Source organism: Hahella ganghwensis DSM 17046 (assembly GCF_000376785.1).
In the GTDB taxonomy this organism is placed as follows: Bacteria; Pseudomonadota; Gammaproteobacteria; order Pseudomonadales; family Oleiphilaceae; genus Hahella; species Hahella ganghwensis.
This window is the reverse complement of sequence record NZ_AQXX01000104.1, coordinates 1-57,671: the sequence shown is the minus strand read 5'-3', so window position 1 is coordinate 57,671 and position 57,671 is coordinate 1. Positions and strand designations below refer to the sequence as shown.

Annotated in this window: 50 protein-coding genes (1 of these 50 running past the window's edge); 25 read left to right on the top strand and 25 right to left on the bottom strand. The window is 50.1% G+C overall.

Annotated elements, in window-relative coordinates:
- A protein-coding gene (locus tag F566_RS0110655) for a response regulator transcription factor (RefSeq protein ID WP_245555218.1) crosses the window boundary here: on the bottom strand, positions 1-680 show its 5' portion. The gene continues 52 nt to the left of window position 1, outside the view; 680 of the gene's 732 nt are visible here — the first part of the coding sequence; it begins with the start codon at positions 678-680; its stop codon lies off the left edge, out of view.
- 19 nt (positions 681-699) lie between these two features.
- Positions 700-849: a hypothetical protein gene (locus F566_RS36895; protein WP_157496735.1), complete on the bottom strand. Its 150-nt coding sequence runs from the start codon at positions 847-849 to the stop codon at positions 700-702.
- Between the two features lie 78 nt (positions 850-927).
- On the opposite strand from F566_RS36895, the gene F566_RS0110650 reads away from it, so the two are divergent.
- The 4 genes from F566_RS0110650 to F566_RS0110635 all read left to right on the top strand — a co-directional run bounded on the left by F566_RS0110650 (position 928) and on the right by F566_RS0110635 (position 5,209).
- Positions 928-1,413 (top strand): HPP family protein, encoded by a 486-nt coding sequence (locus F566_RS0110650; RefSeq protein WP_026179912.1) that lies wholly within the window; start codon positions 928-930, stop codon positions 1,411-1,413.
- A gap of 77 nt (positions 1,414-1,490) precedes the next feature.
- Positions 1,491-2,153, top strand: coding sequence for a sigma-70 family RNA polymerase sigma factor (locus tag F566_RS0110645; protein ID WP_020406978.1), 663 nt, complete (start codon positions 1,491-1,493; stop codon positions 2,151-2,153).
- 121 nt (positions 2,154-2,274) lie between these two features.
- The gene (locus tag F566_RS0110640) at positions 2,275-2,844 is read left to right on the top strand and encodes a TetR/AcrR family transcriptional regulator (protein WP_020406977.1); all 570 of its coding nucleotides are present in this window, start codon (positions 2,275-2,277) and stop codon (positions 2,842-2,844) included.
- A gap of 97 nt (positions 2,845-2,941) precedes the next feature.
- Positions 2,942-5,209, top strand: coding sequence for a sensor domain-containing phosphodiesterase (locus tag F566_RS0110635; RefSeq protein WP_020406976.1), 2,268 nt, complete (start codon positions 2,942-2,944; stop codon positions 5,207-5,209).
- Here the strand turns inward: F566_RS0110635 and F566_RS0110630 are convergent.
- The 6 genes from F566_RS0110630 to F566_RS0110605 form a co-directional block, all read right to left on the bottom strand.
- A complete protein-coding gene (locus F566_RS0110630; protein WP_020406975.1) occupies positions 5,197-6,240 on the bottom strand; it encodes a proline racemase family protein in 1,044 nt (347 codons plus the stop codon). The two genes, F566_RS0110635 and F566_RS0110630, sit on opposite strands and share 13 nt — an antisense overlap.
- Positions 6,227-7,342 (bottom strand): alcohol dehydrogenase family protein, encoded by a 1,116-nt coding sequence (locus tag F566_RS0110625; RefSeq protein ID WP_020406974.1) that lies wholly within the window; start codon positions 7,340-7,342, stop codon positions 6,227-6,229. The genes F566_RS0110630 and F566_RS0110625 overlap by 14 nt, the downstream gene beginning before the upstream one ends.
- A 130-nt stretch (positions 7,343-7,472) precedes the next feature.
- Positions 7,473-7,913: a universal stress protein gene (locus F566_RS0110620; RefSeq protein WP_020406973.1), complete on the bottom strand. Its 441-nt coding sequence runs from the start codon at positions 7,911-7,913 to the stop codon at positions 7,473-7,475.
- Between the two features lie 32 nt (positions 7,914-7,945).
- Positions 7,946-9,229: a TRAP transporter large permease gene (locus tag F566_RS0110615; RefSeq protein WP_020406972.1), complete on the bottom strand. Its 1,284-nt coding sequence runs from the start codon at positions 9,227-9,229 to the stop codon at positions 7,946-7,948.
- Positions 9,230-9,299: 70 nt separating this feature from the next.
- Positions 9,300-9,875, bottom strand: coding sequence for a TRAP transporter small permease (locus F566_RS0110610; protein ID WP_020406971.1), 576 nt, complete (start codon positions 9,873-9,875; stop codon positions 9,300-9,302).
- 167 nt (positions 9,876-10,042) lie between these two features.
- Entirely contained in the window at positions 10,043-11,071 is a 1,029-nt protein-coding gene (locus F566_RS0110605) for a TRAP transporter substrate-binding protein (protein ID WP_020406970.1), read from the bottom strand.
- A 674-nt stretch (positions 11,072-11,745) separates the two neighbouring features.
- On the opposite strand from F566_RS0110605, the gene F566_RS0110600 reads away from it, so the two are divergent.
- Positions 11,746-13,176, top strand: a complete 1,431-nt coding sequence (locus F566_RS0110600) for an HDOD domain-containing protein (protein ID WP_051085302.1) — start codon at positions 11,746-11,748, stop codon at positions 13,174-13,176.
- 35 nt (positions 13,177-13,211) lie between these two features.
- On the opposite strand, the gene F566_RS0110595 is transcribed toward F566_RS0110600, so the two are convergent.
- From F566_RS0110595 to pap, 3 genes are all read right to left on the bottom strand, one after another.
- Positions 13,212-14,714 carry a M20 family peptidase gene (locus F566_RS0110595; RefSeq protein WP_020406968.1) on the bottom strand — a complete coding sequence of 501 codons (1,503 nt, stop codon included), beginning with the start codon at positions 14,712-14,714 and terminating at the stop codon, positions 13,212-13,214.
- Positions 14,715-14,811: 97 nt separating this feature from the next.
- The gene (locus F566_RS0110590; RefSeq protein WP_020406967.1) at positions 14,812-15,198 is read right to left on the bottom strand and encodes a hypothetical protein; all 387 of its coding nucleotides are present in this window, start codon (positions 15,196-15,198) and stop codon (positions 14,812-14,814) included.
- Positions 15,195-16,721, bottom strand: a complete 1,527-nt coding sequence (gene pap, locus F566_RS0110585; RefSeq protein WP_020406966.1) for a polyphosphate:AMP phosphotransferase — start codon at positions 16,719-16,721, stop codon at positions 15,195-15,197. The genes F566_RS0110590 and pap overlap by 4 nt, the downstream gene beginning before the upstream one ends.
- A 295-nt stretch (positions 16,722-17,016) precedes the next feature.
- On the opposite strand from pap, the gene F566_RS0110580 reads away from it, so the two are divergent.
- Positions 17,017-17,568: a DUF2878 domain-containing protein gene (locus F566_RS0110580; RefSeq protein WP_020406965.1), complete on the top strand. Its 552-nt coding sequence runs from the start codon at positions 17,017-17,019 to the stop codon at positions 17,566-17,568.
- Here F566_RS0110580 and F566_RS0110575 read toward each other — a convergent pair.
- Complete coding sequence (locus tag F566_RS0110575; protein WP_020406964.1) at positions 17,547-18,437, bottom strand: bile acid:sodium symporter family protein; 891 nt, start codon at positions 18,435-18,437, stop codon at positions 17,547-17,549. The genes F566_RS0110580 and F566_RS0110575 overlap by 22 nt on opposite strands.
- A 221-nt stretch (positions 18,438-18,658) precedes the next feature.
- Here F566_RS0110575 and F566_RS0110570 point away from each other — a divergent pair, with 221 nt between their 5' ends.
- Positions 18,659-18,928 (top strand): Rho-binding antiterminator, encoded by a 270-nt coding sequence (locus F566_RS0110570; RefSeq protein ID WP_020406963.1) that lies wholly within the window; start codon positions 18,659-18,661, stop codon positions 18,926-18,928.
- A 52-nt stretch (positions 18,929-18,980) separates the two neighbouring features.
- On the top strand, positions 18,981-19,280 hold the full coding sequence (locus tag F566_RS0110565; protein WP_020406962.1) for a Dabb family protein: 300 nt from the start codon (positions 18,981-18,983) through the stop codon (positions 19,278-19,280).
- 64 nt (positions 19,281-19,344) lie between these two features.
- Here the strand turns inward: F566_RS0110565 and F566_RS0110560 are convergent, their stop codons facing one another.
- The 6 genes from F566_RS0110560 to tkt all read right to left on the bottom strand — a co-directional run bounded on the left by F566_RS0110560 (position 19,345) and on the right by tkt (position 27,181).
- A complete protein-coding gene (locus F566_RS0110560) occupies positions 19,345-20,004 on the bottom strand; it encodes a YiaD family glycine zipper/OmpA-like lipoprotein (protein WP_020406961.1) in 660 nt (219 codons plus the stop codon).
- Positions 20,005-20,316: 312 nt separating this feature from the next.
- Positions 20,317-21,288, bottom strand: a complete 972-nt coding sequence (locus F566_RS0110550) for an alpha/beta hydrolase (protein WP_026179909.1) — start codon at positions 21,286-21,288, stop codon at positions 20,317-20,319.
- A gap of 309 nt (positions 21,289-21,597) precedes the next feature.
- Positions 21,598-22,662 carry a class II fructose-bisphosphate aldolase gene (fba, locus tag F566_RS0110545; protein WP_020406958.1) on the bottom strand — a complete coding sequence of 355 codons (1,065 nt, stop codon included), beginning with the start codon at positions 22,660-22,662 and terminating at the stop codon, positions 21,598-21,600.
- A 122-nt stretch (positions 22,663-22,784) separates the two neighbouring features.
- Positions 22,785-23,957, bottom strand: coding sequence for a phosphoglycerate kinase (locus F566_RS0110540; protein WP_020406957.1), 1,173 nt, complete (start codon positions 23,955-23,957; stop codon positions 22,785-22,787).
- 159 nt (positions 23,958-24,116) lie between these two features.
- A complete protein-coding gene (gene gap / locus F566_RS0110535) occupies positions 24,117-25,127 on the bottom strand; it encodes a type I glyceraldehyde-3-phosphate dehydrogenase (RefSeq protein ID WP_020406956.1) in 1,011 nt (336 codons plus the stop codon).
- Between the two features lie 44 nt (positions 25,128-25,171).
- Positions 25,172-27,181 (bottom strand): transketolase, encoded by a 2,010-nt coding sequence (gene tkt / locus F566_RS0110530; RefSeq protein WP_020406955.1) that lies wholly within the window; start codon positions 27,179-27,181, stop codon positions 25,172-25,174.
- A gap of 430 nt (positions 27,182-27,611) precedes the next feature.
- Between tkt and F566_RS0110525 the strand changes: the two genes are divergently transcribed.
- From F566_RS0110525 to F566_RS0110515, 3 genes are all read left to right on the top strand, one after another.
- Positions 27,612-27,899 carry a DUF1330 domain-containing protein gene (locus F566_RS0110525; RefSeq protein ID WP_020406954.1) on the top strand — a complete coding sequence of 96 codons (288 nt, stop codon included), beginning with the start codon at positions 27,612-27,614 and terminating at the stop codon, positions 27,897-27,899.
- A gap of 206 nt (positions 27,900-28,105) precedes the next feature.
- On the top strand, positions 28,106-28,933 hold the full coding sequence (locus F566_RS0110520; RefSeq protein WP_020406953.1) for a mechanosensitive ion channel family protein: 828 nt from the start codon (positions 28,106-28,108) through the stop codon (positions 28,931-28,933).
- 118 nt (positions 28,934-29,051) lie between these two features.
- Positions 29,052-29,243 (top strand): DUF3185 family protein, encoded by a 192-nt coding sequence (locus F566_RS0110515; RefSeq protein ID WP_020406952.1) that lies wholly within the window; start codon positions 29,052-29,054, stop codon positions 29,241-29,243.
- A gap of 216 nt (positions 29,244-29,459) precedes the next feature.
- Here the strand turns inward: F566_RS0110515 and F566_RS37160 are convergent, their stop codons facing one another.
- Positions 29,460-29,645 (bottom strand): hypothetical protein, encoded by a 186-nt coding sequence (locus F566_RS37160; protein WP_020406951.1) that lies wholly within the window; start codon positions 29,643-29,645, stop codon positions 29,460-29,462.
- A 350-nt stretch (positions 29,646-29,995) separates the two neighbouring features.
- Between F566_RS37160 and F566_RS0110505 the strand changes: the two genes are divergently transcribed.
- From F566_RS0110505 to F566_RS0110455, 11 genes are all read left to right on the top strand, one after another.
- Positions 29,996-31,051, top strand: a complete 1,056-nt coding sequence (locus tag F566_RS0110505) for an ArsR/SmtB family transcription factor (protein WP_020406950.1) — start codon at positions 29,996-29,998, stop codon at positions 31,049-31,051.
- Between the two features lie 79 nt (positions 31,052-31,130).
- Positions 31,131-32,291 carry a methionine adenosyltransferase gene (gene metK, locus F566_RS0110500; protein ID WP_020406949.1) on the top strand — a complete coding sequence of 387 codons (1,161 nt, stop codon included), beginning with the start codon at positions 31,131-31,133 and terminating at the stop codon, positions 32,289-32,291.
- 60 nt (positions 32,292-32,351) lie between these two features.
- Complete coding sequence (ahcY, locus tag F566_RS0110495; protein WP_020406948.1) at positions 32,352-33,743, top strand: adenosylhomocysteinase; 1,392 nt, start codon at positions 32,352-32,354, stop codon at positions 33,741-33,743.
- A 66-nt stretch (positions 33,744-33,809) separates the two neighbouring features.
- On the top strand, positions 33,810-34,679 hold the full coding sequence (gene metF / locus F566_RS0110490) for a methylenetetrahydrofolate reductase [NAD(P)H] (RefSeq protein ID WP_020406947.1): 870 nt from the start codon (positions 33,810-33,812) through the stop codon (positions 34,677-34,679).
- A 376-nt stretch (positions 34,680-35,055) separates the two neighbouring features.
- A complete protein-coding gene (locus tag F566_RS0110485; protein ID WP_020406946.1) occupies positions 35,056-37,809 on the top strand; it encodes a putative bifunctional diguanylate cyclase/phosphodiesterase in 2,754 nt (917 codons plus the stop codon).
- A gap of 161 nt (positions 37,810-37,970) precedes the next feature.
- A complete protein-coding gene (locus tag F566_RS0110480; protein WP_020406945.1) occupies positions 37,971-38,732 on the top strand; it encodes a 16S rRNA (uracil(1498)-N(3))-methyltransferase in 762 nt (253 codons plus the stop codon).
- A 34-nt stretch (positions 38,733-38,766) separates the two neighbouring features.
- On the top strand, positions 38,767-40,053 hold the full coding sequence (locus F566_RS32555) for an efflux RND transporter periplasmic adaptor subunit (protein ID WP_020406944.1): 1,287 nt from the start codon (positions 38,767-38,769) through the stop codon (positions 40,051-40,053).
- A 7-nt stretch (positions 40,054-40,060) separates the two neighbouring features.
- A complete protein-coding gene (locus F566_RS0110470) occupies positions 40,061-43,216 on the top strand; it encodes an efflux RND transporter permease subunit (RefSeq protein WP_020406943.1) in 3,156 nt (1,051 codons plus the stop codon).
- Between the two features lie 277 nt (positions 43,217-43,493).
- On the top strand, positions 43,494-44,717 hold the full coding sequence (locus tag F566_RS0110465) for a DUF445 domain-containing protein (RefSeq protein ID WP_020406942.1): 1,224 nt from the start codon (positions 43,494-43,496) through the stop codon (positions 44,715-44,717).
- A gap of 325 nt (positions 44,718-45,042) precedes the next feature.
- Positions 45,043-45,243 (top strand): hypothetical protein, encoded by a 201-nt coding sequence (locus F566_RS0110460; RefSeq protein ID WP_020406941.1) that lies wholly within the window; start codon positions 45,043-45,045, stop codon positions 45,241-45,243.
- 275 nt (positions 45,244-45,518) lie between these two features.
- Positions 45,519-47,948: a DUF748 domain-containing protein gene (locus F566_RS0110455; protein WP_020406940.1), complete on the top strand. Its 2,430-nt coding sequence runs from the start codon at positions 45,519-45,521 to the stop codon at positions 47,946-47,948.
- A gap of 20 nt (positions 47,949-47,968) precedes the next feature.
- Here F566_RS0110455 and F566_RS0110450 read toward each other — a convergent pair whose 3' ends face one another.
- Both F566_RS0110450 and F566_RS0110445 read right to left on the bottom strand, forming a co-directional pair.
- The gene (locus F566_RS0110450; protein ID WP_020406939.1) at positions 47,969-49,291 is read right to left on the bottom strand and encodes a YihY/virulence factor BrkB family protein; all 1,323 of its coding nucleotides are present in this window, start codon (positions 49,289-49,291) and stop codon (positions 47,969-47,971) included.
- Positions 49,292-49,303: 12 nt separating this feature from the next.
- The gene (locus tag F566_RS0110445; RefSeq protein ID WP_026179908.1) at positions 49,304-49,723 is read right to left on the bottom strand and encodes a secondary thiamine-phosphate synthase enzyme YjbQ; all 420 of its coding nucleotides are present in this window, start codon (positions 49,721-49,723) and stop codon (positions 49,304-49,306) included.
- Between the two features lie 265 nt (positions 49,724-49,988).
- Between F566_RS0110445 and F566_RS0110440 the strand changes: the two genes are divergently transcribed.
- Positions 49,989-51,239, top strand: coding sequence for an RNA polymerase sigma factor (locus tag F566_RS0110440; RefSeq protein WP_157496733.1), 1,251 nt, complete (start codon positions 49,989-49,991; stop codon positions 51,237-51,239).
- 92 nt (positions 51,240-51,331) lie between these two features.
- Positions 51,332-51,706 (top strand): YciI family protein, encoded by a 375-nt coding sequence (locus F566_RS0110435; protein ID WP_020406936.1) that lies wholly within the window; start codon positions 51,332-51,334, stop codon positions 51,704-51,706.
- A gap of 59 nt (positions 51,707-51,765) precedes the next feature.
- Here F566_RS0110435 and F566_RS0110430 read toward each other — a convergent pair whose 3' ends face one another.
- A complete protein-coding gene (locus tag F566_RS0110430; protein WP_020406935.1) occupies positions 51,766-52,728 on the bottom strand; it encodes a D-2-hydroxyacid dehydrogenase in 963 nt (320 codons plus the stop codon).
- Positions 52,729-52,927: 199 nt separating this feature from the next.
- On the opposite strand from F566_RS0110430, the gene F566_RS0110425 reads away from it, so the two are divergent.
- Complete coding sequence (locus tag F566_RS0110425; protein WP_020406934.1) at positions 52,928-54,856, top strand: sensor domain-containing diguanylate cyclase; 1,929 nt, start codon at positions 52,928-52,930, stop codon at positions 54,854-54,856.
- Between the two features lie 48 nt (positions 54,857-54,904).
- On the opposite strand, the gene F566_RS0110420 is transcribed toward F566_RS0110425, so the two are convergent.
- The 3 genes from F566_RS0110420 to F566_RS36890 form a co-directional block, all read right to left on the bottom strand.
- The gene (locus F566_RS0110420) at positions 54,905-55,789 is read right to left on the bottom strand and encodes a ribose-phosphate pyrophosphokinase (RefSeq protein WP_020406933.1); all 885 of its coding nucleotides are present in this window, start codon (positions 55,787-55,789) and stop codon (positions 54,905-54,907) included.
- On the bottom strand, positions 55,789-57,300 hold the full coding sequence (locus F566_RS0110415) for a thymidine phosphorylase family protein (RefSeq protein ID WP_020406932.1): 1,512 nt from the start codon (positions 57,298-57,300) through the stop codon (positions 55,789-55,791). Before F566_RS0110415 ends, F566_RS0110420 begins: the two co-directional genes overlap by 1 nt.
- A gap of 233 nt (positions 57,301-57,533) precedes the next feature.
- A partial coding sequence (locus F566_RS36890; RefSeq protein WP_020405375.1) for a transposase occupies positions 57,534-57,671 on the bottom strand: 138 nt, incomplete at its 5' end.

Here is a 57,671-nt window from a genome sequence, read left to right as displayed (position 1 = left end):
ATAAACTTTGGGTGGGCAGGGTCTGGTTCGAGCTTGGAGCGAAGACGGTTGATATGAGAATTTACGGTATGCTCATAACCTTCGTACCCATAACCCCACACCTTATTCAATAATTCATAGCGTTTAAAAACCTGTCCGGGATGACTGGCGAAAAACCATAAAAGATCAAACTCTTTCGCAGTCAACTCCAATTCCTGATCGCGGACAGCAACTTTGCGACGCCCAAGATTCAGTAATAACTCCCCATATTCCAGGTCTTCCGGTGCCGGAACAGACCGAGACTGATGTGCTCTTCTGAGTAATGCTTTTACCCTGGCTTTAAGCTCAATCATGCTGAACGGCTTGACCAGGTAATCATCAGCACCGATTTCCAACCCCAGCACTTTGTCCAGTTCACTGGACCTCGATGTCACCATCATCACCGGGACATAGCTCGCCTGACTTCTCAGCGCCCGGCAAATATCCAGGCCGTCCACTGTGGGCAGACGCAAATCCAGAAAGACCATGTCCCACTGATCATTCAACGCCTTTTCCAGCCCCCGGGCACCATCTCCTTCAGTGGTCACGTCACCATTAAGATCACCGAGATGCAGAGCCACCAGCTCGGCAATATCTTCTTCATCCTCAACCACCAGAAATCGATGTCTTTTTGCCGCCATCGCCGGATTCCATAGGCTCATGAGGCCACCTCATTTCTTCTTATTTACATTGAATGCCGTCAACACTGACACCAGATTGATTATTGTGGATAGACAGACCCTTGCCCGTTAAGTTCCCCAACAACTCCATTCCTTCAGTATTCAACATTCCCCGGGCAAACTTTTCCTTGACATGTACAGATCTGTACACCTAGCATTACCACACAGTGTACAGACCTGTACACCTCGATCAGCGTTATCAGAACACATCACGATGGGAGACGCAGGAATGCGACGATGGCTACGCTCTTTGGACGGAAGATTCAAAAACGCAGTTTTGGCAGGTACAGGGGGCGCCTTTGCGATATTCGTCCTCGCCTCCATGTCAGGGCTTAGCGAGCTGCCACTGCTCATGGCACCTTTTGGGGCCAGTTGTGTGCTGTTGTTTGCCGCACCTGCCAGCCCTTTCTCACAACCGGCAAATGTTATCGGTGGACATGTGGTTTCCACATTGATTGGAATGCTCGCGTTACAGGTCTCCGGTCCTGATCCCTGGACACTTGCAGCGGCAACTGCACTGGCAATCGCCCTGATGGTATTACTGAAAATTGTCCACCCACCGGCCGGTGCCGATCCTCTGGTGGTATTACTGGGCCATGAAAATACCTGGTTTCTTTTATTCCCTGTGCTTTCTGGCAGTGCTGCCCTGGTGCTTATGGCCGTTCTGTATCACCGCTTATCCAGGTCGACCAGCTACCCCTGTCGACAAACCTGACCCCGGACAACCCAAACAGAACCAAAACAGAACCTAACCTGATCCAGCTTACTGGACTCCATTATTGAGGATGAAATATGGTCCCTTCCGCATGCTGCCAGGCACCTGAGCCCACTCTGACGATAGACTGGCAACTACCAGAGGAAATAGCGCCCCCCGGTTCACCCCAAGAGTTCAGTGCCGGCGATTCTGATCATGTGTTGATTGAAGCCTCCCAGAAAGGATTCAGACAGGCTTTCGACTGGTTGGTTGTTCGTTATCAAGCACGCATACTGAATGCCGTTGCTGCTTATATGAGAGACCGCGATGCAGTTGTGGATGTAGCCCAGGAGACCTTTATCCGGGCTTACAAGGGTATCAAACGGTTTCGCTACGACAGTCATTTCTACACCTGGCTGTACCGGATTGCTATTAATACGGCATATATATACCTCAATAAAGAACATAAGAAGCATGCGGTGTTAGACAGCGATAGCTCTGAAATGACGATGGCAGCTATCTCGGATGACACGATCTATGAACCGGATCAGCAGCGACACACTGAGGAGCTTCAACATCATCTGCAGAGTGCCATAGAAGAGCTGCCGACAGAACAACGAACCGCTTTCCTGTTATTGGAGAATGACGGCCTGCATTATGCTGATATTGCTGAAGTGACCAATGCACCTATCGGAACTGTTCGTTCAAGAATATTTAGAGCCAGAGAAACACTGGCAAACCGACTGGCTGAGTTTTATTGATCAATCTTTCATACAGCGGCTTAAAATATCAGGAAATGTACAGTGATCACGGGTTATGCGATCATTCGTCTTTTAATCAACACAGGTTGGATTTCAAAGACAACAGGTGGGACAAGGTACAATGACAGCCAGTCGACGGGAACATTTGCTTCAGACAGCCCTGCAGTTATTCAATGAACATGGCTTCAATGCCACGGGAATTGATCGGGTGCAGGCAGCGTCTGGTGTTTCCAAAACCACGATGTACAAACACTTCAAGTCCAAAGATGAGCTGATCCAGGCGGTTCTCGAGCTGAGACAAAAAGAGTTTGATCAGTGGCTGCGTCGCCGCGTGGATGAAGTCACAATCGACCGCTACCCTGAGCATCCGGCCGGAAAAATCCTGGCGCTGTTTGATATACTTGATGAATGGTTTAACTCAGAGAATTTTTTCGGCTGCAATTTTATCAACGCCAGTGCTGAGTTTTGCCAGAAATCTCACCCCATCCACAGAATGGCCTCACAATGTAAACTCTCCATGCTGGAGTTCATCACCCAACTCCTGCCCCCTGAAACAGACCAGCCCGAAGAACTTGCCAGGGATATCTGTCTGCTGATTGACGGCGCGATTGTCAGCGCACACACAGCCTGCGCAAAAGAAGCCGCCAGGCGGGCAAAGAACATTCTCTTGATGTTACTGGAACGCAGATAACCCATTCAGTATGGTTTTAACCTCAATAAGCTTCAAAACCGAAAATTGAGAATCAGGTCTATACTGGTATCGAGAACGGTTACCAGAATCCGGCCACATGAATATCAATCAGCTGTCGGACTTACTTCAAGCCCAACAAAAAATTATTGAGCAAATTGCGCTGGGGATTCCTTTGCCGGAGTGCCTCAAGACCATTTGCCAGCTCATTGAGTCCATTATTGGTACGCCGGAAGCCAAAAGCTCCATCCTGGTTTTGAAAGGCCATCAGTTGTGGCACGGTGCCGCGCCCAGCCTGCCTTCCGCATATTGTCAAAGCATTGACGGAATGACGATCGGAAACAATGCCGGTTCCTGCGGCACATCAGCATTCACCGATAAGCAGGTCATTGTGAGCGATATTGAACATGACCTTCTGTGGCAGGACTTCAAAGACATCGCCCTTAAACATGGCCTGAAGGCATGCTGGTCAACGCCGATATTCTCTTCACGGAAAGAAATCCTGGGCAGCTTTGCCATTTACTACACCGAGGTTAAGTCGCCTCACAAAGTTCATCTGTCACTGATCGACTATTTTACCCATTTGTCAGGCCTTGCAATTGAGAGGCACCAGACTTCAGACCGGGAATCAGACCTACTGGTCAGCCTGAAAAATACAAACGAGAAGATTCGCGCTATTACCAGCGCTATGCCCGATCAGATTATCGTGGTTGATGAGAAAGGTTGTTATGTGGATTTTTATGGAGATAGCCCGCAACTACCGGCAAAAAATCCGGAAGGGTTGATCGGGCAGGTAGCCACCCGGGGCATGTCACCTGAGCAGACCCAATCGTTCATGGCATTGATCAAACACGTGTTGAAAACTGACGAAGTCCAGGTGTGCGAATACGAAATGGAAGTTGCGAAGGGAAAGCGTTGCTTCGAAGGTCGCTTTGTACGTGTAAAGCACTACCTGCACGAGTCCCCTGATCGTCAACATATCCTTTGGGTGGCCCGGGACATCACGGACAAGAAGAAGGCAGACCTGCGTATCGAACAACTGGCCTTTTATGACCCTCTCACTGACCAGCCTAACCGACGACTTATGACTGACCGCCTCCAGGGGACCATCGACAAAGTCAAACGCCACCAGACCATCGGAGCTCTATTGTTCTTGGATCTGGATGATTTTAAACGCATCAACGACTCCCTCGGACATAACGTCGGTGATCAGCTGCTGGTAAAAGTGACCCAACGCCTCAAGCCACTGCTGCGGGATACGGATACCTTTTCCAGAATTGGCGGCGATGAATTCGTCATTATTCTGGAATCCATGGAAAAGGACAAAAACCTGATCATGGACCAGGCCACTTCAGTCTCCAAAAAACTGTTAACCAACCTGTCGCATACCTTTCATCTGGGAAACGGTGATTACAGGATCGGGGGCAGCATAGGCATCAAGTTGATCGAAGATGTGAATGAGACAACGGATGATATTCTCAAGCACGCCGATGCCGCGATGTATCGGGCCAAGAAAATGGGGCGCAACTGTTATGCATTCTATGAGCCGGCTCTACAGGAACTTATCGATAAGAGACTGGAAGTGGAGAGCGAGATCTCCACTGCCATTACACAAAGACATTTTTGCGCCTTCTTTCAGCCCCAAATTGATATGCAGGGAGGACTTATCGGTGCAGAAGCACTGATTCGCTGGCGCCATCCGAAAAAAGGTCTGATTTCGCCAGCTCACTTCATTCCCGTGGCAGAACAGTCCGGTCACATCCACCATTTACAACAGGCAGTTCTCGACGATTCCTGCCAGTTAATATTGCAACTCAAAGAGGCCTCATTAATTGATGAGGGATTCTCCATTGCCATAAATATCAGCGCCGGGCAGTTTGACTTTACCTTGGAAAATTCGCTGGTCAGCACACTCGATACTTACCAGTTGTCTCCCCGCCACTTTAAGTTGGAAATCACGGAAAGTATGTTGATGGACAACATCGATAATACAGTCAATCTGATGCACAGACTCAGGGATCTCGGTTTTCGTTTCTCTGTGGACGACTTTGGTACCGGGTATTCATCCCTGGCATATCTCCACAACTTTCCGATTGACGAGCTCAAAATCGACGGCAGTTTCGTCCAGCAACTGACGCCCGGAGGAGATGATACTGCCATCATTGATGCCATCATTGCGATTGCGAAGCAGTTGGAACTGCGGGTCATTGCCGAGGGTGTGGAAGATGACTATCAGGTTAACCAGCTTTCCCTCCGCCAGGTGGATGCCATGCAGGGATATTTTTTCGCCCGCCCCATGCCAGCCTCTGAAATGATTACCTGGGTTCGGAAAAGCCGTGAGTCCTACGTGCTAAACTACGATATCTGAGAGTTCAGCAAGTGCTCAAGATCTGAAGTGTCTATCAGCGGGTCATCCAGATCCACCACCAGATGAGAGCGGGCCAGCACTCTCGCCCGCCCCGTAATCTGACTGTTAAGCGCCGGATACGGACCGACTCTGGTTGAATCCAGGACCGTGCCAATAAACCGATTTCCTCTGGGAGAAATTGTCTCCAGAGATTCCCCCTGCTCAATCTCTCCCCGTAAAGCCATCAATGCCAGTCTTGCAGAAGTCCCAGTTCCCGTCGGGCTCCGGCACAAAACGCCAGGATGAACATAAGTGGCGGATGGAGACTCAAAGTGCTTCTCAGAAATCTGCCGAACCGGCCCCATAAAATGGGCAAATGGCAACGGCCCCAAATCCCCAAGCTCTGGATGTTCCTGCAGCAATCCCGGCCGCGCTGCTCTGACAAATGCATCCCCAAAGGCGGTTAATGCAATCTGCTCTTCTGCGGTCAAATGAAAGTTATAATCATTTGCCCTGATCAGGGCAAAGTATGCGCCACTCCAGACCAGATCAAATGCTACCTTACCGTAGAAAGGAACATCTGCCGTCAGGTTTTCCAACGCGACAAAAGCAGGCTCACATCGGGTTGTCACAGACTCAACTCGACCGTTCCGAACCACGGCATGAATACGTGCCAGCCCGGCGGGAGACTCCAGTACCACCGTCTGTCCGCCCTCCTGCATATCAATCACTCCACTTTGCAGCAGAGCGGTTGCCGTACAGATGGTGTTGGAACCAGAGTACATCGGGTATCCCATCGCTCCCATAATCACATAGCCAGCCTGAGCCTCTGGATGTGACGGCTCCACGATCAGATCCACGGACATGGCAGGATCGCCATAAGGTTCCGATAACAGAAGACGCCGTAAACCATCCCCTTCCCGTTGCAGATAACGGGCTTTTTCCAGCACAGTTTTACCCGGTATCGGACCGATCCCTTTGGTGACAATGCGGCTGACATCGCCTCCTGACTGGGTATCAATCAGCTCCATAGAACGCTCACGCGCATTCATAGCGAGCTCCAACGGCGGCCCAATGGCGATCAGGCACCACGACCAGCTTGCCGATATAGGTTTTCGACATGAATAATTCTTGGGCCTGGTGGAAGTCAGATAGCTTGAAGGTTCGGTCCAGTAGCGGTTTGATCGCACCGGATTCGATATATCCAAGTAATCGACGAAAGGCCGTACGAGTTCCCTGCGAGGAACCGTGCAATTCAAGTTGCTTTAGATACATGGTTCGCAGGTCCAGATTAACGACCGCCCCTCCGATGGCACCAGCAGTCGTATAGCGTCCTTCCGGCCTCAGGATACGCAACAGGTCATTGAACATAGGTCCGGCCACCAGATCAGCCACCACATCAACAGGCTCTCCCCGTGTAACCTCTTCCACTTTCTGAACCAAATCCGGCGTGTCCCTGAGTATGACTTCCTCCGCACCGATTTCGCGCAGCGCACTCTCTTTACCGGGACTGGAAACCCCATAAGGGATTGCCCCCCGAACCCTGGCCAGTTGCAATAGGGCTGACCCGACGCCCCCTGAAGCCCCGGTCACCAGGATGCGCTCACCTGCCACCAGACGTGCCCGGTCCAACATCTGCTCTGCGGTAAGATAGGCACAACAGAAGGTCGCCAGTTCGGCATCGGAAATGGCTGCAGTGGTAGCATAGGCATTTTCAGCAGGCACTACCGTATATTCCGCATAACCTCCATCCCGTCCGTGGCCGATGTAATCGATATCCGCCAGACTCTCATCACCTTCAGGGCGGTTATAGATACTGAAATCCACTATCACCCGTTCCCCTAAACGGGTTTCAGAGACACCCTCACCCACAGCCACGATTCTGCCGACAGTGTCGGTACCTTGTATTCTGGGGAAAGTCAGCGTTGATCGTCCACGACGCCAGGTAGAGACAGAATCAGGGTCCGTTTCAGTACCGTAAGCCCCCTGCCTGACCCAGACATCCGTGTTGTTCATTCCACAAGCGGTCACCTCGATCAGCACCTCCCCCCGGGCAGGAGAAGGAGTTGGGACAGAATCGCTATACACCAGTTTTTCCAGGCCTCCGTGACCGGTGAGCTGTACCGCTTTCATGACAGGAGGAATTGATGGCATTGCTGCTTTCTCCTTTCTATATGTGTGGCTTCCTCAAACTTCTTTGACCCCTGGAAGTAGCTGCAACAGACAAACGTTAACAGCTCAATTACTGAAGAGACGCAGAACAGGCGAAACCCGGAAGTGACTATCAGACGATCATTGTCGGCCGCTTGGCCAGACTGGCCACCCGGTGTGAGACGCTTCCCAGCAACATACCGTCTTTGTCGGTATGAGTACCGTGAGCCCCCAGGACGATCAGATCAATATCTTTTTCCCTGGCAAAATTGACGATGGTTTTTGACGGGCGCCCTCCCTTCACAAACCCTCTCACTTTCACAGCCCCTTTTTCAAGAGCAAATTGTTTGGCCTGCTCCACCACTTCCCTGGCGTATTCAGACAACGCCTGGTCCGGGATCTGCAGTTCACTGGGGCGTACCATCGACAGGGATGCCTCAAACAGACTGTGGTGCTTAAACACACACAACAGGTAAATTTCCGCGTCAGTGTATTTCTGCAGACCAATTGCCATTTCAAGGGCATTCAGGGCCGATTTGGAACCATCTACAGCGACAAGGATCTTCTTGAACATGGCCTAACCTCCAGTTCGAGCATTACCTGCGGTCAATTGAAAGCGATATCTCTCAGGAAAAGGGAAATCTCCGGAAATGCAATTAATAGAGCAGCAGCAAAAACCAGGATAAAAATAAAGGGTGGTGTACCCCGCACTACTTCCCAATAGGGTTTTTTAAAAATGGCAATGGCAGTAAAAATATCGCAGCCGAAGGGTGGAGTAGCCGAGCCGATGGCGACCTGCAACGTAATCAGGATGCCGACGTGTACGGGATCCAGTCCTGTCGACTCAATAGCGGGAGCAAAAATGGGCGTCAGTACCAGTATCACCACAATCGGATCAACAAACATACAGGCAATGAAAAATGCGATTGAAATAGAGATCAATACACCGACTGGCCCCATCTCATTGATACCGACAGCGTCCAGAATCGTCTGAGGGATCTGGGCAAAAGAGATGATCCAGGAAAAACCGTTGCCAACACCGACCAGAATAAACACCACAGCAGTAATCAGACCGGTAGACTTGGCAATGCTGGACATATCAGGAAGTTTCAGTGAGCGAAACACGATAAATTCCAGAATGACCGCATAGAGGACACAGACCGCTGCCGCTTCTGTGGGGCTGAACACACCACCATAGATCCCCCCCACGATGATGACGGGAAACATCAGTGGCCAGACGGCTTCACGTACCGCCGTCAATCGTTCCGACCAGGAAGCCTTCTTTTCGGTGGGCACATCATTTTTATAGGCATATATCAGACAATACGCGGAAAACAGGACCAAAATCAGCAATCCAGGACCGACACCGGCAATAAAGAGCTCTGCTATCGAGGTTTCGGAGATAACACCATAGATAATCATGCCAATACTGGGTGGTATCAAAAAAGCAATGTCGCTGGCATTGATGATCAAAGCCAGCGTAAATGGGTCAGAATAACCTGCCCGAAGCATTTTCGGACGCAGTGGAGATCCAACAGCCACCACTGTCGCCTGGGTAGACCCGGAAACAGCGCCGAACAGTGTACAGGATGTCGCCGTGCTCACCGCCAGGCCACCCTTAATGTGACCGATGAAGGCCATCACCATATCAATCAGTCGGTTCGCAGAGTGCCCACGGGTCATAATATCAGCAGCCAGGATGAACATGGGCACGGCAATGAGCGAAGCGGGGCGGATCCCTCCAAGGACCTGCTGGATAAAGGTATCCATCTGTCCAAGCCCGTTAAACATCATGATAAAGCCCACCAATGCCGCTGTAATCAACGGCACCATCATCGGAAAACCAAGCAATAGTAGCCCGATCATGATTAGCATCAGGGTCATGGCCATCGCATCAACCTCATTTCAATCATCCTTATCCGATCATGAAAAATAATTGCCTGCATAAGGGGCCATAAAGTCAGACTTCAGACTCCGTATCCGCATACCCGTCGACGACACCCGTCGATAAATACACATCTCTGGAAGTGAGATTTTTTATCCCTGTCAGGAAGTACTGAATCCCGGTGACGGCAAAACCGACAGGAACCCAGATGTAAATAATCCAGATGGGAAAGCCAAGCGCGGGCAGAATCCGTCCCCGATCATAGAGATCGGAAATATATTCGACGGAGAAATAACACAGGAAAAACATGATGGCAGAGGTAAAAAAGGCAATGATCACCATCAGTACTTTACGGCCCATGACGGGCAAAGTGTCGTAAATGGCCGACATGCGAATATGTCTTCCATGCCTGGCCGCATAGCCGATTCCGGCGAAAGTGATCATGATGATCAGAATACGGTTTATCTCACCAGAGAAAAACAACCCCTTACCGAAACCAAAACGGGCTACGACATTCACGCAGGTGTTCAGAGCCATCAACAGAACCCCAAGCGCCAGGATCACGGCCTCTGTCTTGCTGATGACAACATCCAGAGTGCCAAGAATCCCCGGCAAACCGGACTTATATACCTCGGGAGCTTCTTCGTTCATGGGCGATACTCCTGTGCGGAACAAAACAGCCCTGATGAGCAGAGAGTACAGGCCCCCTTGTTCATCAGGTTAACGGTTATCCGGGCATCGATATCAACTTTTCAACACTCATCGGCAAAGTCTTTCTCACCGATAAAGAGCGCCCCAGATAACCGACCAAAGGCTGATTAGTTGGCAGTTACCTCTTCCAGGTCTTCTTTAAACTGTTCCAACAATTCCTTACCACTGTCCCCCGTCATATCGATGAATGTTTTCTCGACTTGGGGTGCCCGTGCCTTGAATTTATCAATTTGCTTATCGGTCAGGCGGGTAACGGTCACGTCTTCACTGGCAGCCATGATTTTCTTGAGAGACTTATCCGCCAATCCATCGATATGCTTGATAATCTCTTCAAATGCGAAATTCGAAGCATCCCGGACCAGCTTCTTGTCTTTGTCGGAAAGATCGTTAAAGAAATCCTGATTCGCCATCATGGCTGTCGTGAACCAACCGTGTTTGGTGAATATCAGGTTTGGAGAAACTTCATACAGGCCGCCTGACTCGATCCAGAATATTGGGTTTTCCTGCCCCTGGATCATATTGGTCTGCAGCGCACCATAGACTTCCCCCCAAGGCAAAGGCGTTGGTGTGGCACCGAATGCTTCATAGGTTGAGGACAACAACGGATTGGTCATGACCCGCATTTTCTTACCTTCGAATTCCGCAGGACTGGTCACCGGCTCATCGGCGGTGACGACCATTTCACCTTCCGGATACATTTTCAACAGTTCCAGCCCTTGAGCTGAGTACAAATCAACAAAGTCGTCATTGATGGCTTCACTTTCACGGAAGAATTTAATGACGGTAGACATGTCTGTGGGCATCAGATAGGGAATAAAGAAAATCTGCGCCTCAGGAATAAGAGCACCGGTAAATCCGGGAGACTGGTTTACAAACTGCAGAATGCCTGCCTGGGTCTGTTCCATGATGTCATCAGATTCTCCCAACTCACCGAACCGATAGATCTGCAAGCTATGATCTGAATTACTCTCGATATATTCCTTGAATTTGTGGGCAAAAACGTCCTGCACGTCGCCTTCATATTCTTCATGAGCATAACGCCAGGTATCAGCGCTGGCCATTCCGGCTACCCCCAGACCAGCCAATGCCAAACAGGTAACCCCTGCCAGTGTCCTCAGTTTTTTGGATTTATTCATGTTTTTCCTCCATCCTGCTGTGAGCCCACTGTCAGGCCCCAATATCATCAAAGCTCAAAACCCAGGGTAGACACGACTCTGTCAATGGAATCGACCACTGCCTACCGAAAATTCCTTAGAGTTATAACAGAATGACAAATCATAAAAGGCATGACAAGTGGTTGATTCAGAGAAAATTATTCTCTCACCACCTAAAAAGGAGCGACAGAAATCCTCTACCCGATGGCAAAAGGTGACTCACCGGCAGAATTGAAACGGTGAATAAAGTGACAAAAACTATTGAATTTTAAAGTAAATATTCGTTCTCCCTCATCACAAAAAACCGCAACCTCGCAAAAATTCTTCAAGCTCCTATTTAGCTTTCAGGATAGCCATGAGAAATTAATAGCCGGTTGTGGATCTATTTTTTCTAAAAAAGGTGAGTTTTACTACCTCAAGATTAATTTGTATTCAAATATTTCGCTCTATAAGCATTCCCAGCGTCATCAAGTAACAATTTTGCACTAATTGTTTTCTCGGAACTTTGCCATAATAACTAGGTATCACAATTTCTTGGGCATGTTGGTGTCTCGGCATCGTCAACCTCGAATGGCTCTCATCTCATCCTTTTCTCCAGGGATACATGCCCTGGGGCATTGCCCACGTGTCTCGTCGTAACTGCGGGTGGTAAAAACATGGTAACAATGGGTTCTTCTGGTCGAGATCCGAATCAGCCTAAGGACTGGGTAACCTACCTAAGTCAGATTGAATTACCGGTATTGGCTCAGTCATTGCGGGAAATCAATGAGCTTACAGACTGCTCCACCAGCTCTATTCAGGAACTGGCGGGCGTAATCCTGCGAGATGCCGACCTCACCTCTCAGGTGATCCGTTTATCCAACACAGTGTTCTACAATCTGTCTCATAGACAAGTCAGTACTGTCAGCCGGGCGATCTCACTGATTGGTTTCGAAACGATAAAGAGCATTGCGATATCTTCTCTGCTGATAGAAAACCTACTGGGAAAATCACCCAGAGAAAGGTTATTGAAAACCCTTGCCAAGGCCATGCATGCCGCAGTCCAGGCACGCAATCTTCTGACCAAGCCCGAGTCAAAACGACGTGAAGAAGTCTTTATCGCAGCATTGCTCAGTTACATAGGAGAGCTGGCTTTCTGGTGTTCAAGAGCGCCGCAGACAGAAACCTACGACCGGGCACTGGATCGTCTCAGCCCACTCCAGGCTCAGGATCAGGTGCTCGGCATCAGATTTTACATCATCACGCAGGGGCTGGTACGCAAATGGAAACTCGGCGCCCTGGTAGAGGAAGTTGTCTCCGGCAGACCAACGGATTCTGATGTTGCCCATGCCATACGACAGGTTATCGGCCTTGTCGACGTGGCAGACCGGGGTTGGGAGAGCCCGCAAGCCGCTCCTTACCGCCGGGAAATTGTATCCGTTCTGGATATTACCGACAAAACACTGGGTAACGAGCTGGAAAAAAACGCGGGGGAAACGGCCAAGCTGGTCAGGGACTACGGCCTGGATAAAATTCTTCATCATATACCGGGAGTCGGTAAGTCATCCCTGCCTTCGAATTTGCCTCACAACGAACCGAACCCTGAATTGCAACTGGCCGTGTTAAGAGACCTGTCCGCCCTACTGGTGGAAAAGCCAAATCTGAACTTGATTCTACAAACAGCGGTTGAAGGCGTTCACCGGGCATTAGGCATGCCAAGAGTGGCTCTATTAATGCTCAGTGGCTCGGACCCGAAATTTGTCCCCAAATTGACCCTGGGGCCCCAAGCAGATAACTGGCGGGAAAACTTTATCGTTTCACCGGATGTCGACAGTTATCTTAGTGTCATGACCAAAAGACCACCCCACGGATTAATCAGCAATCCCAAAGACAAAAACTGGCGCTTTCTCAAACGCCCCGATTTTGATCGCTGGATTGGCGAAGTCCCCGGCATGTATGCCTGCCTCATCGCATCAAAACGTGTGATTGGCGTTATTTATGCCGATGGCGGAGAACAATATCTGCATAATATCGACGATCGTTTCTCAGCCTTCTGTCATTTCACGCAGCAGGCCCAATTAGCCCTCTACCAGATTCAGGAGCGCTAGGTTTTGTAGGAACAACGATGGGCCGTCATGGCTCACTAGGGCGAGTTGACGGCATCAGAAGATTTCAGGAAGGTGACGTAAAAGCGGATCATCCTCAGATAATCCTCTACCGCAATCCGTTCATTGGGGCCATGGATTCTGGATAAATCCTCCCTGTCCAGCGGAATGGGCAGAAAACGATACTGATTTTTTGTCACCTCCTGATAGTGCCGGGCGTCTGTCGCGCCGATAGTCAGGTACGGCGCCATGATCATATCCTGCTCACGAAATACACCCAGTCCCGCCCCTACCATCGCCTGGTAGAGTGCATTCTCCGTATCAGACACCTGACTTGCTTCACTGTGATAGGGATACACCGTGATAGCGACTCTCTCATCGTTGATGGTGTTACGGATGTGTTCCAGGATGTCATCCACTGAATCATCGGGAAGCAACCGGTAATTGACGACCGCAGTGGCTGTGGCAGGAAGAACATTGTCCTTATGGCCACTGTTCAGCATCGTCACCGCCTGAGTCGAACGTATTGTGGCATTAGTGGATTCTTTCGATTCCAGGATCGACAGCACCAGGGGCTCGAACAGCCACAGATTGGCAAATACCGCACGTTTGCCAAAAGACATGTGCGGGCTGACGGTCTCGAACAACCGAAGCGTTGCGCCGTCCAGTCGTTTCGCCGGAGGATGCCTTTCCAGATTGACAACAGCGGCCGAGATGATACTCGCAGCCGTCTGGGGCGGAGGCATCGAAGAATGACCCACTTTACCCTCTGTTTGCAGCTCTACACTCAGATAACCTTTTTCTGCGATACCGATCAGACCCACAGGCTGGGAAACTCCGGGAATCATCGACCGCATCACGAAGCCGCCCTCATCCAGCACCAGCTCAGGTCGGATGCTATTCTCATGCAGGTAGTCTGCAATCGCCGCAGCACCGGTACCGCCCACTTCCTCATCATGCCCAAAGGCCAGGTATACCGTTCGTGAGGGCTGCCACCCCTGTTCCAACAATCCCTCAACAGCTTCAAGGATAGCAATCATGGAGGACTTATCGTCGAGTGTCCCTCTACCCCATACAAATCCGTCTTCCAGCGCTCCGGAAAACGGCGGGTGTTCCCACGCCTCAAGATCAGGCAATGAATACGGCACAACATCCTGATGTGCCGTTAACAAGATAGGGGGCTTCTGAGGTTCACTTCCCTGCCAGCGATACAGCAGACTGAATTCATTCAACACTATCCGCTCAAGCCGCTCGTGCACAGCAGGAAATGACTGCTCAAGGAAGCCATGAAAAGACGAGAATACTTCAGCGTCTACCAATGTTCTGGGGGGATTCCCGTCTTTCGCCGGCAACACTTGAGAGACCGTTTTAAACTGTATCGCCTGGCTTAACCGGCCTATTACCTGGTCCTGATGTACTCTGACATCGAATGCTTCCACGACTGCCGCAGGCTCTGGCGAAAGTGTCAGTGTTCTCAGAAGTACCGCAACCACACTGATGAGCAACAAGGCCAGGCAACCCGCGAGTATTTTTTTCACCATGAACGCCCCTCAACCAAAGCAGCCGAAAACACTGAAAGTACAACAGACCCAGTCTGATAAGACCATCTCAACTGAAGACTGGATATCACAATAGGTATCAGATCGCCTGACAGGAAAAATCAATCACAATCTTGACCACCGTCCGGCGCAATGGCGCGTTAAACAGAATTTCCTTACCGGACGAAACAAATCCCACACGCTTGATCATCAGCTCGGGTCCATTCATAAAATGTACTTCGCAATGAATATCTGTATCTTCCAGGTTTTTCAATGTCAGTATGACCCTGTCATGAACAACGTTTGCCCGATTTTCGACTTTGAGATCGCCGATGTCAGAATAAATTTCTACTGGACCATGGGTATCTGCTAACAGCACAGAGGACCACGTTACACCAAGGAAACACATGAGCACCCGCAAGTGCTGGCTTCGATTCAGACATATACGGCCCAGCATGCTGCCAATGCCTAATAACATCGATGTCATTTGCCACCCCTTTTTGTATCAGCCTTGTCCAGAGCCTTTTTCAATTGCTCACAAATGGTTTCCAAAACCATGATTCTCGCATAATGTTTACTGTTAGCGGGGACTATTGTCCAGGGAGCAAAGTCCGTACTGGTTTTTACCACCATTTCATGCACAGCATTCTCATAATCTTCCCAGCGCTCACGGTTACGCCAATCCTCTTCTGTGATCTTATAGTTTTTGTAAGGAGTATTTTCCCTCGCCTCAAACCGCGCAAGTTGTTCATCCTTATCCACATGCAGCCAGAATTTCAACAGGACATTTCCCCGACTGCCAATCTGTTCCTCAAAATCGTTAATTTCAGAGTATGCCCGTCGCCATTCCTCCTCACGGGCAAACCCTTCCACCCGCTCAACCAATACCCGCCCATACCAGCTTCGGTCATAAATCGTATGCCTGCCCGCCAGTGGAATATGACGCCAGAAACGCCACAGGTAGTGGTGGGATTTTTCTTCATCCGTTGGAGCTGAAATAGAAATCACCCGCGCAATTCGGGCATCCACAGACTGCATGATTCGTCTGATAGCTCCCCCCTTTCCGGCAGCATCCCAGCCTTCAAACACGAGAATCATACTTATGTCACGATGATAAGCCTTCCAACTCAGGCGGTTTAACTGATGTTTGAGTTTCTCCAGACGTGCTTCATAGCTCTTTTTATCGATATCCAATGTGAGATCGACCTGATCCAGAACCTTGATGGCTGCCTCAGAGGGCATGGGGACTTCTCCAGCAGAATTCTTATCCGTTTTCCGCCTCTGCCGGTCAGCCCCTGCTATCTCCTGCGTACGTCGATTCACAGCATCAATAATCGTTCTCACTAATGTGACATCCCGATATCGATGGTTGGCCGCTTCAATAAGATGCCAGGGAGACATCGTCTGATCTGTCAGCCTGACTGCCCGTTCTGCTGCTTTTATAAAACGTCGGTAATTATCAAGAACCTGACGGTCAGCTTGTGCCCCTACCCAGTCATCCTCTTTCTCTGCGAGAACTTTTTTCAACCTGGCTGTCAGCTCGTCTTCACCTGTATGCAGCCAGAATTTCAGGATAAGCGCTCCGTCGCGTGCCAGCAGAGTTTCCAACTGTTCGATACGCTGCATATGGCTGTCAAACTCATCCTTTTCCTGTTTTCTGTTCGCCCGCTTGATCAATTCTCCCGTATACCAGGAACCATAGAAAACGCCGATTTGACCACGGCAAGGAAAGTTTCTCCAGTACCGCCAGAACCGCGGTCTTCTTGCTTCTTCATCCGTTTTCGGACCAAATCCGTTAACCAACAGGCCACGCACATCAAACCATTGGTTCAGCAGATTCACCACCTCGCCTTTACAGGCACTGTCTGCACCCTCAAGCAATATCAACAGAGGAATGTCTGCCTCACGCAATGAAGTCTGCGCCACCAGTAAGCGTTCACGAAGTTCAGGCTCCAGCGCTTTATATTCTTTCTTGGAAAGCTTGCGGCCCAGTTCAGCGGCTTCAAACATGATCTATCATCCTTCAATACTGCGGCTATAACGACATCAACCAGAGGTTATTTACACCGATTGATACCGTCTTCAGAATATGGCGGTATTTTCTATTTTTCAGCATAGCTCAGGTATTCCACATATCAGTCCGCAAGAACTATTTGTCAGACCACAAGTCTCCCCTGTTGAGCATATGCACCGCTTGCCAGGTCAGAGGAACCTGGAGTCTACCGCAGGAATAAAACAATCGATCTGGGTAGAATAGCCGTACTTATCAACGTACCAGATTCCAGACTAACCAAGATCACTCCTAATGCCACTATCACTTAACATGAACATTATTGGAAATGCCATCCTGTTTCAGGTGTTGTGGTTTGCCTCGGTACTCGGCGCCGCCCATCAGCATAACTGGCCATCTCTGGCAGCTTTGGCGGCTTTAATGGCCTGGAGCATATTCATCGGCAAACAGATCCAGGCAGATCTGCGCATGGCCTTTATCGGTTTATTGATTGCTTTTACGGTCGAACCCGTTTGGATCGGGCTGGAACGGGTGGACTATCAGCTTCAGCCTTCAGCCAGCTATCCCCCCTTATGGATCATCTGTCTTTGGGTCGGCTTTTCACTGTGCTTCAATCATTGCCTCAGATGGCTGAAGGAGCGCTACTTTCTAGCGCTTTGGCTGGGGCTATTGGGCGCGCCTTTGTCGCTCTATTCGGCACACGGACTTGGAGCGTTAGAGGCTCCCGAGGGCTGGAGTGCCATACTGATACTTTATTGCCCGGCCTGGGCCGCGTTAACACCCGCCCTGGCCTGGCTTTCAGGCTCTCGTCCCTCAGATGAGCTTCAACGGGATGATGTGACTTGAATCAGCTCACGCTGAAACTGCTTTCGCCCGATTGAAATCGCAATAGTGGCACAGACATACATCGAAACCGAGTAAATGGCCGCGGGAATAGACATTAACTCGCTCTGAAGAACGGATAGTGCCATAAATATCGCCAGGCCGGAGTTTTGAATACCGGCTTCGAGCCCGATGGTCACCACATCTGCACGTCCCACACGGGCCACTCTGGCAGCAAAAGCACCCATTAGCATAGAGGCAGCACTCAGCAACACCATCACGGGTCCCAGTGTCGGCATGTTGCCGATGAGCACGTCCCAGTCCTTGATGCCAATCGCCAACACCAAAGTCGCCAGAAACAGACTGCTGAATATCGTAATACGAGACTCCAGCCAATCGGCCAGCTTCGACCACTTATGTCTGATAAACATTCCCAGGCAAACCGGCACAACGGTCACCGCCAGCAAGCTCTTGATGATGTATCCCTGGGGTATATCCAGTGATGATGACTGCTCTGCCAACAACATGCTGCCTAACGCCAAAGTGAGCGGCATTGTCAGAAGAGACAAAAGACTGCTGATGGTCGTCAAACTGACTGATAACGCCAGGTTACCTCGCGCCAGGTAAGTGAATATATTGGAGGTGGTCCCCCCGGGGCAGCAGGCAAGAATCAGGATGCCATATTTGATCTCCACAGATACCGGTGCCAACCAGGCAATAATGAGTCCAATGACTGGCAATAGAACCACTTGAGCCAACAGGCCCACAATCATAGCGACCCGGTCTTTGATCGCTTCCCGCAACTCAGAGCGACTGAGTGTCGCCCCCAGTCCAAACATAATAATAAACAGTCCTAAAGGCACTCCAATGCGAAACAATAGACCATCCGTCATGAGACCAGCTTCCCCGCCATCCTGTCTTCGGTGATTACCTGTTATTGGTATTTAACCAGTACAAACAGGCACTAAACTTGAGAAACGGCATTGTCATCATTTTCAGGAGCGGAATCAAAGCCTGTCAGGCAATTTCGTGAGATATTGGTCTGAAATTACCCCCTCTCAGCCAAATCAGCGTATGATTAGGCTATATACTTTGATAACTGGAAGGCCGGGTTATGGCTGCTGAATACACTCCGATCTCCTGCGATCGACACGATTTTCTTGAAATCGCCTGTCTGTACCATTATGTCATTACTATAGAAACAACAGATGGGCAGCGGGTCACCGGTCAGGCCGTAACCACCCGAACTCATTCAGATAAATCCGAGTGGCTGGAATTCAACACAGATGAAATATCCAAACAAATTCGACTGGACCACATTAGGGCCATTACCCCGACACCTGAGCGTGCCGTTTTCAAGCGCCAGCTCATCAGTCATCTGTGACAGAATCATTCACCGTATTCATACTTAACCTAGCAAACAACAGTGGAATAAGATGATCAGAAGAGTGGTGCTATGGCGCCTGAAGGCGCAGACAGATGAAGACAAACAGCGAGATGCCCTGAAAATCAAGCAGGCCCTGGAAACCATGCGCAACAAAATTCCGGGGATGATCAGCATTACGGTTGGCATCAATACGAGTGATTCGGCTGATGCATCAGATGTGGTCATGCAGGTAGACTTTTCCAACCAGGAAGCCCTGGAAGCTTACGAATCTCATCCTGAACATGAAAAAGTCAAACCGGTCATTGGTCCGCTGAGAGATGAGCGCCGAGTGGTAGAGTACGAAATTTAGACATAAAAAATGCCGCGATAAGCGGCATTTTTTATTTCATAAGTCGCTATTGACTGAGCCCAGATCAACCTTCAATCGGCAGTAGTTTCAACTCAACCCGACGGTTAGCTGCACGACCGTCTGCTGTCTTGTTCGTTGCTACAGGATAACGAGGTCCGAAACCAACAGTCTGAACTCGAGTGGACGCTACCCCCTGCGATACCAGAAACTGGCCAACGCTCAGTGCGCGTTGTTCGCTCAGACGCTGGTTCAAATCGGCTCCTCCAGTGGAGTCAGTGTGACCGGCAACCTCAATGATGGTTTTATCAAACTCTTTCAGCACCAGACCAACGGACTCCAGAGTTGGATAAAATGCCGACTTCACATCAGAACGGCCAGTATCAAAGGTGATATTCCCAGGCATTACCAGAGTAATCTCATTACCGTTTCGAACGACCCGAACACCCGTGCCTTCTAGCTTATGACGAAGCTCTGCTTCCTGTTTATCCATGTAATAGCCGATACCACCGCCAATGGCACCGCCGGCAGTTGCGCCAATTAAAGCTCCCTTGGCACGATCCTTTTTACTCGAAGTCGCCGCACCGATCACCGCACCACCGACTGCACCAATCACAGCACCCGCAGTCGCGTTAGAGGTTTTCTTTTCACCGGTGTAGGGATCGTAAGTCTGGCAGCCTGAGGCCAGAGCTCCCGCCACAACCAGGGCGATTAATTTGGATTTCATCAATCATTCTCCGAACAAAGTTTTAGATGACACACATAGTGCCCTATTTTGCCTGAACAAAAGCTTAAGAAATGTTAGCCATTGTTAATATTTGGCCCGAATCACCCATTTTTTCCTCCTATTTTTGAGGAGGTAAGGTTTATGAATACATAAAGTTACAACAGATATTCTGAACCACGACTCACAGATATCCAGTCTGCTATTTTCGACCAATCCTTATAACTGCCCTTGATCTTCAGCGCAGACTCCGCTGCACCTTGCCAGCCGCTTCCCAAGGGTAAAGAGGGTACAAAGATGTTCATACTCAGGCAGTTATTTATCCTTCAAAGCCTGATTAAAGGCTTCCGTCACCCATTCAAACACCTGGTTACGAATGGGTTTTGATTCATTTACCAACTGATGGCGCGCTTCCGATATATACCTGACCTCTGAATTTGGCAGGAGTTTCTGCAACTGGGGAATATTGTGCTTCCAGTCGACAGTCGTATCATCCTGGCCCTGAATAATCGTCACCGGGTGTGCCAGAGGCTCAGTCGCCTCAATTTCCTTTACCCACCGCCGCAATGCCCCAAACCAGTCAATTGAGACGGTTCGGGCCTGCAGAGGGTCTTTATCTTTGAGAAACCGGATAAATTCACTATCGTGCGAATTGGGCATGAATACCCTTTTCCAAGTCCGCAGGAAGGGACCGAGGAATGTGTGCAGAAACAGTGCCGACCGCCATCCCAGAGGGCGAACCAGGGGCGCTAACAACACCCAATGCTGAAACGGACTGTTGTCACTGCTAAATCGGTGACGGAAGAGGAATTCCACCAGCACCGCGGCACCTGTACTTTGACCTACCGCCACCCAGGGCTCGGGAAGCTGCCCTTTACACAGATCCAGACAAGCCTGCAATACTGCTTGATATTGGGAAAAACTCTTAATAGATACCGATTCTCCGCTGGAAAGCCCATGCCCGGGTAGATCATAAGCCACCACTGCAAAGCCACTACGAAGCAGATGTTCTATCAAATGGCCATATAACCCAACGTGATCAAAGTACCCATGAAAAACGAATACCGTGCCCTTCGGACGCGGGGGTGTATAGACATGCAAGGCCAGGTGAAATCCCAATGCCTCGAAATACCCTAACCGATGAGTCGTTCCGGTAATCCGTGATTCCTTATCAATCCGGTAGTAACGACAATAACGCTCTTCGATATCGCTCATATACGGCATTTCGGTAAACGATATCGGGCGCAATTGGGCGCAAAGCTGATCTCTATCCCAGAATGGTGTCATTACTTCATCCAGTTGCTTACTTCATCTTTTTTACGCGGAAAAATCTCAGGTCGGACACATCTCTCCGACGAAGACACAGTATTGCTTACGAAGAAAATTGTGCCTTGCTCACGAAATCTCTCATTGCAGTCTAAGTCAACTTCGCGACAGCGAATCTTGTGAACCAATCTTTAAGCCTAAGCTGAACCCCACGCTATGAAAAAGCCATCAGGGCTTACAGCGCCTGATGGCTTTCGCGCAGATCAAGACTGGTCGCCGCCGCTCAGCAGAACTTTGGCTACCAGAATATCCCAATTCTGAGATCAGAAATTAGTTGATCTTGGGATCAAGCTCGCCTGACAGGTACAGCTGGGTCATATCATCCATGGAAATAACCTTGATCTTGCTAGCCTGACCAGCTGTTCCGAATGCCTGATAACGAGCCACGCAGATATCTTTCATTGCCTTGGTGGCATGAGTCAGATACTTACGCGGATCAAACTCAGAAGTGTTTTGCGCCATGAAACGACGGATTGCGCCGGTAGATGCCAGACGCAGGTCGGTATCAATATTAACCTTACGTACACCATGCTTGATACCTTCCTGAATTTCTTCCACGGGCACGCCGTAGGTCTCAGGAATCTCACCGCCAAACTCGTTGATGATGGCCAGCCAATCCTGGGGCACAGAAGAAGAACCATGCATTACCAGATGCGTGTTGGGAATACGGCTATGAATGGCTTTAATTTGCTCGATCGCCAGAATGTCGCCGGTAGGTGGGCGAGTGAACTTGTATGCACCATGGCTTGTTCCAATAGCGATCGCCAATGCGTCCACTTTGGTTTTAGCCACAAAATCCGCCGCTTCATCTGGATCGGTCAGCATCTGATCATGGCTCAAAATGCCCTCAGCTCCGATGCCGTCTTCCTCTCCTGCCTGTCCGGTCTCAAGTGACCCCAGACAACCCAGCTCACCCTCAACAGAGACGCCACAGGCATGAGCCATTTCAACCGTACGACGGGTCACATCCAGATTGTACTCATAGGAAGTAGGTGTTTTGCCGTCTTCTCCCAGAGAACCATCCATCATAACGGATGAAAAGCCCAGCTGAATGGAGCGTTGACATACAGATGGTGAAGTACCGTGATCCTGGTGCATGACGACCGGGATATGGGGAAACTCTTCAATTGCGGCCAGAATCAGGTGGCGCAGAAATGGCGCACCGGCATATTTCCGGGCCCCGGCAGATGCCTGCACGATCACCGGGCTGTCGGTCTCATCGGCAGCTTCCATAATGGCCCGCATCTGTTCCAGATTGTTAACGTTAAATGCCGGTACACCGTATTGGTGCTCAGCGGCATGGTCCAGAAGCTGACGCATGGTAATCAATGCCATCGATCTTCCCCTCAGTTACTTAATTGATTTGTAATTTATAAGACCGGCTCCCGAGGAAGCCGGCATTCGACCCTTGGTATTCTTTTAAATCGGTTTATTCTGAATAAAGTATCCGAATAACCTTAGCTCTGGCTTCCAGCGCGTTGTTGCAGCATCGCCACAGCCGGCAGTGTTTTTCCCTCAACGAATTCGAGGAATGCGCCACCGCCGGTAGAAATGTAGGAGATTCGCGCCTTGATCCCATATTTATCAATGGCCGCCAGTGTATCGCCGCCACCGGCAATAGAGAAGGCTTCAGATTCCGCAATGGCCTTCGCCAAGGCTTCAGTGCCGCCGCCAAACTGATCAAATTCAAAAACACCGACAGGACCATTCCACAGAATGGTTTTGGCAGACTTCAATACCTCCGCCAGTTGCCCGGCAGTATCAGGGCCAATATCGAGAATCATGTCTTCATCATTCACATCAGCCACTGATTTGGTCGTCGCCGCAGCTGATTCACTAAACTCACTGGCCACAACAACATCTGTGGGCAGAGGGATGCTGACTTTGGCGGCAATGCTTTTTGCCGTATCCAGAAGATCCATCTCACACAAGGATTTGCCCACTTTCTGGCCTGCCGCAGCCAAGAATGTGTTGGCAATTCCGCCACCCACGATCAACGAATCACAAACGTCCGAAAGTGAATTTAACACATCCAGTTTGGTAGACACTTTAGAACCCGCCACAATGGCCACCATCGGACGGGCAGGCTTGTCCAGCGCTTTACCCAGCGCGTCGAGTTCTGCAGCCAGCAAAGGACCTGCACAGGCTACTGGTGCAAACTTCGCAACCCCGTGGGTTGAGGCCTGGGCCCGGTGAGCGGTACCAAAAGCATCCATCACAAAAACGTCACAAAGTGAGGCATACTTCCTGGAAAGCTCTTCACCATCCTTCTTCTCACCAGCGTTAAAGCGGACATTCTCAAACAACACCAGTTTGCCATCTTCCAGATCAAAACCACCGTCGAGGTAATCTTTCAATACAGGAACGTCCTGCCCCAGCAGCCCAGACAGATATTCACCCACAGGCTTCATGGAGTTTTCTTCGGAGAATACACCTTCTTCGGGGCGGCCCAGGTGTGACATCACCATCACTTTGGCTCCCTGCTCCATAGCCTGTTTAATGGTTGGTAATGCGGCTTGAATACGGGCGTCAGACGTTACTTTGCCATCTTTCACCGGGACATTGAGATCTTCACGAATAAGGACCCTTTTTCCTTTCAGGTCCAGGTCGGTCATTTTGATTACAGACATGGTGGTAAACCTCTTAAGTTCTATCGTAAAACTCTGGATGTATACAGTTCGTCGTTACTTGTTATCAGGCCAAAGTCTCGACCCGTATATCTTTCGACCATCCCAATATTCTTTTCCGCTCCATTAATCCATTGGAGCTTTATCAGTTGTTGAAGTCTTTTATAGATTGAACCAGCGTGCACTGGTATCCAGCATCCGATTGGCAAATCCCCATTCATTATCGAACCAGGCCATGACTTTAATCAGGCGATTACCACTGACCTGGGTCTGATTGCCATCCACAATGCCGCTTCGACAATCGTGGTTGAAGTCGCAGGAGGTCAGAGGCTCTTCGGTATATCCGATGATGCCGTCAAACTGATCTTCTGCCGCCTTGCTCAGAATGTCATTCACTTCTGCAGCCGTGGTTTCCCTGCTGACACATACGGTCAGATCCATCATGGACACATTGATCACAGGAACACGCACTGCATTGGCCTCAAACTTTCCGGTCAGGTGAGGCAACAGGCGCTCTATACCCTTGGCCAACCCTGTATTCACCGGCACCAGTGAAGCCATGGCACTGCGAGTGCGGCGCAGATCATGATGGTGATAGGCATCAATGACCGGTTGATCATTCATTGCCGAATGAATGGTGGTAATCACACCTCTTTCGATAGTCAGGTGATCATCCAGTAATTTGATTATGGGAACGATACAGTTGGTAGTACAGGAGGCATTGGAAACAATGGTATGTTCAGGCTTGAGACCATCCTGGTTAATGCCGAAAACCACCGTATGGTCGACGGTCGACTCTGCTGGCTGGGAAAACAGAACTTTTCCGGCCCCGGAATCAATATGACACTGCGCGGTTTCCCGATCAGAAAAAGCACCGGTACATTCCAGCACAAGGTCAACACCAATCTTCTTCCAGGGTAACTGGGCAGGATCCGGTTCCCGCACCAGACGGATATGATCACCATTCACCATCAGGTGACCATCCCGTATGGACACCTCCCCACGGAATGGTCCGTGGGTGGTGTCATAGCGGGTCAGGTAAGCAATGGTTTCAGCATCAGAAAGCTCGTTGATAGCCACCACTTGCATGGACTGTCGGTAACCGGACTCATAAAGTGCACGCAAGACACATTGCCCGATCCGCCCATAACCATTGATTGCCAATCGCAACATAACGCTAAAACATCCCTACTCTTCCCCGTGTTACGGGGTTTACTTCAGCCTTCCAGGGAATCAAGCAGTTCATTCGCCTGGGCGACCACATTGTCAACGGTGAAGCCAAACTCTTCAAACAGCAAGTTGGCAGGTGCTGACTCACCGAATGTACTCATACCGATAATACGGCCATCCAGTCCGACATACTTGTACCAGAAGTCCTCGTGAGCCGCTTCAATGGCGATACGTGCAGGCACTTCCAGAGGCAGAACTGACTGACGGTAGGCAATATCCTGCTTTTCGAACAGATCCGTAGACGGCATGGAGACCACACGCACCTTCTTGCCGTCTTCAGCTAGTTTCGCGGCGGCATCAACAGCCAAGCCGACTTCAGAACCAGTGGCGATCAGAATCAGGTCCGGTTGGCCATCACAGTCTTTCAGTACATAACCGCCACGGGCGATGTTGCTGACCTGCTCTTCGGTACGCGCCTGATGAGGAAGTCCCTGACGAGAGAAAATCATCGCAGTCGGGCCGTCCTCGCGAGTGATAGCCGATTTCCAGGCCACTGCTGATTCTACCGCATCACAAGGGCGCCAGGTGCTCATGTTAGGCGTGGTACGCAGATTTGCAATCTGTTCGATTGGCTGGTGAGTCGGGCCGTCTTCGCCCAAACCGATAGAGTCATGAGTAAATACGAAGATAGAACGCTGCTTCATGAGTGCCGCCATACGTACCGCATTACGGGCATATTCCATGAATACCAGGAAGGTCGCGCCGTAGGGGACGAAACCACCGTGCAGCGCAATACCGTTCATCATCGCAGACATACCGAATTCACGCACGCCGTAGAAAATGTAGTTACCGGAAGCATCTTCTTTGCTGACGCCTTTGCTGTCCTTCCACAGGGTCAGGTTGGAACCGGCCAGATCCGCAGAGCCGCCCAGCAGTTCAGGCAACAAAGGGGCATAGGCATTAATAGAGTTCTGAGAAGCTTTACGACTGGCGATCGTCTCGCCTTTTTCCTGACAGGCGGCGATATATTCATCCGCCTTGGCAACGAAGTCAGCCGGCAGTTCACCTTTGCAACGACGAACCAGTTCGGCAGCCAGCTCAGGATGAGCCGATTGATAAGCTTCAAACTTACTGTCCCAGGCCGATTGCGACTGGGTCCCCTTATCCCGGTTATTCCACTCAGCATAGATATCTTCAGGCACTTCAAAAGCAGGATGCTCCCAGCCCAACGCTGCGCGAGTTGCAACGATCTCATCATCCCCTAGAGGTGCACCGTGGCACTCTTCCTTGCCTTGTTTGTTCGGAGAACCGTAACCGATAACCGTTTTGCAGCAGATCAGCGTTGGACGGTCGCTGTCACCACGAGCCGTTTCTATCGCCGCTTTAATCGCGTCACTGTCGTGACCGTCAACACCAGGAATAACCTGCCAGCCATAAGCTTCGAAACGTTTCGGGGTATCATCGGTGAACCAGCCTTCCACTTCCCCGTCGATAGAAATGCCGTTGTCATCGTAGAAACAGATCAGCTTGCCCAGCCCCTGAGTACCGGCCAGTGAAGCCACCTCGTGGGAAATGCCTTCCATCAGGCAGCCATCTCCCAGGAAAACGTAGGTAAAGTGGTCAATAATGTCATGACCGTCACGATTGAACTGACCCGCCAGTATTTTCTCAGCCATCGCCATGCCCACAGCGTTGGCAATGCCCTGCCCCAACGGACCTGTAGTGGTCTCAACACCAGGCGCATAGCCATATTCAGGGTGCCCGGGGGTTTTTGAATGCAATTGGCGGAAGTTCTTCAGGTCTTCGATAGAGAGGTCGTAACCACTGAGATGCAGCAAGGAATAGAGCAACATGGAACCGTGTCCATTGGAGAGCACGAAGCGGTCACGGTTGATCCATGAAGGATCCGCGGGGTTATGTTGCAGGTAGTCTCGCCACAATACTTCGGCTATGTCAGCCATTCCCATGGGGGCACCCGGGTGGCCTGACTTGGCTTTTTGCACGGCGTCCATGCTCAGGGCACGGATGGCATTGGCGAGTTCTTTACGCGAAGGCATTCATTCTCTCCCGCTCGGTTCGAGTCTTATATCAAGGTTAGGATGTTGCTATATCTGCTAGCTGCAAAAAAAGGAGGGGTATTTTCTAACATTAAGAAGGAGGGAGCAAATTTGATTATTAAAAAGTCACAAATTACTACTTTATTCCTGCTCTACTGATAGTTTTGCTCAATTTTTCCTGCCTCCCCAGGACCACTCTCGCGTGGTGTTGCAAGAGCCTGATTTGTCACAGCCCCCTTATCAACCCAGCCAGAGCGCCACAATATCGAAAAACAGGGAAAATACTGTTCATCGTGAATAAAAGTACATATTGAGACACCTTTGACGCCACATTGGCAGCGAAGGTCGTTTTTCAAAGACTCTCTGCAATGCCCACTATTAATTAACTTGTTAATCATACAAGCTACCCGCAACAAATCGTGGAGGTTATATGAGTGGGTATCTGATTTATCACTACAATGTTGTCGACAGAGAACGAATTTCCGAACTTGGCCTATTGTCACTACCTATTGTAGAAAAATATGGTGGAGAGTTGGTTATTGCCTCATCGGTATCTCCTCTTGAGGGCTCACCATATACGCATATGGTTGTATATAAGTTCGAGAGCAAGGAAAAGGCACAGGAATTCTACGAGTCTAAAGAAAGCAAAGCACTATCCAAGCTGCGGAATCAGGTTACCGAGGGGACCGTTGTATTTGTTCCTGGATACAGCGTTTAGAGAATTACGGCTAACCAGATTCGCAAAGCTACCTGATACACTCCTGGCGCCCTCCCCTGATTCACAACAAATAGAGTCAGACACACATTATCGTGCTTAAATGTTTATGTTACTTGACCAAGGCTACCGTATCACCTGATCGGCTAAGGTCTAATTACAGGCTATCCTGAAATATTCTTTCTGACTCTTAATCGAGGGGTTCTGTTATGGAGCAATTGATTGGCAAATTGGACATAAACCAGTACTTGCCAACCGCACTGGATTGGGCCACCAACATTTTATTGGCGCTCATCATTCTGGTCATAGGTGTGTGGATCGCAGGAAAGGCATACAAGGCAGTGGTGGGGATTGCAAATAAACATGAGCAGCTCGACGATACCCTGTTCAGGTTTTTTGGCAGTCTCGCCCGCTACACTATATTAGCCTTCGTAGGGATCGCTGTCTTAAACCGTTTCGGTGTACAGACGGCCTCTATCATTGCGCTATTAGGTGCCGCTGGGCTTGCCATCGGATTGGCACTCCAGGGCACACTTACCAACCTGGCAGCAGGAGTTATGTTACTGATCTTCCGGCCATATAAAGTCAACGATTTTGTTGAAGTAGCAGGTAAATTCGGAAAGGTGACAGAAATCGATATGTTTACGACGATTTTACAGACCTTTGACAACCAGCAAATTATTATTCCAAACGGTAAGATTTGGGGGGAGCAAATTATTAATAACTCCCACCATGCGATTCGCGGAGTGGATATGAGGTTTGGAATCGCATATGGAGAAAGTATTGATGACGCCCGCAAGGTCATTGACAAAGTTCTTGCTGATCATCCCCTCATCCTTAGTGAACCTGCGCCCTTTGTGGAGGTTGAAACGCTAAACAACAGCTCAGTGGACTTCCTGGTCAGACCATACTGCGAAGGCCAACATTATTTCAGCATTCGCTATTCCATTCCGGAGCAAATCAAGAAAGCACTGGACGATGCCAATATCGAAATCCCGTTTCCTCATCGAAAAGTTATTGTTGTCAATCAGAATTAGTGACTGGAAAAACGCTGAATCAAGATAAACATTCAGGGCGTTAAGTGTTATTTCTATTGGTTGGAGCCCTTGATAGGACCAGATAACTCCTTTTCACCAACATTAGTATGAGTTGAATATGAACAAAAAAATTATTGGAATTGTGTTAATCATTATCGGTGTTGCTTTGGTCGCATGGGGCTACAACATATACGATTCAGCAGGCTCCCAGGTCAGCAGAGCTCTGAGCGGGGATACTCCTATTGAAGCCTGGGCCGGGCTTGTGGGTGGTGCGATTTGCATCATAATTGGGATTTTCAGAGTGAAATAGTTATACAACAATATTCTCTTTCACCTATAACGGCGTTCCTAGGATGTCGTTATAGGAGAGACTGAGAAACACTCTCTTACTATGGAATGGTTTACCGCAATTGGAATGGCTTACCGCAATAATCACATCGCTTTTACCTGATGCTTTCAAAAGTATAGGGACAATAAAAGCAGCCTCTCGACATCGTCGTTCGCTTGAGCAACTCGAATACATTCTTCACAGAGATGGAATCGTTAACTGTACAATTCTGACCGAATCGTCAGAAACTTCAGAAACTTCAGAAACTTCAGAAACTTCAGAAACTTCAGAAACTTCAGAAACTTCAGAATCCTTAAGAGTAACCGCCACTATCAGTTTCGCAAGCCAGTTCAAGCTATCTATAGACAGCTCAGGAACAGTCATTCAGAGCAAGACCTTTGAATCAGTTTTTGAACTGGATGATTTTTTGACCAGACACACGAGATTCAGAGCTTTTGATTTCCTATAGAATCGACCTGACCTCCACCAGACTCCTTGGATTATTTTTCAGATCGCTTTGGATGATACGACGCCAAACGACTATCTATCCAGACAGGATTCTATCTAGACAGGAATGCTCAACAGAGGACGCCCATTGCCCATATTAATGTCAGCGCACCGCGAGCACTTCTGCCCCCTCCACCACTATAGAACTTTCGCGAAAAGGACCTATATCAATTTTTTTTGATATAGATATTGTTAGCCGATATTGATACTGCTAAACTCGCTTGACAATGAATACTCAAACTGCCCTTTCCACAAATGCATCAGATGCATATACAGAGCTTGCCCCCATTTTCAAGGCAAGCGGTGATGCCATGCGCCTGGAAATCTTGAGAATTCTGAAAAGGGACACCTATGGCGTATTAGAACTGGCTGTTATTTTCGATGTCGGCCAGTCTGCCATGAGCCATCACCTGAAGGTGCTGGCCAAGGCAGGATTGGTGGAAACCCAGCGGGAAGGCAACAGCATTTTTTACCGTCGGCCGGTGCTACGGGGTGATAACCCTTCAGATCAAGCCCGCCTTAACCTGCTTGCAAGCATCGACATTCTGCCGGTGACAACGCCGACTCAGAGCGGTATTGCCCAAGTGAGAGAACAGCGGGCATTGCAAAGTCAGGCGTTCTTCGCCCGTAACGCGCATCATTTCAAGGCACACCAGGAACTGATAGCGGAATACGGACTATACTCAAAACCAGCCCGGGATTTGCTGGAGCAGACGCAGAATGAAGACATGTCTGTGGTTCTGGAAATTGGCCCGGGAGAAGGGGCATTCCTGCAGGACCTGAGCGGAATGTTCAACTGGGTGATAGCGCTGGACAACTCTTCAGAAATGTTGGAACAGGCCCGCCACTTTGCCCAAAGCCATGACTTGGACAATATTGATTTTCTGCTGGGGACGACAACAGACGCGTTGCTGCGAAATATCAAGGTGGATGCCATTGTTATCAATATGGTTTTGCATCATGTCCCTTCACCAGCCAGCCTGATCAGTGATTGCGCTCAACTACTCAACCAGGATGGTATTCTCATCATCAGTGAGCTGAGTCGACATGACCAAACCTGGGCCAGGGAGTCCTGCGGGGACTTATGGCTTGGTTTTGACAGCAGGGAAATCTCCCAGTGGGCCGGAGAAGCCGGGCTACAGGAAGGAGAGAGTTTATACATCGGAGTCCGGAATGGATTCCAGATTCAGGTTCGGCAGTTTTCGCTGCCGGCCCGGAATCACGCGCCACCGGCCGAGGTTGATGTTTTGCCCGAAGCCATGACGGAGGGCAGCCGACAATGACCGCTCTCCCGAATACCAACCTACTTTTAAACGGTGAACATCCCACCACTTTTTCAGCCTGAATAAAAGGAAGCATGCCATGAGCGAGTACTCAATTTTTACTTCAGAATCTGTTTCCGAAGGCCATCCGGATAAAATGGCGGACCAGGTATCCGACGCCATTCTGGATGCCATCATTAAAGATGATCCTCATGCCCGGGTTGCTGTAGAGACCATGGTGAAAACCGGAATGGCGATCATTGCCGGTGAAGTCAGAACCAATACCTACGTGGATCTGGAAGATATCGTACGTAACGTGATTCTGGATATCGGTTATGACAGTTCCGATGTTGGCTTTGATGGCGCATCCTGTGCGGTTCTCAATGCCATCGGTAAACAGTCCAGCGACATCGCCATGGGTGTGGATGAAGCCGATGCCAAAGACCTTGGTGCCGGAGACCAGGGACTGATGTTCGGCTACGCCACCAGCGAAACCGACGTATTGATGCCAGCCCCCATTTTTTATTCCCATCGTCTGGTAGAGCGTCAGGCGTACCTGCGTAAAAACCGTATTCTTCCATGGCTGCGTCCGGATGCGAAAAGCCAGGTAACCCTGCGCTATGAAAACGGCAAGCCCGTCGCCGTGGATGCCGTAGTTCTGTCGACCCAGCATTCTCCCGATATCAAGCAGGCCGATATCCGTGAAGCCGTGATGGAAGAAATCATGAAACACGTACTACCGGCTGAATGGCTGCACAAAGACACCGACTTCCACATCAACCCGACCGGACAGTTCATTATCGGCGGACCAGTGGGCGACTGCGGCCTGACCGGACGTAAGATTATCGTCGACACTTACGGCGGCATGGCACGCCACGGCGGTGGTGCATTCTCCGGTAAAGATCCCTCCAAAGTTGACCGCTCAGCCGCCTATGCCGGTCGCTATGTAGCTAAAAACATTGTGGCGGCAGGACTGGCGGACCGTTGTGAAATTCAGGTGTCGTACGCCATCGGTGTTTCCGAGCCAACCTCAATTTCCATCAACACCTTCGATACCGGCAAGGTTGACGACAGTCTGATCTCTGAGTTAGTGCGTAAACATTTTGACCTGCGTCCCGGTGGCCTGATCGAAATGCTGAATCTGCGTCGTCCGATTTACCGCCCGACTGCCTCTTACGGTCACTTCGGTCGTACCGGAGACGATTTCACCTGGGAGCAAACCGACAAAGCAGAAGCTCTGCGTACAGAAGCCGGCCTTTAAGCCCTGAAACCAGATCCGACAGCCCCGATTCGGGCTGTCGATAAGTAAAGGACACCACTCATGTCACAGTTACAAAGCGTAGATAATTTCACCGACTACAAAGTCGCTGATATCAGCCTGGCCGCCTGGGGCCGCAAAGAAATCGAAATCGCCGAGGGTGAAATGCCCGCCCTGATGGCGCTTCGTGAAAAGTATCATGCAGAGCAGCCTCTGGCCGGAGCCAAGATCTTAGGCTGTATTCACATGACCATCCAAACAGCGGTCCTGATCGAAACTCTGGTTTCTCTGGGCGCTGAAGTACGCTGGTCATCCTGCAACATATTCTCCACCCAGGATCATGCGGCGGCGGCAATTGCAGCGGCAGGCATCCCAGTGTTCGCCTGGAAAGGTGAAACCGAAGACGAGTATGTCTGGTGTATTAAGCAGACCATTGAAAAAGATGGTACCCCCTGGGAAGCCAACATGGTGCTGGATGACGGCGGCGACCTGACCGAAATTCTGCACAACGAATACCCTGCCATGCTGGATAAAATCCACGGAATTTCCGAGGAAACCACCACCGGCGTTCATCGTCTGCTCGACATGATGAAAAAAGGCACCCTGAAGGTCCCGGCCATCAACGTCAACGATGCCGTCACCAAGAGCAAGAACGACAACAAATACGGTTGCCGTCACTCACTGAACGACGCCATCAAGCGCGGCACTGACCATTTGATGTCAGGCAAGAAAGCGCTGGTCGTCGGCTATGGCGACGTGGGCAAAGGCTCCTCAGCTTCTCTGCGTCAGGAAGGCATGATTGTTAAAGTCACTGAAATTGACCCAATCTGTGCCATGCAGGCCTGTATGGACGGATTTGAAGTTGTTTCCCCGTACATCAACGGTCAGAACGACGGCACTGCAGCCTCCATTAACAAAGATCTTCTGGCAAACACTGACCTGCTGGTGACCACCACGGGTAACGTCAATGTCTGCGATCAATACATGCTCTCTGCACTGAAGAGCGGCGCAGTGGTGTGTAACATTGGTCACTTCGACAATGAGATCGACACCAAATTTATGCGCGACAACTGGGAATGGGAAGAAGTGAAGCCTCAGGTTCACAAAATCTACCGTAACCGTGACACCAACGATCACCTGATCCTGCTCTCTGAGGGCCGTCTGGTGAACCTGGGTAACGCCACTGGTCACCCATCGCGCATCATGGATGGATCGTTCGCCAACCAGGTCCTGGCTCAGATGCATCTCTTCGCCGGCAAGTTTGCTGATCTGCCTGCCGCGGAAAAAACCGCCAACCTTTACGTGAAAGTGTTGCCCAAGCAGCTGGACGAGGAAGTTGCCCGTTACATGGTTGAAGGATTCGGCGGCGTGATCACCCGCCTGACCCAGAATCAGGCAGATTACATAGGTGTCGAAGTAGAAGGCCCCTATAAACCTAACGATTACAAATATTAAATAAGATGAAGCGAATGGCGGGAATTCCCTCCCGCCATTACGCCATCAAATTCGGGACTTGAGTTAATGGAAACCCAAAAGCAATTTAAACGTCGCTTCAGTTTTGAGTTTTTCCCTCCCAAGACACAGGAAGGCATGGATAAGCTGCAGGCAGTGCGTGACCAACTGGCGGACCGTAACCCTGATTTCTTTTCAGTCACCTATGGCGCCGGCGGTTCAACCCGGGAACGCACCATCGATACTGTTCTAACATTGCACAAGCAGGGGATATCAACCGCCCCTCACCTATCCTGTGTAGGTGCAACAAAAGAGTCTGTGGCTGAACTTCTGGACCTGTACAAAGAAAACGGCATACAACGGATCGTGGCATTGCGGGGGGACCTCCCATCAGGAATGGGTACCGGCGGTTCTGTGGAATTGAGATACGCTAACGAGCTGGTGGAATTTATCCGCGAGCATACAGGTGATCACTTTTCCATTGAAGTCGCAGCCTATCCAGAGTTTCACCCTCAGGCCAAGAATGCGGAAGATGACCTGCGTAATTTCCAACGCAAGGTAGAAGCTGGAGCAACCAGTGCCATCACTCAGTATTTCTATAGCCCTGAGGCATACTTCTACTTTATAGAGCGTTGTGAAAAAGCCGGTCTGAACATCCCTATCGTACCGGGGATCATGCCCATCACCAATTACAGCAGGCTGGCAAGATTCAGTGATATGTGCGGAGCGGAGATTCCACGCTGGATCCGCAAACAGCTGGAAGCCTATGGGGATGACATGGCGAGCATCGTCAAATTCGGAGATGAAGTTGTGACTCGTCTATGTGAGGAACTACTGAAGGCGGGCGCTCCAGGATTACACTTCTACACCCTCAATCAGGCTGGCCCCAGCCTCAGAGTATGGGACAACCTGGGATTGGGCGACAAAATCTCATTCTGATCTGTCAGGAGTCCGGTCAGGTATCGACCGGACTCTTTATGCCGCTATTTACCTCTCCAATACTCTCTTTTTCATCATTTCCCCCTTCATTTTTGGCTAACCTGACCATTCTTAACGTATACTTTTTTACTGTACGCTACGAGTAAATATTCGTGGCCCGGTAAACAGTTAACCGGGTCGTTCCCTGACAGGCTGTTGATAAACGTTGGCGAGGCCGCTGATGCAAAGCAAAAACGCCCGAAATAGCAGAGTTTACAAAAGTAAATGAGCATTTTGAGACAGTTTTTAATACCGCAGCCGCAACGCAGGTAGTTTTTCAAGGGCCCGCTAAGCGTTTTACCGTTACCATGAACCAGTAAATCAGCCACGGATTTCAATGGGATCTCTTCAAGCCGTACTCCGCACACTCGTTTACATCCTGCTTCCACTGGTTGTCGCGGGGGGACTGATTGGTGATTACTTTCACCGAAAGGCACAGCATCAGGCAGAAGTAAGAGCGATGCTGAAGCATCTTGGGGAAGACCTGTCACATAAAGTTTCTGTCTATGAGAAGCACCATAATCTGATCACTGGCCTCTTCGCAGAAACGCTGAACGATACCAAAGGCATTTCCAGCTTCCAGCTACCGGGAATGTTAATTCAGAACCAGACCGATAACACTTTAAGTGCAGACATTCCCAATTCTGTACACCCTCAGGCCAAATTAGTCATTTCTGGCGACTTTGAAGGACGCAGCAAAGGTTTCTATCGCGAAATAAACACCGCTCTGGCTCTGACTGACGCTCTGAACAGCTCTATCAAGTCACTGACCAGCCTGTCGCGAGCCTATTACTTCTCCAGGGAAGAATTCATTTACACGTTACCAGCAAGCGCCTCGAAACTGCCCTCAACCAAGGGTGACTCTCTGGTTCATGCCTTCTACGACTTGGCTCGTCCCTATCAAAACCCGCGACATATATTATTTTGGACCCAAACCAGCATTGACGTGGAGAAAAGCCGACTGCTTGCCACCATGGTGAAACCAGTCTACAACCAGCAATCCTTGCAAGGTCTGTTGGCAATGGAGGTCAATGTCACACATCTCATCCAGCAGATGCCGGGAAATATCGGAGGGACTGGCGCTTTACTGCTGGTCGATAACGGTAATCTGATACTCAACAATTCCATATACAAAACTGGCAGCGCCTCACAAAACCTGAGCTTTATCGATCTTTTGCCTGAAAGCGTCGCCAACTTCGTCAATCACCCATTTGATATTCCAGACAATGATTTCACTTCAATCAAGAATGTGTATGTCGTTCGTGAAAGCCTGGAAGGTCCACCCTGGCATATGGTCCTGGTGCTGCCGAAATCAGAGCTATCGTGGTCGGTACTGAAATCCATGTGGCAAGATATTCTCACCGGCCTCCTAATGTTGATGATGGGTCTGTTAGTCTATCGACACTGGAGCTCTCGGCAGGCACTGCAGGTGAGTCAGCACCATCACTATGCCATTTTTGAACAATCCACCGCGCCTCAGCTAATCGTGGACGAAGACGGCATCCGTATACTCAGAGCCAATCAGGCTGCCTGCGACCTATTCGGCTTTACCCGACAAATGCTTGAAGACATTCCACTGACAAATCTGATTATTGGCAACGCCAGCGCGCAGGAACTCTCCAACAGCCTGAGCGAAAAAGGCCTGAGTATTACCAAATGCCGAGTGGCTGATGGCGAAGAACGGGATATTGAGATCTACAAATCAACCATGCAGGCCGATGAGGACATTTACTTCTATCTGGTCATTCATGACATTTCCGAGCGCGTAAAAACCGAGCAGCATGTGCGCTTCCAGGCTTACTTTGATCCGCTGACACAGTTACCCAACCGCAATCATCTGTTTGAGCATTTGCGTCAACTGATTGCCTCGCACCGTCGTGAAGACCAATACTTTGCGCTCTTGTTTATTGACCTGGACCATTTCAAACAGGTCAACGATAACCTCGGTCATGAGGCTGGGGACAAAGTCCTCCAGCATGTCGCTCATCGCTTGCGGGACAGATTAAGAGAAAGCGACCTGTTGTCCCGGCTGGGCGGGGATGAATTTACAGTCGTGCTACCTCATCTGCGAAATGAAATGGATGCCAGTCATGTGGCACGAACACTGATCAATCAACTTCACGAACCCTTCACAATCGACAGTTATGAGGTCGTTCTGGGGGCAAGCATTGGTATCACCCTCTTTCCAAGAGATGGCGTAGACCCCAGCAGTTTGCTGAAACACTCAGACATCGCCATGTATAAGGCCAAAGATAACGGTCGGAATCAGTTCCGGTTCTTCGAAGATCAGATGAACCGTGAAGCCAAACACCGGGGCTTGCTTGAAATCGATATTCAAAAAGCAGTACAAAATCAACAGCTAATGCTGGAATACCAGCCGATTATTGAAGCCGCGAGCGGTCAACTGGTGGGAGTTGAAGCCCTCATTCGCTGGAATCACCCTCGACTGGGCGTCCTCAAACCAGAGGACTTCATATTAGTCGCGGAAGACACAGGGCATATCGTGGCGATCGGCGACTGGGTACTGAAGCAGACTCATCAACTCTATCAAAGCATATTGGCCCAGTTATCAGATGATGAAAATATTCCCTTTATCTCCATCAATATTTCCAGACGCCAGCTTATGCACGAACATCACCTGAAACACTGGAAGCAAATTCTCGACCTGAATGACCGCTTCGCGGAGTTCGTTCTGCTGGATATGACCGAAACCACCTTGACCTCTCAGATCTGGGATGAGCGGTTTGGCCTGAATAGTTTATTGGCTTTAGGGCCACGAATATGCCTGGACGATTTCGGACAGAACACAAGCTCTCTGAGAGTGCTTCGCCAGTACCCAATTTCCATGCTGAAAGTTGATAAGGCACTGATCAAAAATATCTTAAGCACCAAAACGGATGCGGCATTTTGCCGCGCCATCATCTCCCTGGCCAAAAACATGGATATCCGGGTATCCGCCGAAGGTGTCGAAAGTAAAGACCAGTTGGAGTGGCTTCGTGAAGCCGGCTGCGACTATGTTCAGGGGTACTATGTCGGTGAGGAGTTGTCTGGCGAGGATATCTTGTCTTATCTGGATAAGCAGACGGCTTGATGCTATCTGTTGACCTCTTCACTCGCCTTCTTTTCTGTCTCTTTCCAATCTCCGCCTGGACCATGGAATTTGAGAAATAATCCACTGACACTTATCACTTTTCCGTTTGGACATATTACAATGTGGCAGCCAAATCCACTTGATCCACTTAAGGATACTTCGTGCGGACAATCCGAATTTACTGCCCTCAGCCACTTGAGGCTGGTACGACGATCAGTGCCGGTCCTGATATCGCCAACTATGTGGGACGTGTATTAAGACTCAAAACTGGCGATCAGATACAGCTATTCAACGGCGAAGGATATGATGTCAGAGCGACCATTCAGCAACTCGAAAGGAAAGATGCCAGCCTGTATCTGGAAGAGCGCATCTCACTGGACACTGAATCCAATCTGAAAGTGACACTCGGACAGGTCATCTCCAGGGGAGACCGCATGGATTACGCGGTTCAAAAAGCCGTTGAGCTGGGCGTCAACATGATTGCTCCACTAACCAGTGAACGCTGTGAAGTGAGGCTGGATGACAACCGCAAAGAAAAGCGTCGAAGTCATTGGCAGCAGGTCGTTATCAGCGCCTGTGAACAATCCGGTCGTGCCGTGGTGCCGGAAGTCACAGAGGTACAACAGGTGGAAAGCTGGCTTCAGTCAATCCAGGCTGATCTCAAACTGATTCTGCATCCGTATGATCATCCTGAAGGTAATAAACCTGAACATGTCACATCATTATGGCAGGATAACAATCAGGATCCTGAAACCATTGCCCTGCTGATAGGACCAGAAGGCGGGTTTGCTGAAGCAGAAGTTGCTCTGGCTGAGACTCACGGGTTTAGAAGGTTATGTTTGGGCCCGCGGGTGCTGCGCACAGAAACCGCGCCGATTGTCGGGATTTCCTATCTTCAGTGTACCTGGGGGGATTTCAAATAATATAGGCAGTGAGCCAGCATCAAACAGGATCTACATGATAAAAAATAATGCCAAGCACTTTCTTGTCATCGGAATCGTCGGCCTGACGATTTTGCTGATCACCTACCTTGTATCCTCCAGACCGACTCCTCCGGTCAAACCCAAACAGGAAACGGTCTGGACCGTCGATACAGAGCGCTTATCGCGGGTCGACCGCTCACCAGAGCTGGACCTGATCGGCGAAGTGGAGTCCACCCAACAGGCGCTGATCACCAGCCGCAGCAATACGACGGTCACAGCGACCCCATTTCTGGCCGGCCGGGATTTCCGGCAAGGCGATATTCTTGTACGCCTGGATGATGTTGAAGTCGGTGCAAGCCTGATTCAACGTCAGGCAGACGTCCAGGAACTCAAAGCCGCCATTGCCGAGGCCAGAGCCCGTCATCAGGCGAACCTGGAAACACTTGAGACCGAAGAGACATTGCTTTCCCTCACCCGTAAAGCCTACGAACGACAACAGCGTCTGATGAAAAACCAGGTGACTTCTGAAGAACGTTCAGACACGGCCTTAAGCGCCCTGCACCAGCAGGAGCTGGCAGTGACCAACCGCCGACTCAGCGTTAATAACTTCATCAATTCACTGGCACAACTGGAAGCCCGCCTCAAACGTGCTGAGGCGCAACTGACGCTGGCACAGCTGGATATGGCACAGACTGCCTTGAAAGCCCCTTTTGACGGCAGGGTTGTGACGATGCGGGTCGCGACAGGAGAAAGGGTTCGCCCCGGTGACCCTCTGATAGAACTGGTGGCATCAGACAGTCTTGAAGTCAGAGCGCAGATTCCTGACAAATGGGTTCCACAAATTCGTAACATGGTAAATCAGAATAGTCAGGTGTCTGCCTATGCCATAATCTATGGCGAACAGGTGGAGTTGAAATTGAGCCGTATCGCTGCAGCAGCGAATCCTGCAACCGGGGGGATCGACATCTACCTTAGTCCGGTGAGTAATACGCAGCTTCCTCTTGGCAAGCCGATTGATCTGCACGTTAAGCTGCCCTATCAGGAAGATGCCTTTACCGTTCCATTAAGCGCCATTTATGGCGACAACCGAATATTTGTCGTAAATGCAGAATCGCGCCTGCAGGCAACCACTATTCAGCGCCTGGGCCGCTACCGTGATGAAAGCGGCAAGGAACGGGTTATCTTCACCGGGCCAGAACTGAAAAACGGACAAGCAGTCGTCATCACACAATTGCCCAAAGCGGTCACCGGCCTGAAAATCAGGTCCCGGCAGGAAGCAGCAAAGCCCACAACATCATCCATCAACGAACCACAGGGATAACCGGCATATGAATCTGGATGATGCAGGGAAACATCAGTCTGACCTGATCGGTCGCTTTGCCCAACACAAAGTGGCAGCTAATCTGCTGATGCTGATCATGCTGATATCTGGCATCATCGGCCTCCTCAAACTCAATACACAGTTTCTGCCTAACTTCGCGCTGGATTTCATCACTGTCAGGGTCATCTGGCCCGGAGCTGCGGCGGAAGATGTCGCCACCTCGATTACCACGCCACTGGAACAGGAACTCAGAGACCTGGACTCCATAAAGGAAATGCGCTCCACTTCCACCCGCGGTGTTTCCCTCATCGTGTTGGAGTATGAAGAAGGCAGCGACATGAGTCTGGCACTGGATCAGGTCAAGGAGAGGGTCAGTGTTGTTCGCAATCTCCCTTCGGATTCAGAAGACCCGCAGATCAGTAAAGTCACGCGTTATGAAGATGTTGCGCAACTGGTAGTAACCTCTTCAGAATCCCTCTTTGAACTACGGTCTCTGGTACGCGAGTTTGAGCGTGAGCTACTCGATCAGGGTATCGCCAAAATCAACTTTGTCGGACTGCCTGAAGAAGAAATTGCCATCCAGGTACCCAGTACACAGCTTCATGCCCTGAAGCGCTCCTTGCCGGAGCTCGGCGCCCTGATTACTGCCCAAAGTCAGGATATCCCCGCCGGTACCACCGGACGCAAAGAATCCGAACGTGAACTACGAAGTCTGCAGAAACAGACCGATGAAGATGGATTTCGTCGACTTGCCATACTGACGACTGCAACAGGACTGCAACTCAGGCTTGGTGATATAGCCAATATTGAACGACGCCCCCAGGATCAGACTGTCGAGGTTTTCTACAAAGGGGAGCCAGCGATACTGATGCAGATCAAGCGGACAGAGAGCGCTGATACCCTGGAAATGGCAGATATCTTTAACCGCTGGCTGGAGGACACCCGCCCCACTCTACCTCCCTCTGTGCAGTTGCATCCGGTCAGTGAAGCCTATGTCCTCATTGAGGACAGAATTAGCCTTCTGTTAAAAAACGGACTCGGCGGTCTGGTACTGGTGGTCGGCATCCTGTTTATATTTCTGAATGGTCGAGTCGCTTTCTGGGTGGCTCTGGGTATTCCGGTTTCCTTCATGGGAACTCTAGCGGTGATGTATCTGGCGGGCGGCAGCATCAATATGGTCAGCCTGTTTGCCCTGATTATGGCGCTCGGCATCATTGTCGACGATGCCATTGTCGTGGGGGAGGATGCCCTCACCCACTACAACAGTGGCGAGAATTCCCTCAGGGCCGCTGAGGGTGGTGCTCGCAGGATGTTCGTTCCGGTCATGTCGTCGTCACTCACGACGATTGCGGCGTTTTTACCGCTGATGATCATTGGCGGCATTATTGGCAATATCCTGGTAGCCATTCCCATTGTCATTATCTGTGTCATTATTGCCTCACTCATAGAGAGCTTTCTGGTACTTCCAGGTCACCTGCGCCACAGCTTTCATCGAAATCACCACAAAAAGCCCGGCCCCTTCCGCCAGAAACTTGATGATTGGTTCAATAATATCCGGGATCGGCGTTTCCGACCGCTGGTCACAGTGGCACTGAATAACAGGTTATATACACTTATCCTGGTGTTTTGCCTGTTTGCATTTGCTTTGTCGTTACTTATTAGTGGTCGTTTACAGTTCACTTTTTTCCCGACGCCCGAGAACACTTTCCTGATTGGCAGCGTTAAATTTGCCGCCGGGACGCCAGCAGAAAAAGTGGAAGCCTATGCCCACAGGATGGAAGAGGCGCTTTGGGAAACCAATGAAACTCTGAAGGAAAACGAGACTGATCTGGTGCTGCACTCCCTGGTCCGGATTAATACCGGCAGTTTTGATGGTGGTCAGAACTTTCAAAGTGGTGACCAGTATGCGACGGTACAGGCTGAACTGGCCTCCCCAGACCAACGAAATATCCGCAACTATGACATCGTAAAAACCTGGGAATCCAAACTCCCCTCAATTGATGGTATCGAACAGCTATCCATTACCAGCCCTCGCGGAGGTCCTCCGGGCAAAGATATTGACGTATTCCTTCGTAACGCCGCACCAGACCGTCTGAAAGCAGCCGCAGAGGAAGTCATGACAGCTCTTCGAACCTTTGAGGGGGCGAGTAATATCCAGGATGATTTGCCCTACGGTAAACAGCAGTTCATCTATAAGCTGACTCCCACGGGGCAGGCGCTGGGGCTTAGCGTAGCGGATGTGGGCAGACAGCTTCGCGCGGCATTCGACGGTCAGTTACTGCAGATCATCAATGAAAATGAAGACGAAATCGAAGTCCGCATCGTGTTGCCGGACACTGAAAGAGACCATCAGAGCGCTTTGACCAGTTTCCCTATTATCACCCCACAGCGGGAGGTCGTGCTTCTTGAAAATGTGATCGAGTTGGAGTCCCGCAGAGGCCTGGAACTTCTTCGTCATACCGACGGAAAGCTCGGCATTCATGTGACAGCGGAAGTGGACGCCAGCATCACCAACGCCAATACCGTCCTGGACGAACTGGACACCTCCGTTATGCGGGCGATCGCCAATAACTACGGACTGGTGTATGAATTCAAGGGGAAAGCAGAAGAACAGCGGGATACTGGTCTGGACATGATGTTCGGCGCGGTGATCGGTATTTCTCTGATATATGTGATTCTGGCATGGGTATTTGCCTCTTACTTCTGGCCGCTCGCCGTTATGGCCGCAATCCCCTTCGGGCTCACCGGAGCCATTATAGGCCACTGGCTGATGGGGCTGGACCTCACCATTCTTTCTTTGTTCGGATTCTTTGGCCTTTCCGGGATTGTGGTGAATGACTCCATAATTCTGGTCACCTTCTATCAGGACCAGAGACAGAAGGGAATGCCCCGAACCCAGGCGCTGATAGAAGCCTCCTGCCAACGTCTCAGAGCCGTGCTGTTAACTTCTCTGACCACTATCGCCGGCTTGCTGCCGCTATTGTTTGAAACCAGCCTTCAGGCACAGTTCCTGATTCCTATGGCGGTCAGTATTTCCTTCGGGCTCGCGTTTGCCACCATTCTGGTATTGGTCGTGATCCCGGTCATACTGTCATTAATCGAGGGCATTATTGAGCGCAGCCAGAAATGGTGGAAAACAGCTCCCCCCTCAGAAGCCACTTAAACAGTATCCCATCCTATCCAGCCTGTGGATAACTTTGTGGAAAATTAAGCGCCAAGCCTGTTCTGGCGCTATTTTTGCGAAGCAGATTTAGATTCTCGTGAAAACAGGTTGCTTCGACATTCGAAAAATCAATAGGTTATTACCTCTCTGAGTCACCCACTATGGGTGTAACAGAAATTTGACACTATTCGGGATCGCACAATTAGTGTGCATAACCTATGTCATTTTCATGACAATTCCAGGCTGATAAATCTGTCAACAAAGTGGAGCCCGCTTCATGGACTGGCTATCCAACCCTGATATCTGGAAATACGGCAGTATTCCTCTAATCGCAGCATTCATCGGCTGGAGCACCAACTGGCTGGCCATCAAACTCACCTTTTACCCTCTCGAGTTCACCGGACTCAAACCTATTTTCGGATGGCAGGGCATTATCCCCTCCAAAGCCGAAAGAATGGCAGTGATCAGTGTCGATTCCACCATCTCCAGAATAGGCACGGTTCAGGAAGTGTTTGAACAAATTGATCCCTCCGTGCTTGCTGAACACATCGTCGCCACCGTCCTGCCCAGAATTGAGGAATATGTGGATGAATTCATGCTGAGCGAGCACCCAACACTTTGGGAGAACCTGCCAACCAGTATGAAGTCCATGGTCTACTCCCGGGTGCGGAAAAGTGCACCTTCCTTAATTGACAAATTGGTGGAGGACATTGGCGAACAGGTGGAAGACCTGCTGGATATCAAAGATATGGTTACCCGGCAGTTAGTGGCAGACAAACATCTACTGAATCGTATTTTTCTCGAATGCGGCGATGCGGAATTCCGCTTCATCATCAACAGTGGACTGGGGTTTGGTTTGCTATTCGGCATGCTGCAAATGGGGCTATGGGCGCTCTTCCCCAATCTTTGGGTATTGCCTGTATGCGGTTTCCTGGTAGGTTGGGCCACGAACTGGATTGCTCTGAACGTAATATTTCGCCCTCTGCACCCGATAAAGATCGGCCCTATTCGTCTCCATGGGCTATTCCTCAAGCGCCAGAAGGAAGTGGCCGGTTCTTTCTGTGGTATTGTCACCCACGAAATTCTGACGGTCGGCCGTATCGTAAATGCCATGTTAAATGGTCCCCAAAGTGCCAGAACCAGAAGTCTTATCAAGAAACACGTTAAACCCATAGTCGATGATACCGTCGGTATCAGCAAACCCCTCACCCAGATTGCACTGGGGCCCAAGAAATTTGCAGACCTTAAGATGAAAGTCGGCGACAGAGCCGTTGAGATTTCATCTGAGATGTTGAATGACCCGATGTTCAACCAAGAACGGGCAGAAGCTGTTGAGCGTATTATGCGAGCCAGGATGGAAGCGCTGTCTCCCGGAGAGTTCCAAGACCTTCTCCGGCCCTGCTTTCAAGAAGATGAAATCAAGCTTATTGCTATCGGTGGCGTCCTTGGCGCACTGGCTGGGTTGCTACAACTGATTTTTATTTTCGACTGGACGTTCTGAAGCCATTCAGGGCGTCTTCTCTCAAGTACCTTCTCTATCAAAGTACTTTTTATTAGAAACCCGACAGACAGAAGTCCGGGGGGCGAAATGTTAAAGCTATTTAAGCATTAACCGTTCAGGGGCTTCTAACAGCCGCTCAGTAATGATCACTTTTTACGCACCGTCTAAGTCTGCTAAGCTATAAGCGTTCAATTTTTAATCAAAAAGTAACCGTTTATCGGGAAAATAGACCATAAGGACTATAACTTTTGAATATTTTTTGACATTTTTTTGCACATAGATAGAATTGACAAAAACGTAACAGAGTGTTAACAGGATGACCTCAATGTATCACCAAAGTCGGCTGGGTCGGGATGAAACTTCCCGTGAGCGTTTGGAAAAGCAATTGTTCAAGGATGTTCAGCGTCTCATTCGCTATCTGGACAGCCGCAAACAGCTTTCGTCTATAGAGAGTAATCTGACAGCAGATTATGAGCGCATGATTCTTGAGCGCTGCGAAGTGTTGGGCGAAATTTCCAGGCGCTGATCTTTACAGAGACCCCTCCTCGTCATCTTGCAGGGACGTCCTTTTTAGATCACCGTAGACTTTGATCACCGCAGGGAGGCGATGATAATCATCTCTCTCCATTTTTTATGTCAGTCGATCGTTCAATGAACGACTCAGCTGTCAGTTCCCTTGTTCGATCCCTGTCATCTTCATCCCACGTACACAGTCGCTAAATCAGCTTTTCATTCTGCAAAAAAGTTGGCACGCTTAACGAAGCCTTCCAAACAAAAACAGGGTTTCATTAAGGACTCAAAATGCAGCGCATCATAAGACGCACTATTCTGACGCTATTTATTGTATTGGTTAGCCTTTTACTGATTATCTGGGGACTGACCCCCATCATAGCCAAGTCAGTACTGGAAGACTTTTTTGCAGAACATGGTGCCACATTCAGTGCCGAATCCCTGACCCTGAATCCTTTTACGACGACTGTCGGTGCTGAAGAACTGAAAGTCACTCTGGATAATAATCTTGAATTTAAGCTGGACGGCTTCAGGCTGACATTGTCACTGCTGCCTTTATTTGAAAAAAATGTTGTCGTGGATCTGATTGAGATCAACGGATTACATCTGGACATCACCCAACTGTCAGACGGCTGGCAGATCGCCGGGGTCAAAGTGAACGATCAGGCATCTGTCGAAGAGGAAAGCGCTCCGGATAATTCTGAGGCAGAGCCCTGGAATATTCTTCTGCCTTCTATCCTTTTCACCGACAGCCAGATCAATATTACCCGGCTGGGAGCAGATGCAAGCGATACGCAATTGCATGACGAACTGACACTTAATGAAGTCAGAGTGAATAACATCGAGGGTCAGGGACTTAACTGGAAAGGGAATGCGTCTTTATCAGCGATTGTGAATGGCGCCACCCTGGACCTGGGCTCATCTTTTCGCTACGAACCGGAACAGTTACTGATCTGGCTGGATATAAAACTCCTGACCGCCAGTCTTGAACAATTCTCCCATTATGTCCCTTCCCCTATGAATCAGGGCAATGTGAACCTGACATTGGTAGGTGAGGTGGTCGTCAATCAAAAACCTGACAACCTGGTTGTGACGGCAACAACCAAACAGTTTGACCTTGACCGTTTATCTCTCCCAGCCGCGGACCTTGCCATCGAAAGTGAACGAACTCAACTTGGACTTAATTCTCTTCAACTGAAAGTGCCCAACGAGGGTGACATTGCTCTGGTACTCGAGGGCAGCCTGAATAGTCTTAATAGCCGCATAAGTGACCTGTCCGGTAAGAATCTGCTGGCTTCCTGGGATTCACTTGAAATATCACCGCTACAAACCTCCGCATTCGGGTCAGACTTTAACCTGTCCATCGGTCAGGTCAGCAGCAGTGGGCTCACAGTCTCACAAACCAGTCATGAGAGTGGCCAGTTGCCGGCTCTGTTGCAAATTGGCAGTCTGATCGTTGAGAAAATAGATGTCTCAGGAGAAGGTGCGGAAATCAACCAGATTCGACTGAGCGATCTTAATTCCCAGATTTTGCTCGACCAGGAACGCCGGGTAACCACTCTGGTGACCTTCGACCCGAAACCGGAAACAGCGACCAGCCAAGAAGCTGAGGAACAAACAACTGACGGGCAGACAGAGGGTGAACAACCTCAAGAGGTTCCCTCCGAGTCAATAGAACCAGAGACAGCTTCTTCACCTTTCTTCGTGATACTTCAGCAGCTATCAGTGGACGGCGAATCCAGCGTCCATGTGACTGATGCCGGAGTCACTCCTTCATTGGAACAGACGCTGTTCATCAATTCCCTGCTGGTCGAAGGCGTTAATACCCGCGATCCCCAGCAGGCGATACACGTTGTACTGGACGGCAGAACCAGCAAATATTCTGCTATTAAAACAGATACACGCTTATATCCATTTGCGGAAAAGCTCAGCCTGGACACCCGTACTGAAATTACTGAAGCCGAACTTCCGCCATTCTCACCCTATGTATCCAACGCTCTGGGCTATGACATTGAAAGCGGGCAATTGGACATGAATGTGGTCATGACGATCGATCAGGGAATCCTTGACGGAAAAACTCTGTTGACCATGCGGGAATTCGATTTGAGTGGCAGTAAAGTCCAGCAAAGCACAACCGCTGATGCAGGAGCAATCCCCCTGAACGTTGCTGTGGGAATGTTGAAGGATGGGCAGGACAATATCGATCTGGAAGTCCCCATGACTGGAAACATTGACGACCCGGAGTTCGGCTGGGGTAGCTTCCTGAGTATCATATTCAAAAAAGCACTGTTTAAGGCCACGACGACTTATGTCATGCAGACCTTCGTCCCCTATGCCAATGTGGTCAGCATTGCCCAGATTGCCGGCGAACAAATGCTGAAAGTCAGAGTCGAGCCCCTGGCGTTCCCCCCAATGCAAACCACCATTGCTGAAGATCAGGAGGCATTTCTTGAAGAGCTGGCCAAACTCCTCAAGGACAAAGAGGATGCCCAGCTCAAAGCCTGTCCTTACGCAACTGTCGCTGACCTTAACCTTGAGCAGATTCCGGAGGCACTCTCAGAGGAGCAACTCAAATCCCTCAAAGAAACTTCGACTGCCCGCGGCGAGGCGGTGAAGGATTTCCTGATAGACAGAGACATCAATTCCTCCAGAGTATTGCTGTGTGCTCCCGGTATTGATCAGGAAGCAGATGCCCAGCCAAGAATGGAGTTTGATCTATAGCTGGAACGGTTCTGGCTATCTCACGAAGAACGAACCCACTCGGCGAGTGTCATGTCTTCCAGAGTGTCGTTTAGCGACTTCTGTAGCCTGTCATACATCACCGTGACCTCATGATCTCGCTTGAGTGACGGAGGCAGCGGTGATTCAGCTGAGCGCAGAACTGTCAGGACTTCTCTCATCAACATTCTATCCAGGGACTTTGCAGGTAACAGCTCATCCTTATCAGTGCCGGAGAGTGCCAGCAGACCCGAGCGGGTCAACTTGTTGATCATCCGCTGTATCACCTCTGGTCCAACCGACAGATCAGACTCCATATCAGAAATTGAAATTCCTCCCCCCAGCTGATCAAAGTGCCGACACACCCGATACAGGATTGAAAGCCCGGTGCGCTCATCAACTTCTGCACTGGGCTTCTGCCTTGCATCCCGCGTGATCTGCATGGAATGCTGGGCATAGAAAGCCACGGAGGCTCCAATCAGCAGTATCAGCCAGGCCAGATATATCCAGATCAACAGAATAATGCCAACAGCAAACCCTGAATAAATAGCCGCATAATTGGTTGAACCGGCGACAATTTTGGTAAAGGCAAATCCAGCACTCTGCCAGATCACCCCCGCCACCAAACCACCGAAAAATGCATACTTCAAGCGGACTTTAGTGTTGGGAATAAAGACATAGAGAAAAGTAAACAGACCGATGATCATGAGGTATGGCGTCATGCGACTGAAGAACGAAAACAACCAGCCAAAAGGTTCCACGCTACGAAGCTGAACCACTACATCCGACCCTACAACCGTGGCCGTGGCCCCCAAAGCCGAAAACACCAATAGAGGACCAACCAGTATCACACTCAGGTAATTACTGAACCTCTGTGCAAGCGATCGGATATGTGTCACCCGCCAGATCTCATTGAAGGAGCGTTCAACTTTCTGAACCAGGGATATAACCGTATAAATCAGCAGACCCAGACCAACAGATCCCAACACCCCAACCTTGATATTGTCGACAAAGGACAGCACATTATCTACGACTTCAATCCCTTTATCCCCCAATGGGGCAAGCAGTTCCAATAACATGGGTTGTAACTGGCTGTGATGAACATTAAACCCCTTGAGTACCGAAAAACTGAGAGCCAGGAACGGAACAATAGACAGCAATGTCGTATAAACAAGGCTCATGGCATGCAGGGTGATGTGACCATTAACCAGATCCCGCACCACCGCAAACAGCACTCTGGCAATATGCCAGCCGACATTCAGCCATTTAGAATCATTGGCTGATTCGCGCTGCCACAACCATCTGTCAAACCGTGTTATCCAGTTTCCTGTGCTCGTTTCCGACATATCTTCCTCTATTTATTCGCCCCAAAGGGTCGCCACCAATCTCCGCGAGCCACCATGATTGCGGTGCTCCCCAAGGTAAATTCCCTGCCATGTTCCCAATGCCAGGCGTCCATCGGTCACAGGAACACTGATACTATGGCCAACTGTAACGGTTTTAATATGGGCTGGCATATCATCTGCACCTTCCAGAGTATGCTTATAGTATGGAGCATTTTCCGGAACTGTCTGGTTGAAATGCGATTCCATGTCGTCCCTTACCGTGGGATCAGCATTCTCGTTAATGGTCAGGGAGGCACTGGTATGCTGGATAAACAAATGCATAACCCCCACTTTTATCGATTCAATTTCCGGCAGATTCTGACACACCTCTCGAGTAACCAGATGAAACCCTCTGGTTTTTGGCTTTAAGCGAATCTCTTTTTGTATCCACATTCTTTTGGTATCCACATTCTTTTCTGAATCAGAAGGTGCCTTCTTTGAGCCCAACCAACACAGTTTTCATTGAGTTAAATACAGTCTCAATGGACTTAAACACTAGCATGCTCAACCACTCAGCCCTGGATGAACATGAACGTTGTGTCTTGTAACAACATTCGCAGCCCCAGGTGACTGTCCCACCGAAATTCTGGCATATTAGCGCTATTGCGCTCGACACTCCACGTGACATTTCAGGCAACCGACAAGGAAAGGAAACCCTTTGCAGAATTCTCCCCCTAACGTGAAAGCTGCCATCGACTATCTGTACCGGGCAGAATCCCGCCGGGTGTTGGCCACTCTTATCCGGGTACTGGGCCAATTTGAGCTTGCCGAAGAGGCTCTGCATGAGGCCTTTGCAGCAGCGGTCAAACAATGGCCGGAGGAAGGTATCCCATCTAACCCAAGGGCCTGGCTGGTGTCGACCGGACGCTTTAAGATTATCGACCGGCTCAGACGGGATGCCAGATTCGATGCCGCCCAGAATGACATTGCGGCCCAGTTGGAACAGGAATCAATCGACCCGGCAGATCAGACAGATGACCAGATTGACGATGATCGCCTCAGGCTGATTTTCATCTGCTGTCATCCCAGTCTTGCCCAGGAAGCCCAGGTCGCCATGACACTACGGGAGATTTGCGACCTGAGCACAGAGGAAATTGCCAGCGCTTTTCTGATCAAGCCTACAACCGTTGCGCAGCGCATTGTCAGGGCCAAAGCCAAAATCAAGAATGCCGGGATCCCCTACGAGGGGCCTCCTGCATCGGAGCTTCCCGCGCGACTGGAGTCGGTACTGCAGGTGGTTTACCTGATTTTCAACGAAGGCTATGCCGCGTCAACCGGGAATGACCTCCTGCGCCCGGATTTTACAGACGAGGCCATCCGCCTCGGTCAGTTGTTGAATCAACTGATTGATGATGCGGAGGTCAAGGGGCTGCTGGCCATGATGTTACTGCACAATGCCAGAAGAGACGCCCGCACAAATGAAGCAGGCGACCTGATACTCCTGGAGGATCAGGACAGAAACCTATGGGACAGAAACGCTATTGAGGAAGGGACTTCCCTGGTCCGGCAGGCTCTGACCGCAGAATCGGTCGGTACTTATACTCTGCAGGCAGCCATTGCCGCTGCTCACGCGAATGCCCGGACTTATAGGGACACGAACTGGAACGAAATCTGCGGACTATATACGTTCCTGCTACAGGCAACTCCCTCACCAGTGGTTGAATTGAATCGAGCCGTTGCTATTGCCATGCGAGACGGTCCCGAAGATGGGATCAAATTAATCAATGAGATTCTGCAGCGGGGGGAACTGACTCAATATCATCTGGCCTATGCGGCAAAGGCCGATCTTTACCGCCGCCTGGACAGAAATGAAGAAGCCAGGCGCTCTTATCTAGATGCCCTTGAACTTGCACAACAGGAGCCAGAACGTCGCTATCTTCAGGAACGAATAAACGAGCTCCCCCGATAAATGCATAAAGCATTCTGAAACGGAATCACCACTGTCGAATAGGCCGTTCACCATTCGACCAGGTTATACCCTAACCCAATAAGGAGAGATTAATGAAATACTTATGCCTGGTATATTATGACGAAACCCAAATGGCACAATTGAGTCAACAAGAGTGGGATGCGTTGAACAGGGAATGTATGTCCTGTGTGGAAGGTCTTCAGAACCAGGGACACTTTTTGGACGGAGCGCCCCTTCATCCCGTCGCCAGTGCGACAACCATTCGAATCAGGAATAATCAGGTCAGTACTATGGACGGCCCCTTTGCGGAAACCAAAGAGCAGTTGGCAGGCTACTACCTGCTGGAAGCAAAGGATCTGAACGAGGCTATTCAGCTGGCTGAGAGAATTCCACCGGCCCGCTATGGTTCAGTGGAAGTCAGGCCGGTTAGAGAACTCATGGCTGAAGGTAATGTCAGCTACGCCTGAAACTTTCCTGCGACAAGTCAATTTGGGCCAGCCCCAATTCAGGCCTGGACCGTGCCGCATTAAAGCGGCACTCGTGTCTGTTGGTGTTCGACAAAACGACGAATATTGTCTGCTGTCATATCTATCAGTCTCTGCCTGGCCTCACGACTGGCCCAGGCGCAGTGCGGCGTAACGATCAGATTGGGAATATCGCCCTGTAACAATGGGTTTCCCTCCACCGGCGGTTCTGTGGTCAGAACATCAAAGCCGGCACCGCCCAGCCTCCCCTCTTTTAACGCCTCAGCCAGCGCCTGTTCATTCACGAGGCCACCCCGTGCGGTATTAATCAATATCGCATCCGGCTTCATCATCGACAGGGTTTCGGCATTCAGCATGTTATGGGTTTCATCAGACAGCAAACAGTGCAGGCTCAGCACATCTACCTGTGGCAGCAGTTCATCCAGTGGAAGATATTCCACACCGTCATGGTGCCCCGTTTTCCCTCCCGGTCTGGCGCCAACCAGAACATCCATCCCGAAAGCAGGTGCCACCTTCGCAACCGCCTTGCCTAGCTCACCGAAGCCGATAATACCCATTTTCCTACCTGCCAGCTCGCGGATCGGAAAATCCATCAGGCAGAAAGTCTGACTCTGATGCCAGTGTCCATCCTCGACTGCATCCACATAGGAAAGCAGGTTATTCGACAATGCCAGCAACAAAGAATATACATGCTGGACAATCGTCGCTGTCCCGTAGTGGGCCACATTCCTGACCTCGATCCCGTGCTTTTCTGCAGCGGCCATATCAATGTTATTGGTCCCCGTCGCCGTCACCGCAATCAGCTTGAGCTGGGGGTTCTCGATCATATGACGTTCATTCAGTACGACCTTGTTAACGATGACCACGTCATACCCCTGTATGCGTTCATCTACCTGCTCTGGCGATGTGTGATTATGCTGCGTAAACTCAGGAACACTTTGCTCAATCGACTGCAAAGTGATTTCAGAACCCAAACTGTCGGCATCCAAAATAACCGCTTTCATTAAACATCTCCCAGTAACGTGTAACCTAAAATCTAACCCGGACTTACGAATACCCAATCGGCATTTATAGTTCTCATATTATGAAAACTGGCAATATGCGCACTACAATGGAATGAAGTGCAGCTTTGCTGATACCCAAATTTGCGCGGCAACCCCTGTTCCAGTTTGTCCCACCACCGTCATTGTACGTGGACTAGAAATGGTCAGAAGCGAGAAACATAATGTTCAATTTCTCTACCTGCATTGTCTGGTGGCACTACTTGGGCTGACATTACTCAGTGTTGCCATCACCGGCGACAATGCCAGAGCAGAAGCCAACTACGAAAGCATCGTCCTCTCACCGGATACCAAAGAAGTCAATATTGCGCCTTATCTTTGGTGGAGCCAGGATAAAGAAGCAAGCATACTCCTGGAAGACATCGTTTATCAAAGAGTTGCGCTGACCTGGCGTAAAGGTACCAGTGAAAACCCGAACTTCGGGCTGAACACACCACCCTATTGGTTTCGTCTGAATGTTACCAATCCGACAACCCGTGAATTTGAAAGATGGCTGGAAATACAATATCCGGTTCTTGATACGGTGGAAGTCTATCTGCTGACGGATGGTTACGTACTGGCCAGTTACCGCACCGGGGATGCCTTGCCCTTCAGCCACCGACCGGTGGCCAACCGGCATTTCGTATTTCCGTTAAAGTTTGGACCTCAGCAAAGCTACGAGATATTTATCAGAGTCAAAACTGAAGGTTCCATGCAATTACCAGCGGTGCTTTGGGAACCGCAATTATTTCTGGACGAGGATCAATGGTTACTGGCGGCTCAACTCCTGTTCACCGGCATTATGCTGGCAATGGCAGGGTATAACCTGATTCTCTGGATATTGATACGTGATTCGATATACGGCCTGTACGTGGCTTATGTCGTGTCCATTGCAATTGTCCAGCTTAGCCTGCACGGAACCTCTTATCAGTTTTTCTGGCCGGATTCACCAGGATGGAACCAGCACCAACTGATCTTTTTCATCGGCACCAGCATGATTTTCGCCAGTCTGTTTTCCTATCGCTATCTCGACCTCCACACCCAGCACAAAGGACTCGGCTACTTGATACTTTCTGGCGTAGTACTCGGGGTGGCCTCTTCTATCATGGCGTTGTCGGCACCTTATGTCATGGCCTTGAAGCTGGCAATGTTCACTGTATTTTTGCTGTCCATTATCCTTTTAGGCAGTGGAGCTTTTCTGTGGTGGCTTGGCACTAGCAATGCCCCTATTTTTACCATTGGCTGGGGAATATTCCTGATAGGCAACATTTCAATTGTTCTGACAAAAATAGCCGTACTTCCCAATTTGCATATTATTGAGTACGGACCTCAGATTGGCTCCACGGCTGAAGTATTTCTATTCTCTCTGGCATTGGCCCAGCGTATCAACCAGGAACGTAAACAACGACTTCTAATGCAGGAACGAGCTCTGCAATTGGAAAGAGAAGCACGTGAGGCACAGCAAGAAACGCTAGAGGTACAACAGCAGACCAACGAAGAACTCGAGCGGCGGGTAGCACTGCGCACCGAAGAGCTGAAAACCGCTCTGTCCACCCTTTCCCGGGTCAACTCACAGCTTCGGGAACTGGCCGTTCGCAATGAACTGACACAACTGTATTCCATGGATCAGTTCAGGCTTCATTTACAGGAAGAATGGAGCCGCTGTGCAAGGTCTGTCTCGTCACTGTCACTGGTCCTGATCAAAGTGGATAATTTTGAGCAGGTCAACAAAAACTATGGTCAGGTCGCCATTAAGTCCTATCTCAAAGAACTGGGAAAAAAACTTGAAGATCTCACGGAAAGAGCTGGCGACAGGGCTTACCGGCTAAGTGAGGACGAGTTTGCTCTGCTGCTGCCCCACAGCGCGATTGAGAATGCCTTACAGGTCGCCGAGCATGTTCGCAGCTATAGTGAGGCCAAGTTGATGGTGGTTGAAGGACATCGGTTTACAGTGACCCTCAGTATTGGTATCAGTAACGAGATCCCGGATATTTCCGATAGCATGGAAGGCATAATCCGCCGGGCCAGATCTGCGATTGAAACGGCACGCAATCAAGGTGGCAATGCTGTTCAGTTCTCTTTGGACAGCTGAGCTTCTCATCCATTTCTGTCGCGCTGTATGGAAGCTCAACTACCTCGATCAGCTTTCCAGCAGCCCTTTTAACATCACGCCGGTGATATCAATGGCGTTGGAGGGATGGGGAATGGTATTGCAACTGACGATTCTCTCGATTGGTGCCTGCTGCATGGCCTGCCAGGCATCATCAGCAAACAGAGCATGAACACCGATGCAGACAGGGGGATTCAATCCCATGGATACCATCTGTTCAGCCGCTTCAATCATGGTACGCCCGGTGGAAATAATATCATCCACCATAATCGGTGTGCGGCCTTTGAATTGGCTGAGATCACCAGCGTCAATGGACACATCCTTATCTCCGGCCCGGGTCTTATTGAATACCAGCTGTTCGCAGCCCGCCATCCTCGCGACGCTGGACACCCACTGGTCACTTTCACTGTCAGGCCCGACAATCACCCCTCCCGGTACCTCGCTTCTGATCCAGTGAGCTATGGATTCAGAAGCAGTCAATACCTGGCTCGACAAAGTGTAAATTTCATCCAGGGAATTATAACGATGTAAATGGGGGTCAATGGTAATCAGATGATCGAAACTGGCGGAAAGTATTCTGGCAAAATAACGGGATGTAATACCTTCACCGGGTTTAAACCGGATATCCTGACGCATATACGGAAGATACGGCGTCAATAACCGGATGTTACGCCATCCGAGATCCCTGAGAGTGTCTGCCAGAAACAGCAGCGACAATAGCTTGTCATCGGGAGAGGACAACTCGCAGAATATGGCAGCCTCCGCACCATCATTCGCATTAATATCACTATCAACCCGAATGTAGCTTTCACCATCGGGAAAGTGTCGAAGCTCAAACTCTCCGGCATTTATTCCGGGCTGAGCCAGTATTTGCCCGACGATAGGATGAGCCGGACTCAAATTAAACAACTCCATTACAGAATTTCCTCTTCAATACGGAATTCTTCCCTGTGTTCTTTCAGAAAATCCAAGGCGTAGGCCAATTCTCCATGAGACTCGGCATATAACGTATAGAGTGGCTGTCCAATAGAGATTTTTTCTCCCAGGCGAACATGCATATCCAAACCCGCACCAGAGTCTGTCGGCGCTCCGAGCAGCTTGGCCAGCTTGGCCATAAAGCGATTATTCATGAAGGTCAACAATCCACTGCGTACAGCTTTCACTACCTTGGTATGGCCTCCCAGTATGGGCTCTCGAAAACCACCCTGAGCCTCGCAGATGGCCATGAAACGCGCCAGCGCTTCGCCATTCTCAATATAAGCCCTGGCCTGTTCCCTTCCGCTGCCCGGCGCAGCCTTCCCTCCCATTTCCAGAAGTCGGCCGGCCAACGTCAAGGCACGGTCTTTCAAGTCCATCGGAGCATCTGTCTGGTTACGCAAAACCGCCAGCACATCTCTGGCTTCCAGCGCCGGACCGACCCCTCTGCCAACCGGCTGACTGCCGTCACTGAAACAGGTTTCAACACATATCCCCAGCTTTTCTCCGGTGTATTTCAATTGATCAGCCAAACGTTGGGCATAAGCTTCGCTACGTACCTTGGCAGTGGGGCCAATAGGAATATCGATCAATACATGTGTGGATCCGGCGGCCACTTTTTTGGACAAAACAGAAGCCACTAACTGACCTTCACTATCCAGATCGAGCGCTCTTTCGACCCGAATCAGGACATCATCAGCCGGGCTCAGACTAACCGAACCTCCCCAGGCGATACAGGCTCCCTGCTCTTTTACCACGTCTTTCATACGCTCTAACGAAAGATTAACTGGCGCCATGGTTTCCATGGTATCAGCAGTTCCCGCAGGAGACGTAATCGCTCTGGATGATGTCTTGGGCATTTTCAGACCCGACGCAGCCACAATCGCCACGACGATGGGCGTCGTTCGATTACCGGGTAGCCCGCCGACACAATGCTTATCCATAATACGGTCATCATCCCACTCGAGTCTTTCACCCACCTGCACCATCGCTTGAGTCAGTGCAGCCACCTCATCGCGATCCAGACGACTTCCGGAACAGGCAGTCACGAAAGCCGCCAGTTGCACGTCCGAATACAGACCGGCACTGATATCACTGATGATCGCCTGAGCTGTTTCATCGGTAAGACTGGTGCCGTATAGCTTGCCACGGACAAAGCTCATTGATTCCACAGGTTTGGTATGGCTGAAATAGGCCACCTCACCTTCACTGGCTCCCAATAGCCGCCAGGCAGCCTCGGACAACCCTGCCTGCTGGTGACTCAGCCAACCATCGGTGACTTTATTGACGGTGGCAATAATGCTCTTATTGCCGGTGCTCACCCGCACCCGCGACATGGCATTAAAACCTTCAGAGCGACACACGTGACAGTCCTGCCGCATGTATACAACCGGCTCCTGCAGCGTATCGATATAAACACGCCTCAAATATAAAAAATTATGCTGATCCATTCAGGTTCTGCCTAACGCTCAAAAGTCATTTTCACTTTCGGGTAAATGAGTGCTGACTGCAACACAGTTCAACCCTATTTTAGTCTATATCAACTATGCTAAGGAGAGTCTGAATAACCCCAAGGTTCTGAGGTAATTCAAACTCTCGACGATATATGGCCGAATATTCAGAGTGTTTTTCCGGCCATTTTGGATCTTCCCCCCCTGTGGGGCGTCATCTGGGCTCACTGCCCCTATACCTGCAGCTCTTTCCTTGCCATCAGCAGATTGCTGAAGGCCGCCAACAGATAGAGCCGGCTCTTGTTCTTGGCCAAGCCTCGATAGCGGACTTTGTCGTAACCAAACACCTGCTTGATGTATCTGAACGGGTG

What these genes read in the sequence shown, in the direction of transcription:
- F566_RS0110650 (WP_026179912.1), top strand. Translation starts at nt 928, where the DNA reads ATGCGACGATGGCTACGCTCTTTGGACGGAAGATTCAAAAACGCAGTT.
- F566_RS0110645 (WP_020406978.1), top strand. Translation starts at nt 1,491, where the DNA reads ATGGTCCCTTCCGCATGCTGCCAGGCACCTGAGCCCACTCTGACGATA.
- F566_RS0110640 (WP_020406977.1), top strand. Translation starts at nt 2,275, where the DNA reads ATGACAGCCAGTCGACGGGAACATTTGCTTCAGACAGCCCTGCAGTTA.
- F566_RS0110635 (WP_020406976.1), top strand. Translation starts at nt 2,942, where the DNA reads ATGAATATCAATCAGCTGTCGGACTTACTTCAAGCCCAACAAAAAATT.
- F566_RS0110630 (WP_020406975.1), bottom strand. Translation starts at nt 6,240, where the DNA reads ATGAATGCGCGTGAGCGTTCTATGGAGCTGATTGATACCCAGTCAGGA.
- F566_RS0110625 (WP_020406974.1), bottom strand. Translation starts at nt 7,342, where the DNA reads ATGCCATCAATTCCTCCTGTCATGAAAGCGGTACAGCTCACCGGTCAC.
- F566_RS0110620 (WP_020406973.1), bottom strand. Translation starts at nt 7,913, where the DNA reads ATGTTCAAGAAGATCCTTGTCGCTGTAGATGGTTCCAAATCGGCCCTG.
- F566_RS0110615 (WP_020406972.1), bottom strand. Translation starts at nt 9,229, where the DNA reads ATGGCCATGACCCTGATGCTAATCATGATCGGGCTACTATTGCTTGGT.
- F566_RS0110610 (WP_020406971.1), bottom strand. Translation starts at nt 9,875, where the DNA reads ATGAACGAAGAAGCTCCCGAGGTATATAAGTCCGGTTTGCCGGGGATT.
- F566_RS0110605 (WP_020406970.1), bottom strand. Translation starts at nt 11,071, where the DNA reads ATGAATAAATCCAAAAAACTGAGGACACTGGCAGGGGTTACCTGTTTG.
- F566_RS0110600 (WP_051085302.1), top strand. Translation starts at nt 11,746, where the DNA reads ATGGTAACAATGGGTTCTTCTGGTCGAGATCCGAATCAGCCTAAGGAC.
- F566_RS0110595 (WP_020406968.1), bottom strand. Translation starts at nt 14,714, where the DNA reads ATGGTGAAAAAAATACTCGCGGGTTGCCTGGCCTTGTTGCTCATCAGT.
- F566_RS0110590 (WP_020406967.1), bottom strand. Translation starts at nt 15,198, where the DNA reads ATGACATCGATGTTATTAGGCATTGGCAGCATGCTGGGCCGTATATGT.
- pap (WP_020406966.1), bottom strand. Translation starts at nt 16,721, where the DNA reads ATGTTTGAAGCCGCTGAACTGGGCCGCAAGCTTTCCAAGAAAGAATAT.
- F566_RS0110580 (WP_020406965.1), top strand. Translation starts at nt 17,017, where the DNA reads ATGCCACTATCACTTAACATGAACATTATTGGAAATGCCATCCTGTTT.
- F566_RS0110575 (WP_020406964.1), bottom strand. Translation starts at nt 18,437, where the DNA reads ATGACGGATGGTCTATTGTTTCGCATTGGAGTGCCTTTAGGACTGTTT.
- F566_RS0110570 (WP_020406963.1), top strand. Translation starts at nt 18,659, where the DNA reads ATGGCTGCTGAATACACTCCGATCTCCTGCGATCGACACGATTTTCTT.
- F566_RS0110565 (WP_020406962.1), top strand. Translation starts at nt 18,981, where the DNA reads ATGATCAGAAGAGTGGTGCTATGGCGCCTGAAGGCGCAGACAGATGAA.
- F566_RS0110560 (WP_020406961.1), bottom strand. Translation starts at nt 20,004, where the DNA reads ATGAAATCCAAATTAATCGCCCTGGTTGTGGCGGGAGCTCTGGCCTCA.
- F566_RS0110550 (WP_026179909.1), bottom strand. Translation starts at nt 21,288, where the DNA reads ATGACACCATTCTGGGATAGAGATCAGCTTTGCGCCCAATTGCGCCCG.
- fba (WP_020406958.1), bottom strand. Translation starts at nt 22,662, where the DNA reads ATGGCATTGATTACCATGCGTCAGCTTCTGGACCATGCCGCTGAGCAC.
- F566_RS0110540 (WP_020406957.1), bottom strand. Translation starts at nt 23,957, where the DNA reads ATGTCTGTAATCAAAATGACCGACCTGGACCTGAAAGGAAAAAGGGTC.
- gap (WP_020406956.1), bottom strand. Translation starts at nt 25,127, where the DNA reads ATGTTGCGATTGGCAATCAATGGTTATGGGCGGATCGGGCAATGTGTC.
- tkt (WP_020406955.1), bottom strand. Translation starts at nt 27,181, where the DNA reads ATGCCTTCGCGTAAAGAACTCGCCAATGCCATCCGTGCCCTGAGCATG.
- F566_RS0110525 (WP_020406954.1), top strand. Translation starts at nt 27,612, where the DNA reads ATGAGTGGGTATCTGATTTATCACTACAATGTTGTCGACAGAGAACGA.
- F566_RS0110520 (WP_020406953.1), top strand. Translation starts at nt 28,106, where the DNA reads ATGGAGCAATTGATTGGCAAATTGGACATAAACCAGTACTTGCCAACC.
- F566_RS0110515 (WP_020406952.1), top strand. Translation starts at nt 29,052, where the DNA reads ATGAACAAAAAAATTATTGGAATTGTGTTAATCATTATCGGTGTTGCT.
- F566_RS37160 (WP_020406951.1), bottom strand. Translation starts at nt 29,645, where the DNA reads ATGACTGTTCCTGAGCTGTCTATAGATAGCTTGAACTGGCTTGCGAAA.
- F566_RS0110505 (WP_020406950.1), top strand. Translation starts at nt 29,996, where the DNA reads ATGAATACTCAAACTGCCCTTTCCACAAATGCATCAGATGCATATACA.
- metK (WP_020406949.1), top strand. Translation starts at nt 31,131, where the DNA reads ATGAGCGAGTACTCAATTTTTACTTCAGAATCTGTTTCCGAAGGCCAT.
- ahcY (WP_020406948.1), top strand. Translation starts at nt 32,352, where the DNA reads ATGTCACAGTTACAAAGCGTAGATAATTTCACCGACTACAAAGTCGCT.
- metF (WP_020406947.1), top strand. Translation starts at nt 33,810, where the DNA reads ATGGAAACCCAAAAGCAATTTAAACGTCGCTTCAGTTTTGAGTTTTTC.
- F566_RS0110485 (WP_020406946.1), top strand. Translation starts at nt 35,056, where the DNA reads ATGGGATCTCTTCAAGCCGTACTCCGCACACTCGTTTACATCCTGCTT.
- F566_RS32555 (WP_020406944.1), top strand. Translation starts at nt 38,767, where the DNA reads ATGATAAAAAATAATGCCAAGCACTTTCTTGTCATCGGAATCGTCGGC.
- F566_RS0110470 (WP_020406943.1), top strand. Translation starts at nt 40,061, where the DNA reads ATGAATCTGGATGATGCAGGGAAACATCAGTCTGACCTGATCGGTCGC.
- F566_RS0110465 (WP_020406942.1), top strand. Translation starts at nt 43,494, where the DNA reads ATGGACTGGCTATCCAACCCTGATATCTGGAAATACGGCAGTATTCCT.
- F566_RS0110460 (WP_020406941.1), top strand. Translation starts at nt 45,043, where the DNA reads ATGTATCACCAAAGTCGGCTGGGTCGGGATGAAACTTCCCGTGAGCGT.
- F566_RS0110455 (WP_020406940.1), top strand. Translation starts at nt 45,519, where the DNA reads ATGCAGCGCATCATAAGACGCACTATTCTGACGCTATTTATTGTATTG.
- F566_RS0110450 (WP_020406939.1), bottom strand. Translation starts at nt 49,291, where the DNA reads ATGTCGGAAACGAGCACAGGAAACTGGATAACACGGTTTGACAGATGG.
- F566_RS0110445 (WP_026179908.1), bottom strand. Translation starts at nt 49,723, where the DNA reads ATGTGGATACAAAAAGAGATTCGCTTAAAGCCAAAAACCAGAGGGTTT.
- F566_RS0110435 (WP_020406936.1), top strand. Translation starts at nt 51,332, where the DNA reads ATGAAATACTTATGCCTGGTATATTATGACGAAACCCAAATGGCACAA.
- F566_RS0110430 (WP_020406935.1), bottom strand. Translation starts at nt 52,728, where the DNA reads ATGAAAGCGGTTATTTTGGATGCCGACAGTTTGGGTTCTGAAATCACT.
- F566_RS0110425 (WP_020406934.1), top strand. Translation starts at nt 52,928, where the DNA reads ATGGTCAGAAGCGAGAAACATAATGTTCAATTTCTCTACCTGCATTGT.
- F566_RS0110420 (WP_020406933.1), bottom strand. Translation starts at nt 55,789, where the DNA reads ATGGAGTTGTTTAATTTGAGTCCGGCTCATCCTATCGTCGGGCAAATA.
- F566_RS0110415 (WP_020406932.1), bottom strand. Translation starts at nt 57,300, where the DNA reads ATGGATCAGCATAATTTTTTATATTTGAGGCGTGTTTATATCGATACG.